The following is a 46,886-nucleotide window of genomic DNA, read 5'->3' on the forward strand; positions in this document are numbered from 1 at the left end:
GGATTGCCTCCAGCGCCACCTTGGCCTTGAATTCAGCCGAATACCGTTTCCTCGTCGTCTTCATTCCCGTCCATTCCTCAGGTCGGGATTAGCTTAGCACCCTGTCCGAATTTCCGGCACCACCTCAGCCGGAGACGATCCGGCACGCGCACACGCAGATGATATATTCCGTTGCGACGTTGAAGGTGTGGTGCACGGCTTCCGCTCATGCGGCGCGCGCCGGTCGATAGCCCCACCAAGACTTCTGCGCTGACCCTACCGATATTTTACCCTCGGTAGCAGGGAAAGTGTTGCAGAGTGTGTAGCAAAAAGTCGGCGGACAGGGAAGTCCCTTGTCAGAAACGCTGAATTTGTGGGCTTTCCCACAGAAAATGGTGGGCAGGGCTGGATTCGAACCAGCGTACGCTCGCGCGGGCAGATTTACAGTCTGCTGCCATTAACCACTCGGCCACCTGCCCATCGTCGCGGTTTCTTGCGATCCCGTACGAGAGAGGGTGCCAAATGGCGAAACGGCGCTTGCCTGTCAATGCCTCCCGCGCATAAATGCGCGCATCATGAAAAGAGGCCATCGCACAGGTAAGCCGAAGGGCGGGTTTCCCCGTTTTTACGGCCGTCACGCAGTCATCGCAGCGCTTGCGAACCCCGATAGGACGGTTCGCAAGATCTGGGGCACACGGGAGGCGCTGGGCGCGCTCGACCTGCCGCCCGTCCTTCCCATCGTCTATGCCGACGTCGCCGACCTCGGCCGCATGGTGCCCAATGATGCCCCGCATCAGGGCATCGTGGCCGAGGTGGAGGCGCTGGACGACATCTGGCTGGGCGACCTTCTCGAACGCGGCGTGCCCGAAGAGGCGGAACGCCGCCCTCTCCTCGTCCTCGACCAGGTGACGGACCCGCATAATGTCGGCGCGATCCTGCGCTCGGCCGCCGCATTCGACGCGCTGGGCATCGTCACGCAGGACCGACATGCCCCGCCCGAATCGGGCGTCATCGCCCGCGCGGCATCCGGCGCGCTGGAATTCATCCCCTGGGTCCGGGTGGTGAACCTGTCCCGCGCGCTCGACGAGATTGCGGAGGCCGGTTACTGGCGCATCGGCCTCGACGGGGAGGCGGACAGCACGCTCAGCGAGGCTCTGGTCCCCGGCCGCGTCGCGCTGGTCATGGGGGCGGAGGGCGACGGCCTGCGCCACAACAGCGTCCAGCATTGCGACACGCTCGCCAAGCTGCCGATGAGTCCCCGCATGGAAAGCCTCAATGTTTCCAACGCCACCGCCATTGCGCTATACGCCTGCATGACGCGCTGATCCACGCGCGGACGCCACAAGGGGAGGCGATGATGGGCTATTGCGGCAGGCTGTTGACGACACTGGCCCTCCTCCTCCCCCTTTCGGCGTGCATATTGACGCCCGGCAAGTTCACATCCACCCTCGACATCGGCCGGGACCGCAGTTTTACCTTCACCTATGTCGGCGAAGTCATCGCCCCGCCGCCGAGCAGCCTGCCCGGCAAAATCGGCGATGACGACGCCAGACCCTCCCCCAATCGCACCGCCGGCGCGAAAGGCCCCGCAAAATCCGAATCAGCCAGCGACAGGGCGCGGATGGTCGCACTGGCCGATACGCTGGCAAAGGAGCATGGCTATCGCTCCGTCAAATATCTCGGCAACTATCATTTCGCCGTCGACTATGCGGTATCAGGCAGGCTCACCCATGGCTTCGTCTTTCCGTTCAACATCGACGGGGAGGTCGTCATCCCCTTCCTGGCCATCGAACTGCGCGGCGCGGACCGGGTGCGGGTCAAGGCCCCCGGCTTTGCGAATGACGACAGCCGCGGTGGCGGGGAGATGGGCGCGGCGCTGGGCGGCCTTGGCGGCGCCGGCGATGCAAAGGCCAGCGAACTGGACGGCAGCTTCACTCTGACCACCAATGCGGAGATCATCAGCCAGAATCTGGAGAGTGGCCCCACCACCCTGCCCAACGGTCGTCGACAGATCATCTGGCGCGCCACGCCGGAAACGAAAGACGCCCCCACCGTCGCCCTGAAATTCGACGCCCTTCCCTGAACGGGCAGGGCCGTCACGGGCGTGCGATTCCAGCCCGCAACGAGTATAAATCCGGCCGTCCTGAGCGTGTCGAAGGACGACCCACGCGCCATGCCCGCCCCCCCCCCCACCCAATAGAAAAGGCGCGAAACCCGTCGGTCCCGCGCCTTCTGTCCTGTCCGTCCGCGCGCTTCCCCGCCCGGACCCGCATAGCCTGCCGATCAGTCTTCCGGCGCGATGGTGATGGTTGCGCCGTCCAGCGCCGCCGTCACCGGCACCTGGCACGACAGGCGGCTGTTGGCCTTGCGATTGTCGGACGTGTCGAGCAGGTCGTTCTCGTCCTCCGAAACGGGGTTCAGCTTGTCCGCATAGCCTTCGTCGATATAGACATGGCAGGTCGCGCAGGAACAGCAGCCGCCGCACAGCGCCAGCAGTTCGTCAAAGCCATTGTCCCGGATGATCTCCATCACCGTCAGGCCTTCTTTCGCCTCCACGGATTTGCTTTCACCCGTCTGCGAGACGATATTCAGTAACGCCATCATTATCTCCCCGGAAATCGTGGGCGATCCTATGAGTGAAGAGCCTATGAAAATCAATTGGTGCAAACATGCTTGACGGTCCCGCGTTGCGAACCGCGCTGGACCAACTGGCCGCGCTGGAACCAGGGATTTCAGAGGGTTTGCGCCGTGTGGGCTATCCCGAACCCCGCCTGCGGGTGCGCGGCTATGAGACACTGATACGCACAATTATTGGCCAACAGGTCAGCGTCGCCTCCGCCGCAGCCATCTGGCGCAAGCTGGAGGCGGCGTTTGGGGAGGGCGTTCCCGCCGCGGCGGTGCTGGCGGCGGACCATGATGCGCTGCGCGCCTGCGGCCTGTCGCGGCAGAAACAGGGCTATGCCCGCAGCCTTGCCGAACTCACCCTGTCCGGCGACCTCGATTTCGCCAGCCTGCCTGCCGATGACGAGGAGGCCATCGCCCAACTCGTCCGCATCAAGGGGATCGGCCGCTGGTCGGCGGAAATCTATCTGTTGTTTGCGGAAGGGCGTGCCGATGTCTTCCCGGCCGGTGACCTTGCCGTGCAGATTGAACTGGGTCGCCTCCTCGGCCTGCCCGAACGGCCCAGCGAGAAACAGGTTCGCACCCTCGCCGAACCATGGGCGCCCTGGCGCGGCGCGGCGGCCATCTTTGCCTGGCACCATTACAACACGCCGGTTCTATAGCATCCGACCGACCCGCCAGCGGCCCGGCGCGTCAGAACTCGACCTCCAGTTCCTCCATCTCTTCCGGCTCCGCCAGCGCCGCCGCGACCCAATCGCGCATCGGCGTCCATTCGGCCAGGGTGGCGCAATAGGCGGCGCTTTGCGGCGACAGCGCCACGGCATAGGTCAGGAAGCGGCGCGTCACCGGCGCATACATGGCGTCCGCCACCGTGGGCGCGGCCCCGAACAGATAGGGGCCGCCATAGCGCGACAGACACTCCTGCCAGATCGCCTCGATCCGCTCTATGTCCGGTTTCGCGCCCGAAAAGACGGGGAAGCTCTTGTGCGTCACCTTCAGGTTCATCGGCAACGCGGACCGCAAATTGGTGAAGCCCGAATGGATTTCCCCTGAGATCGACCGGCAATGCGCCCGCGCGATCCGGTCCACCGGATAGAGGCCCGCCTGTGGATAGAGTTCGTTCAGATATTCCGCGATGGACAACGTGTCCCACACGCTCGCCCCCTCATGCGTCAGGCGCGGCACCAGCACCGATGGCGACAGCAACAACAGCTCTGCCCGATTGTCCGCATCGTTGGGCGCGGGCAATTCCTCCACCTCCAACCCGGCAAGGCGGCACAACAACCACCCCCTGAGCGACCATGCCGAATAGGTCTTGCTCGAAATCGTCAGCTGGGCCGTGGCCATCCCCATGCCTCCTGCGGCAAAATGCCCCAAACATGCTTGCATCGCAAAATGATGCAGTGCAGCATGAAATCATAAAAGCCGGGTGTTGAAAAGCCGAATCACTGTTCGTCATCCCGGCGGGGGAAAGACTCGATGCTCTACCAAGGCTATCAGGCCGTGCAGGACATGATCGAACCCATGCGCCGGGCGGCGCGGGCGGCGGTCACGTTCCGGGAGCAGCATGTCGGCGACCTCGCCGAATGGCCCTTCGCCAAGCGTTTCTTCGCCGCCTGCGACGTCTTCGCCGATGCACGCATGACGCATGACCGCCCCGCCTTCCGCATCGACGAGGTCTTGTGCGGCAACCGGATGGTCCGCGTGCGGGAGGAGGTCGCGCTCGACCTGCCCTTCGCCACCCTCCTCCATTTCGCCAGGGACGATGTGGAGACGCCGCAGCCCAAGATGCTGGTGGTCGCGCCGCTATCGGGCCATTTCGCGACCCTGCTCAGGAGCACGGTGCAGACGCTGCTGCGCGACCATGACGTCTATATCACCGACTGGAAGAACGCCCGCGACGTGCCCCTGTCCGCCGGACGATTCGGGCTGGAGGATTATGTCGATTATGTGATCCACTTCCTCCAGGAACTCGGCCCCCGCTCCCACGTCCTTGCGGTGTGCCAGCCCTGCGTACCCGTGCTGGCGGCGGTGGCGATCATGGCGGAGGAGAAAGACCCCAGTGAACCGCGCACCATGACCCTGATGGGCGGCCCGGTGGACACCCGCATCGCGCCCACCGGCGTCAACGAACTGGCCATGGCGAAACCGATCGAATGGTTCGAGGAGCAACTCATCTCCCGCGTCCCCTTCCCCCATGCGGGCATGGGCCGGGCGGTCTATCCCGGCTTCATCCAGCTCAGCGCCTTCCTGTCCATGAACATGGGCCGCCACACCGACCAGCATCGCAGGCTATACCGGCATCTGGTCGATGACGAACTGCCGGAGGCCGCGAAGATCAAGGATTTCTACGACGAATATTTCGCAGTCCTCGACCTTACCGCCGAATTCTATCTCGAAACCATCGACTGGGTGTTTCAACGGGCGCTGCTGGCCAAGGGCGAGATGACCCACCGCGGCCATCCGGTGAACCCCGCCGCGATCCAGCGCACCGCCCTGCTGACGGTCGAGGGCGAGCGGGACGATATTTGCGGCGTCGGCCAGACGGCGGCGGCGCATACCCTCTGCTCCAGCCTGCGCCCCCATCTGAAACGCCACCATCTCCAGCCGGGGGTGGGCCATTATGGCGTCTTCTCCGGCTCGAAGTGGGAGAAGCAGGTCTATCCGCAGGTCCGCAATCTGGTGCTGGCGATGAGCTGAACCGGGAAGGACCGGCGGGGGTTCAGGCGGCCTGCGTGACGCCGATGTTCAACCATGTATGGGCGGCGTTTTCTGACATGAAGAAAGCCGCTTCCTCCGCCGTCTTGGGCTTGCCCTCCACCTTGTCGAGGCTGTGCGAGACCAGGATCGCGACCCGGTCCCCCTCGCGAAAATGGCACCGGCCGACGGCCAGCAGGTCATCGGCCCGCCCGTCGACCAGCACGCGCAGGCCGCGATGATCCCATAGCAGCCGGATGGCCCCGCGTTGCCGCGCTGCGGTCAGCTCCCGGTCGAGTTCCCGGCACAGAATCTTGACCTCGCTGTCCCCCAGCACGCCGGCGACGCGGCACACCACATATCCACGGGTTTCATCAAAGCCGACTTCATATGCTGCCATGGCATCCTCTTCCCACGCGACACGGACGCCGCACCAATGCCGGTGCGTATCGACCGAACGTCGTCCGCCTCTGCCACAACAGGGGTTGAAAGATGGTTTCCATCCCACCCCTTTTGTGGAGTGGCAGAGCGCACCTTGGCGAGCCGCCCAGCGCCGCCCGAACCGGGGCCATCCTCTCTAGGCGTTGCACCTTGTCATCAGCAACGCTAAGGGCGCTCGATGGAGTATGTCAGCACACGCGGCAGCGCACCGGCGCTCGATTTCGAGAATGTGACCCTCGCGGGTCTCGCAAAGGATGGGGGGCTGTACCTCCCGTCCGAATGGCCGCGCTTCAGCCGCGAGGACATTTTGGCCCTGCGCGGCCTCTCCTATGTCGAGACGGCGGTGCGGGTGATGACGCCCTTCGTCGCGGGCGCGCTGGATGAAGCGGAACTGCGCGAACTGTGCACCTCCGCCTATGGCCGCTTCTCGCATCAGGCGGTGACGCCGATGGTGCAGCTCGATCATCAGCACTGGCTGCTCGAACTGTTCCACGGCCCGACGCTGGCGTTCAAGGACGTCGCGCTCCAGTTGCTCGGCCTGTTGTTCGAACGTTTCCTGTCGCGGCGCGACACGCACCTCACCATCGTCGGTGCGACGTCGGGCGACACCGGCTCCGCCGCGATCGACGCCGTGGCGGGCCGCGCCAAGGTGGACATCTTCATGCTGCATCCCGAAGGCCGCGTGTCCGACGTGCAGCGGCGTCAGATGACAACGGTGCTGTCGCCCAACGTCTATAATATCGCGATCCAGGGCAGCTTCGACGATGCGCAGGCGCTGGTGAAGCGCATGTTCAACGACCCGGAGTTCGCGGGCAAGTTCAACCTCTCCGCCGTGAACAGCATCAACTGGGCGCGGCTGATGGCGCAGATCGTCTATTATTTCTACGCCGCCGTGCGCCTCGGTTCGCCGAACCAGAAGATCGCCTTCGCCGTGCCCACGGGCAATTTCGGCGATGTGTTCGCGGGCTATGTCGCGGAACGCATGGGCCTGCCCATCGAGCGGCTGATCGTGGCGACCAACGTCAACGACATCCTGCACCGCGCGCTGGCCGACGGCGACTATAGCCAGGGCAGCGTCACCGCGACCGCCACGCCCAGCATGGACATTCAGGTCAGCAGCAATTTCGAGCGGCTGCTCTTCGACGTCGGCGGCCGTGACGGACTGGCGCTGGCCGAGCAGATGAAGGGGTTCGAGGCGACGAAGGCGATGCGCCTGACCAACGCCCAGCGCGAAGGGGCGTCCAGCCTCTTCTCTTCCGCGCGCATCGACGGCGACGCGATGGCGCAAGCGATTCGCTGGGCCTATGACGGGTCCGGCGAGGTGATCGACCCGCACACCGCCGTCGGCCTTGCCGCCGCGCGGGAAGCGGGCATCGACCCGGCGATCCCGGTGGTGACGCTGGCGACCGCCCACCCCTCCAAGTTCCGCGACGCGGTGGAGCGGGCGACGGGCGTGCGTCCGACCCTGCCCAGCCGCCTCGGCAATATCTTCGACCGGGAAGAACGCTACGCCAAGCTCAGCGCCCACTATGCCGAAGTGACCGCCTATATCGCCGAGCGCGCCACGCCCCGGAACGGCTGATCGGCCCATGGCTGATCCTGTAACCCTCTCGACCCTCGTCGGTGAGCCGTGGGACGACTATGGCCTGATCGACAGCGGCCATGGACTGAAGCTGGAACGCTATGGCGACTATTGCTTCATCCGGCCGGAGGCGCAGGCGCTCTGGTCCCCCGCGCTGGACGACTGGGCCGCCCATGGCGCCTTCGTCCCCGGATCGGACGAGGACGGCGGCGGGCGCTGGACCTATGAGAAGCCGGTGCCGCAGGGCGGCTGGCCGCTGTCATGGGGCGAAGTGACGTTTCAGGCGAGTTGCACACCCTTTCGCCATCTCGGCTTCTTTCCCGACATGGCCCCGGTCTGGGGCTGGATGCGGGAGAAGCTGGCGCCGGTCGACACGCCGCAGGTGATGAACCTCTTCGGCTATACCGGTGTCGGCACGCTGGCCCTGTCCCATGCGGGGCAGGGTGGCGTCGCGTCGCTGACCCATGTCGATGCGTCCAAGAAATCCGTGGCGCAGGCGCGGGCCAATGCGGCGCTCTCCGGCATGACGGAGCGGCCCATCCGCTGGATCATCGACGATGCGGGCAAGTTCGTCGCGCGCGAGGTGCGGCGCGGCAAACGCTATGACGGCATCCTGCTCGACCCGCCCAAATATGGCCGCGGGCCGGATGGCGAGATTTGGCGGCTGGAGGAAGACCTGCCGCGCCTGATCGCGGAATGCCGCCAGCTTCTCGACAAGGACAGCCGCTGCCTGTTCCTGACCGTCTATGCGGTGCGTATGTCCGCGCTGGCCATCGGGGCGATGCTGGCCGAGCATCTGGGCGACCTGCCGGGCCGGATCGAATGTGGCGAACTGACCGTGCGCGAAGAAGCGCGGGGACGACTGCTGCCCACCGCCATCTGGGCGCGCTGGTCGCAGGACTGAAGAACCGCCCTCCCCCTACTCCCGCCCGGCCCTGAGCGCCGCGCCGCCCGCGAAGGGTGCTATGGCGACGAGGATCAGGGCGCTGGCGGCCAGCAGCTTGAGCGCCGAACCGCTGTTCGCGCCCAGCGCCCCCGCGCCAAAGATCAGCAGCGGCACCGCCAGCGGAAGGACCAGCAGGCCCGCCAGCGCGCTGCTGCCCCGTAATCCCGCCGTCAGCGTAGCGGTCAGCAGAGCGAGCGCGGCAAGCCCCGGCGTGCCGATCAGCAACGAGATTTCCAGCCGCAGCAGAACCTCCCCCGGCAATTGCAGCAGCGCGGCGGCGGGCAGGCAGGCGAGCAGCAACGGCGGACCGAAGTTCAGCCAATGGGCGACCAGCTTGGCCGCGATGATCGTCTCGTCGCGCGCGCCGCGCAGGATGAGCTGGTCGAACAGGCCGGACTCCCGATCCGGCTCGATCAGCCGGTCGATGGGCAGCAGGCTGGCGAGCAGCGCCGCAACCCACAGCATCCCGCCGCCGGTTGCGGACAGCAGCGTCGGCCGGGGACCGAGCGCGAAGGGGATCAGCGTCGCGACCATCAGCACGAAGATGACAGGTATGACAACCGAACCGCCGGTCCAGGACCGGGCGCAGTCGCGGCGGATGATGGCGGCGATCATGCCTCCCCCTCCCCCCCGTCATCGGGCAGGTCGTCCGGCCCCGCCACCGGACGCGACAGGGTGAGCGCCACCGTCTCGCGCAGCGGCAGGCCCTGATGCGAGGCGGCAAGGATGATGCCGCCCTGTTGGAGATGACGCCCCATTGCCCGGTCCAGCAGGGCGAGCGAGGCGGTGTCGAGACCATTGGCCGGTTCGTCCAGCAGCCAGACCGGCGCGCCCGATGCGATCACACGAGCCAGGACAGCCCGCTTGCGCTGGCCGGTGGAGAGCATATGGACGGGCACGTCCGCGAGCGGGGCCAGCGCCATCGCCGCCAGCGCATCCGCAACGCCCGTGCCCCCCGCGCCATGACCGTCGATCCCCGCCCAGAAGCTGAGCGCCCGCGCCAGCGGCTGGTCCATGTCGAGCGCCATCCGTTCATCGGCCAGCGCCAGCGCGCCCGCCACCGCCACGCTGCCCGCAAAGACGGGCAACAGGCCGCAGATCATGCGCAGCAGGCTGGACTTGCCAATGCCGTTGGGACCGCCGACCAGCGCCGACTGGCCGGACGACAGGGTCAGGTCCAGACCGGCGAACAGCACGCGCCCACCGCGCCGGCAGGCCACCGCGCGCAGGTCTATCCGCGCTGCGGGGAAACCAGTCGGCCCGCCATCCGTTGCTTGACCAGTTGCGTCCATCGCCGCCACATGGCGCATGCGCCCCGCTCTGCCAAGTCTTCCGTGGGCCAAGTCCTGCCGTGGGGCATGGCCGGAGCAGGGCGAGAGCGCGAAGCACAAGGGAGACGGTCATGGCCGCACAACTGACGGAAAGCGAACGTGGCCTCCTGCTGGGCGAGCTCAGCGGCTGGACGACGACGGAGGACGGCACCGCGATCAGCCGCGCCTTTCAGTTCACCGGTTTTTCCGAAGCCTTCGCCTTCATGGCGCGCGTCGCGCTGCTGGCGGAGAAGATGGACCATCATCCCGACTGGTCCAACAGCTATAACAAGGTCGAGATCAGCCTGACCTCCCATGACGCGGGCGGCCTGACCCGGCGGGATGCGACGCTGGCGCGGGCCATCGACGAGCTGGCGGGGTAAGGCTGCCTGCGGTCGGGGCAGGCACAGACCGCGCTGTCTCTCGGAGAGCAGAAACAGCGCCCTCTCCGGAAGGAGCGGCAGGCAAAGCATGTCCCCGGACCCGATCCGGGGCAACGATCGGGCAATCAGCATTGCCCCCTGCCCCTCCAATCCCCCACCGCTCAGTTTCCGCCGCGCTGACGCTCCTGCCCCTCGCCGGGGTCGATCACGCCATTCTTGTTGGCGTCGGCCGCGTCGAACCGGTTGCCGGCGGCGGTGCGCGCTTCCTGCGACGTCACCTTGCCATCCTTGTCCAGGTCCATCCCGCTGAACATGCCCTTCGCCCGTTCCGGCGAGACGGGGCGGCCGCTCTCCTCCGCGCGCCTGGCCAGCGAAGCCTCGACCTCCGCCGGGGTAACGACGCCGTCCTTGTCCGCGTCCAGTCCGGCAAAGCGGGTATCGGCCTGCTCCAGCGCGCGAGCGCGGGTCGCGCCCTCCTGCTGGGCCTGCGCCGGGAGGGCGATGGCACTGACAGCGGCGGCGATCAGGACGGGAACGGCATAGTTCATCGGGCGATACTCCATATCGGGATCGGCCCTGCTACCGCGCAAATGTATCACAAATTTGTCAGAATCCCGCCCCTTGCCGCAAGGCCGGGGGTCGCCGTTCAGGCCGCCCCGCGCCGCCGATAACGCAGCGCGAGCGGATAGATGATGACCGCGACACCCGCGAACAGGAACCATTGCACCGCATAGGCCAGATGATTGTTCGGCACCTCCGCCGGATCGGGTCGGGGCGACGGCTTCAGGCCGATCTCGCCGGTGCGGGAGACGATCATCAGGCGCAGCGGCACCTTCTGGCCCAGCCAGCGCGACAGGGCGCTGCTGCTGTCCGGTTCCCACATCGCCGTGCCCGACACATCGCCGCCGGTCCAGGCGGGCGCGGCCTTCGGGTCCGGCGTCATGCCGATGTCGACGATCAGCCCCGGCCCCTCCGCCCCGGTCGCGCAGGTGGCGATCCGCCGCCAGCCAGGGCGACCGCCCGGCATCGCGCCGCCCTTCGTCTGCCAGCCGGTGACGCGCAGGCAATGGGCGCGCACGGTGCGGAACAGATAGCTCTGGTCCGTGGGGTTGGCGGGATAGGCGGTTTCCGGCAGCGACAGGTTGGCGCGATACTGCGCCAGCGCCGCCGCCTTCTCATGCCGCCGGTCGAGTTGCCAGACGCCCAGTGCGATCATGATCGCCACCGCCAGCGCGACGACGAGGGTGGGGATGAGGGGGATGCGGCCGGTCATGCGGCGGTCGTCCTTTCCGGCGCGATACGCCCTTCGCGCGCCTGGTTGCGATATTCGAGGATCAGCAGCGCCGCCTTGGACAGGCGCAGGCAATAGACGACCAGCAGGCTGGTGAGCGGCACCCAGAGCAGGATATGCACCCAGAAGGGCGGCTCCACGCTGAGTTGCAGCGTCAGCGCCAGCGCGACGATCAGCCCGCCGACGATCAGGATCAAGAAAGCCGCTGGGCCATCGCCCACGTTGAACTGGCTGAAATCCAGTCCGCAGGCGCGGCAGCGGTCGGCGAAGCGGACCCAGCCCGCAAACAGGGGGGCCTTGGCGCAGCGCGGGCAACGGCTCGCGAGGATCGCAGGGACGAGCGGCGCCTCGGCAGGCGGCGCGGCGGCCTGCGCGGCGGGCATCGGCTCCACACTCTCGTTCAGCGGTGGTTCGGGGTTCGGGGTCATGGCGTCCTTATGGCCGGTCATGGCCCCCAACGCAAAACGCATCCGAAGTGGTCCCCCGGATGCGCCGTGCGTTGCAATGATGTCGGGTGGGATCAGCCGCCGTGGACCGCTGCGCCCCAGCCACCCCAGACATAGATGGCGATGAAGAGGAACAGCCACACCACGTCGACGAAGTGCCAGTACCAGGCCGCCGCTTCGAAACCGAAATGCTGGCGCGGGGTGAAATGGCCCTTGTAGGTACGCACCAGGTTCACGATCAGGAAGATCGTGCCGACCAGAACGTGGAAGCCGTGGAAGCCGGTCGCCATGTAGAAGGCCGAGCTGTAGGGCGAGCCACCAAAGGGGAAAGGCGCGTGCACATATTCATACGCCTGGATCGAGCTGAACAGCAGGCCGAGCAGGATGGTGCACCACAGGCCCTTCTTCAGCCCGTCACGGTCGCCATGGATCAGCGCATGATGCGCCCAGGTGACGGTGGTGCCGGAGCACAGCAGGATCAACGTGTTGAGCAGCGGCAGTTCGAACGCGCTCATCACCTCGATGCCCTTGGACGGGAAAGCGCCCTCGATCGGTGCGAGCTGGCTGGGGAACAGCGAGAAGTCGAAGAAGGCCCAGAACCAGCCGACGAAGAACATGACTTCCGACGCGATGAACAGGATCATGCCATAGCGCAGGTGCAACTGGACCACAGGCGTATGGTCGCCATGATTGGCTTCCTTCACCACATCCGCCCACCAGAAGAAGAAGGTGGCCAGGACGCCCAGCAGGCCGAGGAAGAAGGCCGCGCCGCCATGGGCATATTCATGCATCCACATCACCGCGCCCACCGCCATGATGAACGCGGACGTCGCGCCCATGAGCGGCCACGGGCTGGGTGGCAGGATATGATAGTCGTGGTTCTTGGCGCCAGCCATGCGTTTATTCCCCATTTTTCGTATCGCGGCCCATTTCCCTGACGCGCGATGATCGGTCCTTAGCCTTGGTTTCCGTCCTTCTCAACCGGGTAGAAGGTGTAGCTCAGCGTTATTTCCTGAACATCCTTATTGTCCTGGTCGTCGAGAATCTTCGGGTCGATGTAATAGAGCACCGGCATCCGCACCTCCTGCCCCGGCTGGAGGGTCTGCTCGGTGAAGCAGAAACATTGAATCTTGGCGAAATAGGCGCCCGACTGGTCCGGCGTCACGTTGAAGGTCGCCCGGCCCGTGACCGGCTTGTCCGACAGGTTTCGCGCGATGAAGATCGCCATCTGCTTCTGCCCGACGCGCACCGTCTCGATCCGCTGCTCCGGCTTGAACTCCCAGGGCATGCCTTGTGCGATGTTCGAATCGAAGCGGATCGACAATTGGCGACCGGTGCCCGCGCGGCCACCCGCCGCGATGGCGGCCAGTTCCGATTCGCTGCCCCGCATGGTGGTGCCGCCAAAGCCGGTCGCTTGGCAGAACATGCGATAGAGCGGCACCGACGCGAAGCCGACGCCGAACATCAGGAAGGCGACGGCCAGCGCGATCTTGGCGGTGCGTCCATGCTTCATGGCGTCAGTGACTCAGCTTCGCGAGGGTGATCCCGAAGAACAGGATGACCATGGCGATCAGGACGACGGCGGTCGCGATGGAGCGCGAACGCTGGCGGGCGCGGATGGCGCGCTGTTCCTCCGGCGTCATGCTGCCAGCACCCAGCGGTCGGCAACGACCGCGCCGAACAGGATGAACAGGTAGAGCATGCTATATTTGAACAATCGCCGCTCCGGCTTCATGTTCGCCGGGTCGTCCTCCCGCCGCAGCGAGACCTGGAGCGCCATGGCGGCAAAGACCAACGTACCGACCAGCGCGGTAATGCCATAGACCAGGCCGGTCAGCCCCAGCAGGACGGGGGCCATGGCGGCGACGCCCATGATGCTGGTGTAGAACAATATCTGCCGCCGCGTCACCACTTCGCCCGCTACGACGGGCAGCATCGGGATGCCCGCATTGGCATAATCCATGCGCACGAACAGCGAGAGCGCCCAGAAATGCGGCGGCGTCCAGAAGAACACCAGAAAGAAGAGTGCGAGCGGCAGCATACCGATGTCGCCCGTGACCGCCGCCCAGCCGATCAACGGCGGAAACGCGCCCGCCGCGCCGCCGATCACGATATTCTGCGGCGTCCGCGGTTTCAGCCACATGGTGTAGACGAACACATAAAAGGCGATCGACACGGCGAGGATGCCCGCGGCCAGCCAGTTGGTGGCAAGGCCGGTCAGCAGCACCGAGAAGACGCTCAGCCCCACGCCGAAATGCAGCGCCGTCTCGCGCAACATGCGCCCCGCGGGCAAGGGACGGTTGGCGGTGCGCTTCATCAGCAGGTCGCGGTCCGCCTCATACCATTGGTTGAGCGCCCCCGCGCCGCCCGCGCCCAGCGCGATGCCCAGGATCGCCGCAAAGCCGAGGATCGGATGGATATGGCCCGGCGCGGCCAGCATGCCGCACAGGCCGATGAACACGACAAGGGTCAGCACGCGCGGCTTGGTCAGCGCGACCAGGTCGCGCCAGTCCGCCGGCATCAGGGCCGGGTCGATGGGCGTGAACGCATTGGCGGGAACGGAAATAGTCACCCTACACCTCGATCATGATCTGGCGGCGGCAAGGGGCCGAACCGCATATGCGGGACAGGGAGAGCAGCATCACGCCGATCCCCCTGACCCGTCTTGTCTGTCGTCCGGTGGCGGCCACCCACAGGGCGCCGCCATCGCGCGGCCGTGTCAGTCGATGACCGGCAGCGTTTCGAACTGGTGGTAGGGCGGCGGGCTGGACAGCGTCCATTCCAGTGTCGTGGCGCCCTCGCCCCATGGATTGTCGCCCGCCTTCTTGCCTGCGGCAAAGGCCCAGATGATGTTGATGAAGAAGATCAGCACGCCGACCGCCATGATCTCATAGCCATGGCTCGCGATCCCGTTCCAATAGGCATAGGCCTGCGGATAGTCGGGGATACGACGCGGCATGCCGCTGAGGCCGAGGAAGTGCATGGGGAAGAACAGCAGGTTCACGCCGATGAAGAACACCCAGAAGTGCAACTGGCCCAGGAACTCGCTGTACATCCGGCCCGACATTTTCGGGAACCAGTAGTAGAAGCCAGCGAAGAGCGAGAAGACCGCGCCCAGCGACAGAACATAGTGGAAGTGCGCGACCACATAATAGGTGTCGTGCATATTGTCGTCCACGCCGCCGTTCGCCAGCACGACGCCGGTGACGCCGCCCACGGTGAACAGGAAGACGAAGCCCAGCGCCCAGACCATCGGGGTCTTGAAGCTGATGGAACCGCCCCACATCGTCGCGATCCACGAGAAGATCTTGACGCCCGTGGGAACCGCGATGACCATCGTCGCCGCCGTGAAGTACATCTTGACGTTCACGGTCATGCCGGTGGTGAACATGTGGTGCGCCCACACGACGAAGCCGACGACACCGATGGCGACCATGGCATAGGCCATGCCGAGATAGCCGAAGACCGGCTTGCGGCTGAAGGTGGAGATGATCTGGCTGACGATGCCGAAGCCCGGCAGGATCATGATATACACTTCGGGATGGCCGAAGAACCAGAACAGATGCTGGTACAGTTCGGGATCGCCGCCACCGGCCGCGTCATAGAAGGTGGTGCCGAAGTTACGATCGGTCAGCAGCATGGTGATCGCCGCGGCCAGAACCGGCAGGGCGAGCAGCAGCAGGAACGCCGTCACGAGAACGGACCATACGAACAGCGGCATCTTGTGCAGGGTCATGCCCGGCGCACGCATGTTGAAGATGGTGGTGATGAAGTTGACCGCGCCCAGGATCGAGCCTGCGCCCGCGATGTGCAGCGAGAGGATCGCGAGATCGACCGCCGGACCCGCCGAACCACTGGTCGACAGCGGGGCATAGACCGTCCAGCCGGTGCCCGCGCCATTGCCCGTGCCGCCCGGCACGAAGCTGGAGCCGAGCAGCAGCAGGAAGGCGGGGATGAGCAGCCAGAAGCTGACATTGTTCATCCGCGGGAAGGCCATGTCCGGCGCGCCGATCATGATCGGCACGAACCAGTTGCCGAAACCGCCGATGATCGCGGGCATCACCATGAAGAAGACCATGATGAGGCCGTGCGCGGTGATCAGCACGTTCCACAGGTGGTAGGCCTGGTCGAGCGTGGCGGTCGGGCCATCGCTCCACTGCGCCCACAGGTGCAGATACTGGATGCCGGGCTGGGCCAGCTCGGCCCGCATCAGGCCCGAAATCGCGCCGCCGATGACACCGGCGGTGATCGCGAAGATCAGGTAGAGGGTGCCGATGTCCTTGTGGTTGGTCGACAGGAACCAACGGGCGAAGAAGCCCGGCTTATGGTCCGCGTCATGATGGTCGTGCGCGTGGCCGTGGCCACCGTCCGCCGTGATTGTCGTGCTCATTGGCTAAACCCTATCAATTTGCAGCAGCGGCGGCTTCGGCCGGCTTTGCCGTGACCGAACCACCCTGCGATGCCACCCACTGCGCGAACTTGTCCTGCGGCAGCGCCTCGATTGCGATCGGCATGAAGCCGTGGCGCGCGCCGCACAGTTCCGAACACTGGCCGTAATAGACGCCGGGACGGTCGATGGTGAACGTCCGCTCGTTCAGGCGGCCGGGGACGGCGTCGATCTTGACCCACAGGGCCGGGACCGAGAAGCTGTGGATGACGTCCGAACCGGTGGTGATCAGCTTGATCGGGCGACCGACCGGCAGAACCAGGCGGTTGTCGACGGCCAGCAGGCCCGGCTCGCCATTGGCGACGGCCTTTTCCGGCGGCAGCATGTTGGAAACATATTCCGCGATGCCATTGTCGGGATACTCATAGCCCCAGTACCACTGGTAGCCGGTGACCTTGACGGTCAGCGCCTCCTTCGGTGCGGGCTTGAACTGCTTTGCCAGCAGGTCGATGGACGGGATGGCGACGCCGACGAGGATCAGCACCGGGCCGAGGGTCCAGATCACCTCGATCGCGGTGTTGTGCGACACCTTGGACGGCACCGGGTTCCGACCGGCGCGGAAACGGAACATGACGTACAGCAGCAGCACGAGCACGAAGACCGAGATGATCGTGATGAGCGGCAGCAGGATGCCATTGTGGAACCACAGGGCATAACGGCCGTTCGCCGTAACCTGCTCCTGAAAGCCCAGCTCCTTCGCCTGGGGCTGACCGATGGTCGGCTCCGGCTTCAGTTGCTCCGGTGCCGCGACCTTCGCCTCGGCCTTGGCCGATTCGGCGGGTGCCGCGGCGTTCGCAGCCGCAACAGGCGCTGCCTCATTCGCGACGGCGGCCGTAACCGGCGCCTCCGCGGCAGGCGCCTGCGCCATGGCGCCGTGCGCGCCGATGGCGAGCAAGCCCGCAAAAACAATGGATTTCGCTATATTCATGTCCGCTCGACCTACCCCGTTGCCGAGCCGGCGGTTTTCGCCATCCGCCGGGCCGTTTATGCTATTTCACGCGGCGGCTTATAGGGACGCTTGTCCCATGCCTCAAGCAGGGAAATCGCCTTTTTCTTTCTGTTGATTGCAGCCGTCCGGGCCACTATCTCCGCGCCAAAGGATATTGAGGTTGCATAGAATGACGGAAGACGAGGTTCTGGCGGAATTCCGGGCGGCGGAAGCCCTTCTGCAAGGGCATTTTATCCTGTCCTCCGGGAAGCATAGCGCCAATTACCTGCAATGCGCCCGCGTGCTGATGAACGCGGACCGGGCCGGGCGGCTGGCGGTGGCGCTGGCGCAGAAACTGCCCCGCGACATTCGCAGCGGCATCGACCTGGTCGTCTCGCCCGCCATGGGTGGCATCATAATAGGGCATGAGATGGGCCGCGCGCTGAATGTCGACGCGGTGTTCCTGGAAAGGCCGCATGGCACGTTCGAACTGCGCCGGGGCTTTGCTATCCGGCCGGGGCAGAAGGTGCTGATGGTGGAGGATGTCGTGACCACTGGCCTGTCCTCCCGCCAGGCGATGGACGCCGTACGCGAGGCGGGCGGCATCGTGGTGGCGGAGGTCGCGCTGGTCGACCGGTCGGGCGGCGACGCGGACCTAGGCGTGCCCTTCTATCCACTCGTGAGCCTGAACTTCCCGGTCTATGACGCCGACGATCTGCCGCCGGAACTCGCCGCGGTCGAGGCGACGAAACCGGGCAGCCGCAAGGTCTGACGCGGGGCATGACGCTCTCCCCTCCCCCGGCCTCCGACGCGGCGCTCCACCCCGCCGATTCCCGGCCCGACGCCCTGCGGCTGGGCGTGAACATCGACCATGTGGCGACGATCCGCAACGCGCGGGGCGGCCGCTATCCTGATCCGATCCGCGCCGCGCTGATGGCGCAGGCGGCGGGCGCGGACGGCATCACCGCCCATCTGCGCGAGGATCGGCGGCACATCATCGACGAGGATATCGGCCATCTGATCGGCGCGATTTCGCTCCCCCTCAACATGGAGATGGCCGCGACGGAGGAGATGGTGCAGATCGCGCTGCGCCATCGCCCCCATGCCGCCTGCATCGTGCCGGAACGGCGCGAGGAGGTCACGACCGAGGGCGGACTGAACGCCGCGGGGCAGCATAACCACCTCAAGCCGCTGATCGCGCGCCTCTCCGACGCGGGGATTCGCGTCAGCCTGTTCATCGAGCCGGACCCGGCGCAGATCGAGGCGGCGCTGTCGCTGGGCGCGCCGGTGATCGAGCTGCACACCGGCAAATATGCGCATACGGAGGGCGAGGAGCGCGCGACCGAGCTGCGCCGCATCGCGGACGCCGCCGCGCTGGCAGCCAAGAACGGGATCGAGACCCATGCCGGCCATGGCCTGACCTTCGACAATGTCGTCCCCATCGCCGCCATCCCGCAGATCCGCGAACTCAACATCGGCCACTTCCTGATCGCCGAGGCGATCTTTGACGGGCTGGGTCCGGTGGTCAGCCGGATGCGCGCGCTGATGGACTCGGCACGGTGAAGGATCGCGCACGATGATCGTCGGCCTCGGCTCCGACCTGTGCAATATCGAGCGCATCCAGGCATCGCTCGACAAGTTCGGTGAGCGGTTCGAACAACGCTGCTTCACCGAGCAGGAACGGGCCAAGGCCGCCCGCCGCCCCTTTACCAAGGCCGGCACGCTGGCCAAGCGCTTCGCCGCCAAGGAGGCCTTCTCCAAGGCGGTCGGAACGGGGTTCAGCAATGGCGTGTTCTTCAAGGATATTGGCGTCGTCAACCTGCCCTCCGGCGCGCCCACGCTGGCGCTGACCGGCGGGGCGAAGGCCCGGCTCGACGCCCTGACACCACCGGGGGCGGTCATGCATGTGCATGTCACCCTGACCGATGACCACCCCTGGGCGCAGGCCTTTGTGGTGCTGGAGGCACGATTTGCATGAGTGACGATCAGGGCGTCCGGCCCGGCCAGGACGGCGCAGCGACCGACGCGACCCTATTGCCGCTGGCGGAGCCGGCCGGGGGTGCGGGCGGCAAGGCGCGCAAATCGCAGGGCGATGGCGGCACCGACTGGCTGGGCGAGATCAAGAGCATCGCCCTGCTGATCCTGGCGGTGCTGGCCTTCCACAGCTTCATCGCCAAGCCTTTCTACATCCCCTCCGAATCCATGATGCCGGTGCTGCTCAAGGGCGACCGGCTGGTGGTCAGCAAATATGCCTATGGCTGGTCGCATGTCTCGCCCAGCTTCCACATCCTGCCCGAAATGCCAGGCCGCCTGCTGGGCAAGCTGCCCGAACGCGGCGACATCGTCATCGCGCAGCCGCGCGGGCGCAAGGAGGATTATATCAAGCGGGTGATCGGCCTGCCCGGCGACACGATAGAGGTGCGCGCGGGCCAGATCGTGCTGAACGGCAAGCCTGTGCCGCAGCGCCTCCTGCCCCCGCTGGCCGTGCCGGTGGACGCCAATGCGCCCTGCGACCCGATGCAGTTCCCCGATGCACTGGGCTTTGCCAAGGACGGCAGCCGCGTCTGCAACCTGCCGGTGAAGCGCGAGACGCTGCCCAACGGGCGCAGCTACACCATCATCGACGTCGGTATGCGCCCGACCGACTGGTATGGCCCGGTGAAAATCCCCGCCAACCACCTCTTCCTGATGGGCGACAACCGCGACAACAGCGCGGACAGCCGCGTGCCGCTGGAGGAGATGGGGCTGGGCGGCCCGGTGCCGTTCGAGAGCATCGGCGGGCGCGCGGAGTTCATCACCTTCTCGCTGAACGGCACGACCGAGCTTAATCCGGCGACATGGTTCGGCGGCTTCCGGCCCGGCCGGGCGTTCACCAGCCTGCATCCGGCGCGGGACGGCGATCAAGCCGCGAAATAAGGGGTTGCGGGGTCAGGCTTGGCTTGGGGCTGATGAAGCAGTCCCCTTGTCGTCATCCCGGACCTCATGGGCAATGATCCCGCTTGAACCTGTAGGATAGAAGAACCGTTCGCCCTGCGCGTGTCGACCCGAAGGGTGGGCAAAGCCCAACGACTGCACTGCCCTTGAAGCGCGGGCTATAGAAGAAGAACAGCCGTTCGAGATTCGAGCGAGTCACGCGCCTCGCTCGAACAGGACGAACGGGAGGGGGGTACAGGCTCCTGAGAGATAATTGCCGACCCCATCGAGATGGCGAAGCTATAGTCGCAGCATCGCTCCCCACCCCGAAACGCCAAAAGGGCCAGCCGATACAGGCCAGCCCTTTGCGGGGGATGCGACAGGCGCATCCGATTGGGGAGGCGGGACCGGCGCGGGCGATGCCCGGCGACCAGTTCCCGCCCATGGTCCTGCGAAAATCAGGTCAGCTGATTCTTGGTCAGGCTGGTTTCCAGACGGCCCGCCGTGTCCGAGATGGTCGCGCCGGGAACGGTCACCAGCTTGCCCTCGAAGATGATCTGGGCCGAACCGTCGGCCGTCACCTTGTACACGACGCCCAGGCGCGTGCCGCCATTGGCGAACAGCATCTTGCCCTTCTCGACCGAACCGCCGGCGATGGCGGGCGAAGCGATGACGGAACCCAGGATCAACAGAGACACAATTTTCTTCATACCACTCTCCACCATTGTCATTGGGACCGGGAGACCGACACGCTTGTGGTGCGCACCCCTCATCTCCTGATCGTGAGTGCGTTTTTTGCACATTGGCCTTAACAAATTCCTGCCCGCGGCCATCATTGCGGAGCCGATATGATGATGCGGCGGTTAACCATGACCCATTTGGCAAAGATGGCGGATTTGTGCGGGGCAGCATAAATCGGGCACCGGAGCTTCACACAAAGAAAAACCCCGCCGTCGCTGTGCGCGAGAGCGGGGTTTTCGATTTTTCAGCCTGTCGGAAGCCTGTCCGACGGTGCGACTCGGACGATCAGAGGGGGACCGTCAGGGGGCCGTCGGTGCCTCGCCCGTGGGCGCTGCACCCTGCGGCGCGCCACCGGGGGCGCCACCGCCCTGCATCATCTGCTGGAGCTGCATCTGCTGCTGGAGCTGCATCACCTCGGCGCGGCTCTTGAACTCGTGCAGAGTGATGTCGAACTGCAACGGCGCGTTGGCGGGAATGCCGCTGCCCTGCGGCGGAGTCGCGCCATAGGCCAGGTTCGCCGGGATCCAGACGCGCATATGCCCGCCCTTGTGCATCATGGTCAGCGCCTCGGCAAAGCCCGGCACGACATTGCCGATTTCCATCGGCGCGCGCTCATTCTGGTCGAAGACGGTGCCATCCGACAGCGAACCCTTATAACCAACGAGGGCGAAATCCTCATGCGTCGGGGTGGGACCGGTGCCCTTTTCGATCACCTGATATTTCAGGCCCGAATCGGTCGTACCGAATTGCGAACTGCCCGCGAACGCCAGGCCAACGCCCGCCACGGCCGCAAGCACGACCCCGAACCAGAGCTTGCCGAGCGAGCCTTTGGCGATGGGACGCAACGGTACGGCTGTGATCGACGACATGCGGGAGTCCCCCCGGAGAATTAAACCACGAGATACGCTGTTTCGGTCGCGCCGTCCCTCAACGGGCGACGCGACACGACGTCTTACTTGACGCCGTCACGCTCCGCGCGCTTGCGCTCCAGCTTGCGCGCACGGCGAACGGCGGCCGCCTTTTCGCGGGCACGCTTCTCGGAGGGCTTCTCGTAATGACGGCGCAGCTTCATCTCGCGATAGACGCCTTCGCGCTGCAGCTTCTTCTTGAGCGCCCGCAAGGCCTGGTCGACATTGTTATCGCGAACGATGATCTGCATGAGCCGTATAATCTCCAGTCTTCTCAGGCGATCCCACACCCCCGGCCCGGCAAGCGGCACACGGAAATGAAGCGATCTGCCAAAAACAATATGCGCCGCGACGGTTAATCGCGGCGTTCCAGCCCGGCCCCCTAACAGCCGAGTCTTGGAAATTCAAGCCCCGGCGCGCGATTCTCGTCGAGAAGATCGGCATGATGCGACAGATTGACAGGAGGCCTCCGCTGCCCTTGAAGCACTAGCCATGACAAAGTTCACGGTCAACGACCGGCCCGTCCAATATCGCATGGACCCGCAAACCCCGCTGCTCTGGGCGCTACGCGACGGGTCCAACCTGACCGGCACCAAATATGGGTGCGGCACGGGCCATTGCGGGGCGTGTACGGTGGACATCGACGGCGCGGCCGTCCGCTCCTGCCAGATCAGCCTGGCGCAGGCGGAGGGCCGATTCGTCACCACCATCGAGGCGCTGTCACCGGACCGCAGCCATCCGGTGCAGCAGGCATGGGCCGCCCGCGCCGTGCCGCAATGCGGCTACTGCCAGTCGGGGATGATCATGGCCGCGTCCGTCCTGCTGCGCAAAAACACCAATCCCACGGATGCGGACATCGATTCGTCGATCACCAACATCTGCCGCTGCGGCACCTATCCCCGGATTCGGGAGGCGATCAAACTGGCCGGGCGAATCATGCGCGGCGAGGAGCGGATCGCCGCCGCGCCGCCGCCGGGCATAACGCCCGACGATGCCGCCCGCACCGTCCCCGCCCTGCGCGGGAAGGAATGACCGGCGGTCCCGCCCGAAACGCACCCCAATCCGCCCCCGCGCCCGATCGCAACCTTTCAATTGGCTGTATCCCCTATTCAGCCGCATGTCAGCGCACGGCGCGTAAAAGGGCAAGCATGGGTGCAGCAGGCGCCCGCTTGAGGACAGATGAGATGGGTAAGGGTTTAAAGGCAGGGCTGATGGCCCTCACCGCACTGGCGGCGATGACACCCGCCATGGCGCAGGAGAATGGCGGCTGGCGCGGTCGCGGCATGGAACGCCAGAGCGGCGGCAACCCCGGCGGCGGTAATCCCGGCATCGGGGCTTCGGCGCCCCAGCGTGGCTGGCGCGACAATGGCGCGCAGCAACCCCGCCCCGAAATGCCCCGCGCCGATGGCGGCGCTCGCCCGATGGACCGGCAATGGAACGGGCAGCGCAACACCCCCTGGCAGGCCCCCGACAGGCCGGTCGCCCAGGCGCCGTCTGCCCAACCGCCGATGGCACGCCCGCCTGTCACAGTCGCCACTGACAGGCCGGACCGTGGCTGGAACCAGAATGGCCGGAACCAGAATGACCGAACCGGCGGCGCGGACTGGAACCGCGACACGCGCCCGCCCAACGCGGGCCAGCCTTCCGCCGACCGTCCCTCCGCCGGATGGCGGAATCGCGACCGGGACGATGTTCGCAACCGGCCCGATCTCAATCTCGGCCCGAATCGCGGTGACGGGCGCGGCGCCGATGGCCGATGGGGCAATGACCCCCGGAACAATGACCGCTGGAACAATGGCCGCGACGACCGTCGGCCACAACCCGTCTTCGGCAATGGCGGCGGCACCAATGGCAACTGGCAGAACCGTAATGGCTGGCAGAATGGCGGCCGCCTGAACGCCAGCGACCGCTGGCGGGACCAGCAACGGTGGAGCAACGACTGGCGGCGGGACAATCGCTACGACTGGTCGCGCTACCGCCAGATCAACCGCTCCGCCTATCGCCTGCCCGCCTATCGTCCACCCAGCGGATGGGCCTATGGCTATAGCCGCTTCTCCATCGGGCTGTTCCTGGGCGGACCGTTGTTCAGCAACAGCTACTGGATCGACGATCCCTACAGCTATCGTCTGCCGCCCGCCTATGGGACGCTGCGCTGGGTCCGCTATTATGACGATGCGCTGCTGGTCGACATTCGCGACGGCTATGTGGTCGATGTGATCCACGACTTCTTCTGGTGACACACGGGCCGGACGGCTGAGGACAACCGGGCCGTATCGCCTCCTGTGGGGAGCGATGCGGCCCATTTCTCTTGTCCCGTCGCGCCGGGGATGGCAGGTGCGCCGCGTGACCAGAGAGCGCCACCCCGACGATGCCGACACCGCCTCCGCCGCCCGGGCGGCGATTGGCGCGCGCATCGCGGAAAAACTGCGCCGCAACCCGATGGTCAGCACCATCGCCAACGACCGGATGGAAATCTTCGTCCGCCACGGCTTCCTGACCCCCGCCGAATGTGCCGCCATGATGGCGCAGATCGACGCGGGCAGCATCCCCTCCAAATTGTTCAGCGGGCGCGAGAAGAACGGCTTTCGCAGCAGCAGCAGTTGCAACCATGATCCCGACGACCCGCTGATCCAGAAGCTGACCGCCCGGCTGGGCGCGCTGACCGGCTATGCCGCCGAACTGGGCGAGACGATCCAGGGCCAACGCTATGCCGAGGGGCAGGAGTATAAGGGCCATTGCGACTATTTCCCCGGCAATGTCAGCTATTGGCCGGACATGCGCGATGCGGGCGGGCAGCGGTGCTGGACTGCGATGATGTACCTCAACCCGGTCGAGGAGGGCGGGGAGACGCATTTCGTACGCGCGGGCTTCATGGTGCCGCCGCGCGCCGGGACTCTGCTGGTGTGGAACAATATGCGCGCCGACGGATCGCCCAACAGCGACACGCTGCACGCCGCCCTGCCCGTCCGGCGGGGCGTAAAATATGTGCTGACCAAATGGTATCGTGAGCGCCCCTGGTCGCCCGTCCGCATCCGCTGAGCGCGCCCGCTCCCGGCAAATAGCTGTTTTCCTACACTTTGCGACAAAGCTGACTGCCGCCTGACCGATCTGTTCCCGGAACATTCAGGCCGGTGGAGCGATAAGGTGGCTCTGTCCTTCGCTGCATGGGCGCCGGTCCCTTAAACCGGCCCCGGCGGAGACGGAGCACAAGGAGACAGACAATGAAGAAGACCCTTCTGGCCGCCCTGATCGTCGCGACCGCCCTGCCTACCCTGGCCCCCACCATGGCCGCCGCGCAGACCCGCGAACTGCGCGAGGACCGCCGTGACGTGCGGGACGCCCAGCGCGACCTGCGCGATGCCCAGCGCCACGGCGACCATCGCGACGTGCGCGACGCGCGTCAGGATCTGCGCGAAGCCCGGCAGGAGCATCGCGAGGACTGGCGCGATTATCGCGCGCAGAACCGCAACACCTACGCCCGTGGCAACTGGCGCGCGCCTTTCGCCTATCAGCGGTTCCGGTCCGGCGCGCAGATCCGCCCGGCCTATTACAACAGCCGCTATTATATCGCGAACCCCGCCCGCTATCGCCTGCCCCCCGCCACCGGCGCGAACCGCTGGGTCCGCCATTATGACGATGCGCTGCTGGTGAACGTGCGCTCCGGCCGCGTGGTGCGGGTCATCAACGGCTTCTACTGGTAAGCCCCGCCATCATGCCCGGCCCGCCCTTACGGGGGTGGGCCGGCACACGGCCGGCAAAGTAAAGGCCCGGCCTCCCGTGAGGGAGGAACCGGGCCTTTCGCCGAACAGTCAAACCGTGATGCGTGGCAAGTGGCCGTGCCGGCTTGTTTGGCAGTCCACCGGCACGGCCGATGGCGCAGGCGCCATCAGTCCGAAAGGGTGTGGACTGTGGGCGCTAACGTCCAGGTGTCCGTAAAGGTCCACGAACACAGCGGAAAACCGGCACGGCACACCCGGCCGGGCGGCGCGTCAGCCCGCCTCGACCAGCGCCAGCGCCTCCGCGATCAGGCGGCGGCTGTTCTCCACGCCATAAAGCGCGATGAAGCTGCCCATGCGCGGCCCCTGATCGGCGCCCAGCAACGTCTGGTAAAGCGCCTTGAACCAGTCGCGCAGTTGTTCGAACCCATAATGCGGGTCTTTGCCGATCTCATAGACGATCGCCTGCACATCCTCCGCCGTCGCATCCTTGCTCAGCGCGCCCAGCTGCGCATCCAGTTCGCGCAGGGCCATCGCCTCATTCGGCTCCGGCGCGCGGCGCTGGAGCGTGGGGGCCACGAAATCGCGGTTATAGGCGATGGCGTGGTGGACCAGCGCGGCCAGCGCGGGATGGCTCTCCTGCGACACGCCCGGCGCATAATTGGCGAGGTAGGACCAGGCCCGGTCCGCCGTCGCGTCCGCGCCCATCACCCCGACGAGGTTCAGCAGCAGACCAAAGCTGACCGGCGGCCCCTCGGCGGGCACCGCCCCGTCATGGATATGATGGACCGGGTTGCCCAGCCGCTTGTCGGCCGGCTGCGCGGCATATTGCGCCCGGAACTGCTCATATTCATCGACCGCGCGCGGGATGACGCCGATGTGGAGCTGCTTGGCGCTCTTCGGCTCGCGATAGGCGTAGAAGGCCAGGCTTTCCTGCGTGCCATAGGTCAGCCAGTCCTCCAGCGACAGGCCGTTGCCCTTGGACTTGCTGATCTTCTCGCCCTTCTCGTCGAGGAACATCTCGTAGATCAGGCCCTCCGGCTTGCGCCCGCCCAAGACCTGCGCGATCTTGCCCGACTGCACGCCGCTGTCGGTCAAATCCTTGCCATACATCTCATAATCGACGCCCAGCGCGACCCAGCGCATCGCCCAGTCGACCTTCCATTGCAGCTTCGCGCCGCCGGACAGGATGGACTGTTCCACCAGCTTGCCACCATCTTCGAACCGGACGAGACCCGTTTCCGCATCGACCACCTCGACCGGCACCTGCAACACCACGCCCGTCGTCGGGCTGATCGGCAGGATGGGGGAATAGGTCGCGGCCCGCTCCTTGCGCAGGGTCGGCAGCATGATGTCCATGATCGCCTGATAGCGGCGCAGCACGGTGCGCAACTGCTCGTCGAACGCGCCCGACCGATATTGCTCGGTCGAGCTGCGGAAATCATAATCGAAACCATAGCGGTCGAGGAACTCGCGCAGCATCGCATTATTATGCGCCGCAAAGCTCTCATATTTGCCGAACGGGTCGGGGATGGCGGTCAGCGGCTTGCCCAGATGCTCCGCCAGCATCGCCTGGTTGGGCACATTGTCCGGCACCTTGCGCAGGCCGTCCATGTCGTCGCTGAACGCGATCAGGCGGGTGGGCAGGTCGCTCATCGCCTCGAACGCGCGGCGGACCATGGTGGTGCGCAGCACTTCGTTAAAGGTGCCGATATGCGGCAGGCCAGACGGGCCATAACCGGTCTCGAACAGCACATAGCCTTTTTCGGGCGCCTTCGCCTGCGGCCCGCCCTCATAATGGCGCAGGACCTTGCGGGCCTCCTCGAACGGCCATGCCTTGGATGTGCGCGCGGCGTCGCGCAGCGTCGAATTGTCTACACTGTCGGTCATGGCCGGGCTGTAAAACCTTATCCCGCCCAACAACAGCCCCAAAATGGTGCCGCGCCGGGTGGCCGAAGACCGGCGGAAAAGGTAGACCTCGGCACCGCGGTTTCCCGAAAATTAATCAATCTGGGTCAAGGATGATCCATGGGAGGTCGCCATGGAATTCAAACGTAAACGCGCACGCATCGTCGTGGATGTCTCCGTCACGCTGACGACGGTGCTGGATTCGGTCGAGGCGCGGATCATCGACCTGTCCGAACATGGCGCGCAAATCGTCGGCGCGGCCCTGCCCAAGAACAGCAAGTTCCAGATCGAATATCAGGGCCAGACCATCTATGCCCAGTGCATGTGGTCGGAGATCGACCGGATGGGCGTGCGCTTCCCCTTCGTCATGACGGATGGGCCGCTGCACGACATATTGGCGATGGCGATGCCCGCCAGCCACCGCCATTCGGACGAAACCGGTGTTCTCGCCCGTCCAGCGGCTGGCGGTTATATGGCGGTGTCGACCATGGACCAGAATTCGGCCAGCCTGTCCGGGCGTCGCCCGATGCCGACCAGCTTCGGACGTCGCCCCACATCCTGACCGGCGGTCTGGTGTAGTGCCAGTCTGCCGGCACCAACCTGACAACATCCGCACGATCGCACCACAGTCCGATGGCGCCCACTGAGCAGATCGCACTCGCGAACCTCCGCGCACGGGGCAGCGCGTCACATATATAATGGCTGGTGAAATACAGGGCTGGCCGATACCCCCTGACCCGATGCACCACAGGCACACGGCAAATCCACACCCGGACCGTCCGTCCCGGCCATAACCGGCGCAGACGCATGACGACAGGCTGTCGGCGTTCCTCCTCCCGCCCCCGCGTGAGGAAATCGCTACGCCCGGCAGCCGTCACCCATCAAGCGACGTGCATCAAACCCCGCCGATCAGAAAACGATCAGGTACAGCAGGCCGATGACGCACAGGGCGAATGTGCCCAGACCCGCCGCGCGGGAGGCCATTTCTGCGCCCCGGTCGATGAACCCTGCCGGTCGGGGTGGATATTCATGAAACGTCCGAATGTTCATATGTGCGACCCTCTGCCCCATCCCTCACCCGGCGTCGTTTCGATCTTTCCGAGGAGATATAAAGTGAGATAGATTGGGCTTTCCCGCTTCGCAAGGGCTTTCCGAAGACAAGATGCAGTTTTTACATGTAAAAAACCGGCCATTTTGCATCTGCTAACATAGTAATTTTCACGAATTTTTGAAAATCGAAGAACTCATGAAATTTTTCAAATTCAACAATAGATTGTAAATTTTATTTTACAGCGATCTTGCCCAGTGGATCAGATTTGTCGGAATATATATGACATGGGTACTTACTATCCCTCGGTTAACCATCTTTGGGACAGCTGACAGCGGCAAAATTTCTCTCTGCCACGCCATTTCCGCATAGTCTGGTCTATTGCCCCCATGGTCCCTAGATTATGCAGTCGATGCCCGACCTGAATCGCCTTTGTGCAATGCATATAAGCCACGCCGGGGCCTGGCTGTGGGACGATGGCGACGCGCGGGCGGTGGATCGGCAGGAGGCAAAGGCGCGGGCGCTCGCCTCTCCCCTCCTCCTCGTCAACATCCCGCTGGTCGGCGGGCGGCTCGGCTATGGCGAATTGTCGGGGCTGGACCTGCTCGAACTGTTCGCCTTCGTCTACCCCGCGCGCTTCGTGGTGCCGTCACCCGCCGGGCTTGCGGAGGCCACCGGCCTGACCCCGCCCGCGACCGATGCGGACGCCGTCGCCCTCCTCCCGCGCATCGCGGAACGTCTGCTGGCCGTGATGCAGGCAAAGGACTGGCCGGAGCGGCAGGGCGCATGGACCGCCGCGCGCAATCTGGAACGGGCGCGCTGGCCCTGGGCGCCGTTCGTGCGCGCCGCCCTGCCCGCCCATCCGGGGACGGAGGAACGCTGGCTCTTCTCCGCCCTGCCGGAGTGGGAGGAGCAATCGCCCCGCCCGCCCGCGCGGCAGGGCGGGCTGAACAGCCATGACATCGACGACCAGCTGGACGCACTGGTCGGGCTGGGCGGGGAGGTCCGGTCCGGTCAGCGCGCCTTTGCGCAGGCCGCTGCCACCGCCTTCGCCCCGCGTGACCAGCGCAACGCGCCCCATGTGGTGCTGGCGGAAGCGGGCACCGGCATCGGCAAGACTTTGGGCTATCTCGCCCCCGCCTCGCTCTGGGCGGCGCAGTCCGGCGGGACGGTGTGGATCTCCACCTTCACCAAGGCGCTGCAACGCCAGCTCAACCGGGAAAGCGCGCGCATCTATCCCGACGACGCCGTGCGCCGCACCCGCGTGACGGTGCGCAAGGGGCGGGAAAATTATCTCTGCCTCCTCAACCTGGAGGAAGCGTTGCAGGGCGGCGCGTCGGGCGGCGTCGCGGGCCGGGGCGCGATCTTCGCGCAACTGGTCGCGCGCTGGGCCGCCTACAGCCGCGATGGCGACATGGTGGGCGGCGACCTGCCGGGCTGGCTGCCCACCCTGTTCCGCCGCACCGGCACCGCCGCGCTGACCGACCGGCGCGGCGAGTGCATCTATGCCGGTTGCCCCCATTACCGCCGCTGCTTCATCGAACGGACGCAGCGCGCCTCCGCCAACGCCGACCTCGTCATCGCCAACCATGCGCTGGTCCTGATCGAGGCGGTGCGGGGCCGCGGCGAGACGCAGGCCCGCTATGTCTTCGACGAGGGGCATCATCTGTTCCACGCCGCCGATTCCACCTTCTCCCTCGCGCTGTCGGGGGCGGAGGCGATCGAACTGCGCCGCTGGGTCGTCGGGCCGGAGGGGTCGCGCAAGGGCCGCCGCCGGGGCCTCTCCGCCCGCCTCGCCGATGTGGCCAGCTATGACGATGCCGCCAGCGCCGCCATCGACGCGGCGGTGAACGCGGCGCGGCAACTGCCCGGCGACGACTGGCTGGCGCGCATCACGGGGGAGACGCCCCACGGCCCGCTGGAGGCGCTGCTGGTCGCCGCCCGCGCCATGGTGTTCGCGCGGGCCGAGGACGGGCGCAAGGGCGACGCCGACCCCGGCTACGGGCTGGAGGCGGAACTGGCCGACCCCTCACCCGCGCTGGTGGAGGCGGCGCAGGCGGCGGGCGACGCACTCGCCGCGTTGCTCGACCCGTTGCGGCGGCTGGACCGGCGGCTGGACGACCTGATTGGCGACCCGCCGGACTGGATGGACGGCGACGCCCGCAACCGGATCGAGGGTAGCCGCATGGCGCTGGCCCGGCGCAGCGACACGCTGGCCGGCTGGATCGCGCTGCTGACCCGGATCGGCGGGCCGGGCGAGCCGGAATTCGTCGACTGGCTGGCGGTGGACCGCTTCGACGGGCGCGAATATGACATCGCCCTGCGGCGGCACTGGCTGGACCCCACCCGCCCGCTGGCCGACCATGTGCTGAAACCCGCGCACGGCGCGCTCATCACCTCCGCGACCCTGCGCGCGGGCGGCGACTGGGGGCAGGCGCGGGCGGTGACCGGCGTGTCCCACCTCGACCGCGCGCCGGAACTGTTCAGCGCGGACAGCCCCTTCGACTATGCCGCGCAGGCCGAGATCCTGATCGTGACCGACATCAAGCGGGGCGACACCGCCGCGCTGGCGGGCGCCTATGCCCGGCTGATCGAGGCGTCGGGCGGCGGCGCACTGGGCCTGTTCAGCGCGATCCGGCGGCTGCGCGCGGTCCATGCGCGCATCGCGGACCGGCTGGCGCGGGTCGGCCTGCCGCTGCTGGCGCAGCATGTCGACCCCATCGACATCGGCACGCTGGTCGACCTGTTCCGCGCCGATCCCCACGCCTCGCTGCTCGGCACCGACGCGCTGCGCGACGGCATCGACGTGCCAGGCGACACGCTGCGGCTGGTCGTGATGGAGGGCGTGCCCTGGTCAAAGCCCTCCGTCCTGCACGCCGCGCGCAAGATGGCGTGGGACGGCGACGCCTATAACGACCGGCTGGTGCGCGCGCGCATGGCGCAGGCCTTCGGTCGCCTGATCCGGCGGCAGGACGATCGGGGCGTCTTCGTCCTCCTCTCCTCCGCCGTGCCCAGCCGGATGCTCAGCGCCTTTCCTCCCGGCGTCGCGATCCGGCGGGTGCCGCTAGAGGAGGCCATCGCCTCCGTCCGCCGCTTCCTCGGCAAACCCGCCGTCGCCACCGGCCTGCCCGCGCTCGACGACAGCCTGCCGCTCTTCTGATCCCGCCGGTTGCGGTGGGCCAGGATGCCGCCTACAATGCGCCACTCCCTGCATGCCATCGCGGAACGGCGAAATTCCGGGCCTTCCGACTTGGTTCCGACGCGAATTTGCGGCATTGCGGGTTCGAATGACCCGGAGCGGAGCATCCATGAAGACGGTGATCCTTTTACGCCATGCCAAGTCAGACTGGAACGACAGCGTAGCGAGGGATTTCGACCGGCCTCTGAACGGACGCGGCAAGCGCGCGGCCCGGCGGATGGGCGCGTGGGCGCGGGACGAGAATCTGCGTTTCGACGCGATCATCGCATCGCCTGCGGTGCGGGTGACGGAAACGCTGGACCATTTCCTCGATGCCTATGGGCAGAGCATCGACCCGCGCTGGGACCGGCGCATCTACCTCGCCTCCGCCGCGACGCTGCTCGACGTGCTGCGCGACCTGCCGGACGATCTGGCGACGGTGCTGATGGTCGGGCATAATCCGGGGCTGGAGGATCTCGTCCTCGACATCGTGCCCGACGACGGGCCGGACGATCTGCGCGTGCAGGTGGAGACGAAATATCCCACCGCCGCTATCGCGACGGTGCAGTTCGCCGCCGACCGCTGGACCGACGTCGCCCGCCCCGGCACCCTCACCACCTTCGTCAGGCCGCGCGATCTCGACGCTGCGCTGGGACCGGATGTGCGCCAGCATTGAGGGGGGTGGGTTGGGGTATGCGTTGGCTGCCGCTTGCTCCCGAAGAAGCAAAGAGCAGTCGCTTGATTGCAGACCGGTCGATAGTCTGGCATTTTCGTCCAGTTGGGAGGGCGTGCGATGCGGAAGGCCGGCAAACTCGCATTGATGCTGCTCATGCTGGCTACAGGTTGCTCTGGCCCGACCCGCGACCAAGCAACGCTTCAGGCGATCCACGCCGAGGCCACGGCACTGATTGGAGCGCGGCCAGAATCTCCGGCTGCCTTGCCACGGGTTCGCTGGCCGCCGACAATCACCAGTCTTGAGCCGGAGACAGTTACCGTCTCTGCGGACGGTGTCGATATCCTGATGAAACCATTTTTCGACGGTGGTTCGGGATATTTTATCCCGGTTAAAGCAAGAGAATTACCAGGGCCACCGGGCCGCTACGATCATGTCGGTAAGGGCGTCTATTGGTATCATCCTTATTGATCGTTCGCTTCGTTTATCTTGCCATTCCAAACACACCGGTCCGCTCTCCACCCAGCCTCGTGCCCCGAACGGCAGGCAAAGTCCAACGACTGCCCGTCCTTCTCCGGTCCATCGCGATACGCTATGGGCGAAGGGATACATCAACACAGCGCGCCGACCCCTCGTTCAGGACGGCTGGCCGCTCTCTTCCTCCAGCGCCTCGGACAAGGCGCCGCGGATGGTGCGCAGGCGGTCGAGCAGCGCATCCACGAACAGCGCCTCCGACGATGAGGCCGCCGCCTCCCCGTCCGCCACGCTGGCCGATGGCACGGCACCGCCGGCAGCCTGCGCCGCCGGCGTATCCGAACCCGACACCGGGACCGGAGCCGCACGCTCCCCCGCCCCGCCAGACCCGCGACCGGACAGCGCCTTGGCCGCGCCCTTGATCGTAAAGCCCTCGACGTTCAGCAGGCGGTGGATGCGCTCCGCCACGGCCACGTCCTGCGGCCGGTAATAGCGCCGGTTTCCCGCCCGTTGCAGCGGACGCAACTGGGGGAAGCGCGACTCCCAGTAACGCAATATATGTTGGGCAACACCCAGTTGCTGGGCCAGCTCCCCGATCGTGAGAAAGGCTCCGTCGGCTTTTTCCATGGATCGACTGTAGCCATGCTGACCGGCGGGTCAATGCAGGCCGTCGCCGGGCCGTTACGCCCGTGCGATACGATCCCGCACGGCCTGGCACGGACGGAAGGTCAGCACCCGGCGCGGCGCGATGGGCACCTCTATACCGGTCTTGGGATTGCGGCCGATCCGTTCGCGCTTGTCGCGCAGGCTGAACGTGCCAAAGCCGGAAATCTTAACATGCTCGCCCGTTTCCAGCGCCGAACTGATATGATCGAGAAGCGATTCGACCACCCCGGCCGATTCAGACTTCGACAGCCCGATTTGACGATTCAACATCTCCGCAAGATCTGCGCGAGTCAGCGTATTGTCACCCGACATCATGCCCCCACCAATAACGAACGTCACCCACCCGTCCCCTATCTGCGGCGTTTTTCACGATTTGGCAATGTTGATTAAGTAAGTGCTAACCCTGTCCAATAACAGGACAAATTGAGATTTTACAATTGCCGTGTCAATAGCGCAGGACGGATGCGCCCCAGGTAAAGCCACCACCCATCGCTTCCAGCACGACCAGATCGCCCCGCACGATTCGACCGTCGCGAATCGCGGTGTCCAGCGCCAGCGGCACCGATGCGGCGGATGTGTTGGCATGCTGGTCCACGGTCATCACCACCCGCTCCCGCTCCAGGCCCAGCTTGCGGGCGGTGGCGTCCAGGATGCGGGCGTTGGCCTGATGCGGCACGACCCAGTCGACATCGGCGGTGGAGAGCGACGCCGCCTCCAGCACTTCGCGCAGCACCGACGACAGGTTGACGACGGCGTGGCGGAACACTTCCTGCCCGCGCATCCGCAGCTTGCCGACCGTGCCGGTGGTGGACGGGCCACCATCGACATAGAGAAGTTCGTTATGGCGGCCATCGGCATGCAGGCGATTGGCGAGGATACCCGCGCCATTGGCCTCGTCCACCTCCTGTCGCTCCAGCACGATCGCGCCCGCGCCGTCGCCGAACAGGACGCAGGTCGTGCGGTCCTCCCAGTCGAGGATGCGGCTGAACGTCTCCGCCCCGATCACCAGCGCCCGCCGCGCCGCGCCACCGCGCAGCATGTTGTCGGCCACGGTGACGGCGTAGAGGAAGCCGGAACAGACCGCCGCGACGTCGAACGCCACACAGTCGTTGATGCCCAGATTCGCCTGAACCTTGGTCGCGGATGCGGGGAAAGTCTGGTCCGGCGTCGCCGTCGCCAGCACGATCAGGTCGATATCGCCCGGCTCCAGACCCGCCGCGGCCAGCGCGTTGCGCGCGGCGGCGGTGGCGAGGCTGGACGTCGTCTCGTCATCGCCCGCGACATGGCGCGCGCGGATGCCGGTACGCTCGACGATCCACTCGTCGCTGGTATCGACGGTTTCGGCCAGTTCCGCATTGGTCACGCGGCGCACGGGCAGGGCCGATCCGGTCCCCAGCAATACAGACCTGATGGTCATTGACCCGCCACGCTTCCGGTCACATTTCCCCCTGCGCTTCCCGCGCCATTCCCCGTTACGCCCCCCGCCACGCCTGCCGCCGCCGGAGCGTCCGCAATGCGGGCCAGGCTCTCGGCGATCTGCCGCGTCACATCATCCTCGGCCAGGCGCGCCGCCACATGGATGGCGTTGGCGACACCCTTGTCGTCCGCACTGCCATGGCTCTTCACCACGATGCCGTTCAGGCCCAGGAAGACCGCGCCATTATGATTATTGGGGTCGAGATGGACCTTGAGGATATGCAGCGCGGGCTTGGACAGCAGGAAGCCCGCCTTGGAGCGGATCGAGCTGGTGAACGCCCGGCGCAGCACTTCCGACACCATGCGTGCCGTGCCCTCGACGGTCTTGAGCGCCACATTGCCGGTGAAGCCGTCGGACACCACCACATCGGTGCCGCCCGCGAAAATCTTGTCCGACTCGATAAAGCCGGTGAAGGTGAACGGCAGGTTCGGGCTGGCGCGCAGCAGCGCCGCCGCCTCGCGAATCTCGTCGCGGCCTTTCAATTCCTCCGTGCCGATGTTCAGCAGGCTGACGCGCGGCGCGGGCAGGTCCATCATGATGTGGGAATAGGCCGCACCCATGATCGAGAATTGCACCAGATTGCGCGCATCGCATTCGGTGTTCGCGCCCAGATCCAGCATGACCATGTCATTGTCGCCCAACGTGGGCAGCAACGCGGCCAGCGCGGGCCGGTCGATGCCGGGCATGGTGCGCAGGGCCAGCTTGGCCATGGCCATCAGCGCCCCGGTATTGCCGGCGGAGACGGCCGCGCTGGCGCGCCCCGTCTTCACGGCGTCGACGGCCAGCGCCATCGAACTGCCACGTCCCGTACGCAGTGCCTGGCTGGGCTTTTCAGTCCCCGCCACCACCACGGTCGTATGCTGGACTTCGGACGCGGCCTTCAGGGCGGGACGCTCTGCGAGCGCCGCCCCGATGACCTCTTCATCGCCGATCAGCAGGAAACGAAGGTCGGCATGACGTTCGAGCGCAAGGGCAGCGCCCGCGATCATCACGCGGACTCCCTCGTCACCGCCCATCGCGTCGATTGCGATCCGCGGTTGTTGCGTCACCCCTGTCTAATCCCGCCGTGTCGGACGTCAGGCGCCGACAGCGATGATTTCCCGGCCGTTGTAATGACCGCAGGACGAGCAGAGATTGTGGGGAATCTTGAGCTCGCCACAGTTGGAGCACTCCTGGAATGCCTCGACGCGCAGCGAGTCATGGCTGCGGCGCATGCCGCGCTTGGACGGCGAAGTCTTTCTTTTGGGGACAGCCATGGCGGCACCTGTTCCATTCGTTATGCATCAAAAGCGGATCGCGACCCGGACGACCTGTTGCAGGCTGGCGACCCATAACGGTCGCAGCCGGGGAGGCCCGGATTTCGCGAGAGAGTGCGCCTATAGCGTTTTTTGTGCCCGACGCAACCGATTCATTGGCAGGCGCCGCGCACTTTCCGCCCCGCGCCGTTCCCCGTCCCGTCGCTCGCCCTATCGCCCCACCACCGAATCGGCGACATAGGGATTGGTCGCCCGTTCATGGGCAAAGCTGCTCATCTCGCCATGGCCGGGCACGAACATCGTTTCCCCGCCCAGCGGCCACAGCTTGGTGGTGATCGCCTCGATCAGGTCGGCATGGTTGCCCTGCGGGAAATCGGTGCGGCCGATCGACCCCTTGAACAGGACGTCGCCGACCGTCGCCAGTTTCGACGGCGCATGATGGAAAACGACATGGCCGGGCGTGTGGCCGGGGCAATGATAGACGTCGAGGACCAGATTGCCGACCGTCACCGTGTCGCCATCGACCAGCCAGCGGTCCGGTTCGAACACCTGCCCCTCTATCCCGTAATTCCTGCCATCGTCTTCGAGTCGCGCGATCCAGAAACGGTCGGCCTCATGCGGCCCCTCGATCGGCACGCCCAGCTCCCTGGCCAATATGCCGGTGCCGCCGCAATGGTCGATATGGCCGTGCGTCACCAGCAGCTTCTCGATGGTGACGCCCAGCTTCTTCGCCGCCGCCTTCAGCCGGTCCAGATCGCCGCCCGCATCGACAAAGGCGCCGCGCATCGTCTCCGTACACCACAGCAGCGAGCAATTCTGCTGCATCATCGTGACGGGGAGGATGCCCAGGCGCATCGGGGGTTCGGTGGCAATATCGTCGCTCATGCCGCCCATGTGGCGTGGCACGGGCACGGGCGCAAGCCATGGCTGTCGCCTGACCCGGAACGGCGCGGTCGCAGCGCAAACCCCAGACTGTATCGCCCTTCAGAAAATGACGGGCCAGGCATGACGGTTTGTCGAGAGGCTTGAACCGGGTCACCTGCCGCGGTGCAGCCATGCGCGGGCCGGCAGGACCGAAGGCGACACCGCCTCAGAAGCCGTGCATCCGCCGCGACCATTGCCAGGCGATGACCACCCCCTTGGTCGGCTGGAGCATGGCCAGCGACAGGAGCAGCGCGGTCGTGGGCCACAGGATCATCTGCGCGACCAGCGACAGGTCCAGCGCCGCATTGGCGGAGATGATGAACGGCACCAGCAGGTGGCCGACGATGAAGATGACCAGATAGGCGGGCAGATCGTCCGCCTGCTGGTGCGACCAGTCCTGCGCGCAGGCGGCGCAGCGGTCCACGGGCTTAAGATATTTGCGGAACAGCGGCGCACCGCCACAGGCCGGGCAACGGCCCGCCAGAGCATGGGGCAAGGCAGCCATGATGGGGCGGTCTTCGGGAAGGGAAGCCATGGCGGTCCCTTACCCGCCTTTGCCCGCCGGCGCGAGTCCCGCGCAGGAGGGCAAATTGTCCCAGCCCTTTGCCCGCCCCTCCACCCCGCGCGCCCGGCTCCCTTCGGAGCAGCCCCGCGATCATGACGCGCAGAGAGTGCCGGGAGGGGCCGCGACACGACAGGCATGGACCCAAGGCGCCCTATCCGCCCAGCAATTGCGCCACGAACGCCGGCACCAGTTCGCTCGCCGCGCCCATGCGCGATTCATGGAACAGGAAACTGCCCGCCGACGGATCAAGGTTCAACTCGACGGTATGCGCGCCATGGTGCCGCGCCGTCCGCACGAAGCCCGCCGCCGGATAGACCGCCCCGGACGTGCCGATGGAGACGAACAGGTCCACATCCGCCAGCGCCCGCTCGATCCGGTCCATCTCATAGGGAATTTCGCCGAAGAACACGATGTCGGGGCGCAGCGCGGGCGCGGCGCAGGCGGGGCAGATACGCCCCGTCGGCAAGGATTCGGCCCATGGCCGCCGCTCCCCACACCGCGCGCACAGCGCACTCTGCAACGCGCCATGCATATGGAGCACCCGTCCCGCGCCGTCTCCCGCGTCCGTCGCCGCCCCGGCCCCGGCCCGCTCATGCAGGTCATCGACATTCTGGGTGACGATCAGCAGTTCGCCCCGCCATTCCGCATCCAGCCGCGCCAGCGCCTCATGCGCCGCATTGGGCCGCACCTCCGCCAACCGGGCGCGCCGCTCGTCATAGAAACGGTGGACGAGGGCCGCATCGCGGGCGAGGGCTTCGGGCGTGCACACATCCTCGACCCGGTGCCCCTCCCACAAGCCATCCGGCCCGCGAAAGGTCGCAAGGCCCGATTCGGCGGAGACGCCCGCGCCGGTCAGGATGACAATGTTCTGAAACTCTGGCATCGGCACACCCAAGCAAAGCGATGATGGTAAGGCAAGGCACAACGCATGGGCGACGGTAACAAGGCGGGCATCGGCATTTTCGGTGCGGCAGGGCGCATGGGGCGGGTGATCGCGGACGAGATCGCCGCGCGCGGCCTGACGCTGGTGGGCGGTACGGACCGGGCCGGATCGGGCACGCTGTCCGACGGGCGCGCCATCGGCACGGACGCGGCGGCGCTGGCAGCGGGCAGCGACGTGCTGATCGACTTCTCCTCACCCGCCGCGCTGGCCGCCAATCTCGACGCCTGTATCGCGGCGGGCAAGGCCGTGCTGATCGGCACGACCGGGCTGGAGGCGGAGCATCATGCGCTGATCGACGCCGCCGCCACGAAAATCGCCGTGCTCCAGACCGGCAACACCTCGCTGGGCGTCAATCTGATCGCGGCGCTGGTGCGTGACGCGGCCAGCCGCCTCGGTCCCGACTGGGACATCGAGATTGTCGAGATGCACCACCGGCACAAGGTCGATGCGCCGTCGGGCACCGCCCTCCTCCTGGGCGAAGCGGCGGCGGCGGGGCGCAACATCCGGCTTGCCGATCATCGGGAAAGTGGCCGCGACGGCGTGACCGGCGCGCGGGCGGCGGGCGCGATCGGCTTTGCGGCGCTGCGCGGCGGCTCCGTCGCGGGCGATCATCAGGTGATCTTCGCCACCGATCAGGAGCGGATCGAGATCGGCCACCGTGCGGAGAATCGCACCATCTTCGCGCGCGGCGCGGTGACGGGCGCGCTCTGGCTCGCGGGGCAAAGGCCCGGCCGTTACACCATGCCCGACGTCCTCGGCCTCTGATCGCCATGGCGTCGCGCCTGATGTCGCAGGGGGCGGTGTTCGAATTCTTCCGCCGCCTGGCGGAGGCGAACCCGGCCCCCGAAACCGAACTCGACTATGGCAATGACTATCAGTTGCTGGTCGCGGTCGTGCTGTCGGCGCAGGCGACGGACAAGGGCGTGAACAAGGCGACCAAGGCCCTGTTCGAGGAGGTGAAGACCCCGGCGCAGATGGTGGCGCTGGGCGAGGACGGGTTGAAACACCACATCAAGACCATCGGCCTGTTCAACGGCAAGGCGAAGAACGTCATCGCCCTGTCGGAGATATTGGTGCGCGATTTCGGGGGCGAGGTGCCGCAGGATCGCGACACGCTGACCGAACTGCCCGGCGTAGGGCGCAAGACCGCCAATGTGGTGATGAACACCGCCTTCGGCGCGGAGACGTTCGCGGTCGACACCCATATCTTTCGCCTCGGCAACCGCACCGGCATCGCGCCGGGCAAGACGGTGCTGGCGGTGGAGAAGCAGCTCGAAAAGCGCATACCCGCGCCCTTTCGCCGCGATTCCCACCACTGGATGATCCTGCACGGCCGCTATGTCTGCAAGGCACGGCGACCGGAATGTTGGCGCTGCGCGGTCGTGGACCTATGCCAGTATAAGGACAAACAACGGGCGGCGTAATAACCATATAGGTTCTTTTACCTGTCCTACAGACCCGGATTTCTGGTTCAGCCTTGCCGATTCACGACATCGGAAAGGTCGATCATGGCTGAACATTCCCCGGCACCCGCTCCGGCGCCTGCTCTATTATCGGCATTGACTGGGCCATCGCCCATCCCTGCGGCTGGCCCCGAACCCACTCCAGCGCCCACGCCAGCCGCCACATCCACCCGGACGCCCTTCGTCGCGTCCGCTTCCGCTCCTCCTGCCACCCCGCCATCCGCTCCCTTCCCCGACAGTCCCACCGTCACCGCCCCGCCTGCGCCAAAACCCCTGTCGCCCGCTCGCCCGCCGCGCGCGCGGCTGATCCCCGGCTGGACCTCCGCATGGCGGCTATGGTCGGTGCGCCTCTCCACGCTGGGCGCGGGATTGATGGCGGCATGGTCCTCCCTGCCCGCCGACCTGCGCGGGGCCTTGCCCTATGCGGACCGGGTCGCGGCGGCCCTCTTCCTCGCAGTCACCGCCGCACGGCTGGTCGCGCAGGAGGATGGCGCACGGCGGCATCGCGAACCGGCCGCCGCCGAGCGGGAGGATCGCGCATGAAGGCCCCCTCCCCCACCGGCGTCGCGGCGGGCGGCGCCCTCCTCGTCGCCGCGCTCAGCCTCGCGACGCCGCAGATCATGCGGTGGGAGGGCAAGCGCAACACCCCCTATCGCGACATGGTGGGCGTGCTGACCGTCTGCCATGGCGAGACGCAGGCGGTGATGCGCCGCTACAGCGACGCCGAATGCGCGGCGATGCTGCACCGCCGGGCGGAGGCGGACTATGCCCGGCCCATCCTCGCCTGCGTGCCAGGGCTGGGCGCGCGGCCCCGGCCCTTCGCCGCCGCCATATCGCTGGCCTATAACATCGGGACCGCCGCCTTTTGCCGGTCCACCACCGCCCGCCGGTTCCGCGCGGGCGACTGGGCGGGCGGGTGCGAGGCGATGCTGGCGTGGAACCGGGCCGGGGGCCGGGCCGTCACCGGACTGGCCCGGCGTCGCGCGGCGGAACGGGCCTTGTGCCTCAGCGCGGAACCGGCGGGCTGACCGGGACCGACGGATCGGGGACGCGGTCCGGGCTATCGGCCGCGTCCCGAACTACAGCTTTTACGAAATTTTCAACTTGGCGCGGCATAGGAAGGGCCATGCGCGATGCCACCCGCATCGCGCAGGAGGACTGTCCCGATGCCCAGACGCTCGATCAAGCCCACGCCCCTGGATGACCAGCAGGCCACGACCGACGACACGCGCCATTATTTCGATTCGGCGCATGGCGATGTCGCGGCGCTGCACGCCCGGATCGAACGGGGCTTTGCCGATTACAGCCTGGGCGCATCGCCCCATTCGCCGGTCGCCGACCGATTCGAACAGGTGATCCAACAAATCTCTCGCAGTGCCGGGATCGTTTCTCTCGCAGCTGCGTTAACCGGAATCGCCTATTATCTCCTCTGAGACAGAGTGCGACCACTGCCCCCAAAAACACGGCAGAGCGATCCAGTTAATTGTTTTTGTGGCGAATTTTTCCTAGAAGTTTCATCCGTTGTTGCCACTATGCCGGCCGTGTTAGTGCTGCGCCGCAAACTGGGCGTTAACCACATCCGGGGGAACACCCATCAACCGCTGCTCCATAGGCCAGCTTGCCCGCAGGCCCGTCTATCTACAGGGAAGAATGTCGAGTGAATGATATGCGCGCTCTCGTCAGTCCCCGAAAGCCGGCCCGGCAGGCCCGCACCGTCTCCAAGCAGACCGTGCGGCTCATCCTCTATTCGGAATTGCTGGTCCTCGACCTCGCGTCGCTGCTGATCGGCTGTCTGCTGGCGGGCAAGCTGCTGCACTTTCCGGTCACCTCCCCGTTGGGGCTGCACCTGGGCTATCTCATCCCGCCGCTCTATGTTCTGATGGCGCTGAACAATGGCGCCTATTCGATCAAGGCGCTGGGCGACGATCAGGAAAGCCTGCGCCGGTCGCTGTCCGCGCTGGGCGTGGCGATGCTGATCGCCCTGCTGGTGATGTTCTTCGGCAAGATCGACGTGAGCGCGACGCGCCTGCCCTTCATGGTCAGCCTGCTGGCCGGCGGCGGCCTGCTCGGCCTGTCCCGCTTCACCTTCCGCTATCATGCCCGGTCGCAGCATCAGGGCGCGCTGGTCGATGAACTGCTGATCGTCGATCATGACGATTATGACGGCCCGCTGCCGCGCTACACCATCAACGCGCGCGCCGAACAGATCACGCCGGACCTGCGCAGCCCGGAGATGATCGGCCGCGTCGCCCATTATATGAACGGTTTCGACCGGGTGGTGATCTATTGCCCGATCGAGCGGCAACATGCTTGGTCGCTGATCCTCAAGGGCGCGAACGTGCAGGGCGAGATCCTGCTGGAACGGCCCTTCTCGCTCGACGCCATCGGGCTGAACCGCTTTGGCGGCCATGATACGCTGATCGTGTCGCGCGGCCCGCTGTCCATCACCAACCGCGCCAAGAAGCGGTTGCTGGATCTGGCGGCGACCATCCCGACCATCATCCTGCTCTCGCCGCTGCTGCTGCTCGTCGCGATCCTCATCAAGCTGGAGAGCAAGGGTCCGGTCATCTTCCGCCAGCAGCGGGTCGGCCGTGGCAACCGCATGTTCGCGATCATGAAGTTCCGCAGTATGCGCGTGGAGATGAGCGACGCCACCGGCAGCCGCTCCGCGTCGAAGGACGACGACCGCATCACCCGCGTCGGCCGCTTCATCCGCGCGACCAGCATCGACGAACTGCCGCAACTGTTCAACGTGCTGATCGGCGACATGAGCCTGGTCGGGCCGCGCCCCCATGCGCTCGGCTCGCTGGCCGGGGCGCGCTCCTTCTGGGACGTGGACGAGCAATATTGGGTCCGCCACGCGCTCAAGCCCGGCATCACCGGCCTCGCACAGATCCGCGGCTTCCGCGGCGCGACCCATCATCAGGAGGATCTGGAAAATCGCCTGCGCGCCGACCTTGAATATCTCGACGGCTGGCGGCTGTGGCGCGACGTCTCCATCCTGATGGCCACCGCCAAGGTGGTGGTGCACAAGAACGCCTATTGACCGGACGCTGGGCCGGGACGGGCGCGGACGGTTCGCCGCGCCCCGCCTGCCGCCCCACCCCCTACAGCCTCACGCGCCCAGACTGCGCGCCGCCGCCACGGCGGGCGCCAGTATCGCGCGCGCGTCAATGCCCGCCAGCGCATCCGCGATACGCGGGATTTCGAGGCCGAGGGGAATGTCAGCGGGCAGCGCCGCGATGAAGTCGGCCAGCGGCAATGCGCCCTGCCCCGGCGCCATGCGGGCCGACATCGCCTCCTCCATATAGTCGCCCCGACCGACCAGCGGCACATCGCACAATTGCGCATAGCCGATCTGGTCCGGGTCGAGCGCGCGCAGCCTCTCCACCGTGCCGCCGGACCGGAAAAAATGCATGGCGTCGATCAGCACGCGAAAATGGGGGCTGGCCACCGCATCGACCACCGCCAGAGCATCCTCCAGAGAGGAGACCGCCTGCGCCGGGGCGAACTCGATGGTCGCCTTCAGCCCGCGCGCGGTCGCCAGATCGACCAGCGTTGCGAATTCCTCCACCGTCCGCGCGCGGTCCCGGTCCATGCTGACCCCGCCCACGCCCCGTGCGCCCAGCTCTGCGAAAATGTCGAGGTCGCCCGCCCTGTCCGCCATCGCCACGCCGGGCCGCACGCCCAGCCCTTCGCCCAGCGAGATGCGGACGCCGGTATCGCGCAACGCCGCCGCCATTTCCCGCCGCAACGCTGGGTCGTCCCGCAGCGACCAGGGCGCAAAGCCATGGGGGTTGAACGGATCGGGCATACCGGTCAGCCCGGTGGAGATATAGGCGCAACCCAGATCGGCGGCGAGCCGCACATGCGCCACCGGCGGCATACCCAGCACGCTGAGCAATTCTATTCCCAGCCTGTTTGCCCCCAGCCTGTTGTCCATGTCATCCTCTCCCGTCTTGGGTCGGAGCCTGCCACGGCGGGACGCGCCCGCGCAATCACCGCCATTGTCGGTACACAGCCACACTAGCGCCCGGCGGCCTCTAAACATTGCTGTTCGGACGGGCGGCTAGCGACCATTTGTTGCCGTTTAGCTCATGGTTGCGATTGCCCCATAGCTGCCGCTAGTGGTCGGTGTTCGCGGAGGTCTTCAGTCAATTGGCTTGGGACGTTGAGCGTCAGGCGGAATGATCTGGTTGGCGGGGTCTACAGAGCAAAAGCCCAGATATTGATCCAACATTCCTTCCCCGCCACGAGTGCCTTCGATTTTTCGCCAGTATATTATGCTTATCGATGCCAGCTTGCCGGTCGCTGATAGCGGGCCTTGCTCGCCATTTCGACTAACGGTCAAACGGTAAAGAAGGCCCCCGGCCTTGTTGCGTGCTTCGAAGCCAGCATCGCGCCACCCCCAACCCAGTGCTGCGTTGACGTTTTGTTGGGGGCCGTTGAATGCATGTTGCCGACTTCGTAGGATTTCGCCAACTGGCAGCACACCCGTTTCATCGGAAATGACCTTAACGCCTTCACCAGCGTTTTCTGGGTGCCAGCCAGAGAGTAGCATGACTTGATAGGTGTGTTGTTGCGCGTCGATCAAATTGCACGCCAATCGGGAAGTTGGTGGTTTATCCGCTTTTTCCATGGGAGGCATTCGCGGGATTTCTTGGCTCACGGCTCCGTTCGCCAAACAAATAGTGATCAATCCCGCAATCTTCGCCAACTTCAGCGATGCCATTTGCCTGATGGTCCTCTCAATGCTCAAGGCAACGATAAATGCGTGGATTTGTCATGCAACAAGGTTTGTCATTGGCGTTGGAGTGACCGGAACCGACCTTCTTCGCGGTAAAGCCGACGCTCCGCTCTCCACCCACAACCCACACCCCTTACCGCCCCTTCGCCCCCGCCAGCATCATCGCCGCACCCTTCTCCGCGATCATCATCGTCGGCGCATTGGTGTTGCCGGAGGTGATCGTGGGCATGATCGAGGCGTCGATGACCCTCAGCCCCCGGATGCCATGGACGCGCAGGGCCGCATCGACCACCGCCCGCTCCCCCTGCCCCATCATCGCCGTGCCGACGGGGTGGAAGATGGTGGTCGCAATATCGCCGACCGCGCGCAGGATCGCCGCATCATCGTCCACGTCCGGGCCGGGCCGGAACTCCTCCGGGCGATAGGGGGCCAGCGCGGGCTGGGCGACGATGGCGCGCGTCACCTTCACCGCATCCACCGCGACCTGCCGGTCCTCCTGCGCCGAGAGATAATTGGGCTGGATGCGCGGCGCGGACGCGGCGTCCGGCCCGGCGATCCGCACGCTGCCCCGGCTGTGCGGGCGCAGGTTGCACACGCTGGCGGTGAACGCCGGAAACGGGTCGAGCGCCCCGCCGAAGGAGGCGAGGCTGAGCGGCTGGACATGATATTCCAGGTTGGCGGTGGCGTATCGTTCGCTGGATTTCAGGAACACGCCGAGCTGGCTGGGCGCCATTGCCATCGGGCCGGACCGGTTGAGCAGATATTCCGCGCCGATCATCGCCTTGCCCAGCAGCGAGGCCGCGCGGATGTTCAGCGTCGACACGCCCGTCACCCGATAGGCGCAGCGGATCTGGAGATGATCCTGCAAATTCGCGCCCACGCCGGGAAGGTGGTGGGCCGGCGTCACGCCCGCGTCGCGCAGGTGATCGCCATCGCCGATGCCCGACCGCTGGAGGATGACGGGCGATCCGATCGCGCCCGCCGCCAGCACGATCTCGCCCCGCGCCGCCGCCCGCTGCGCCGGCCCGTCCACGCGGAACAGCACGGCGGTCGCGCGCCCCTCGACAATCTCCACCCGGTCGACCTCCGCCCCGGTCTGGATGCGCAGATTGGCCCGGCGCGCGACGGGTTTCAGGAAGGCGTCGGCCGCGCTCCACCGGCGGCCGCGTTTCTGCGTCACCTCGAAATAGCCCGACCCTTCATTGTCGCCGCGGTTGAAATCCGCGACCGGGGGCACGCCATATTGGGTCACGGCGTCGCGGAACGACTCCAGCAAGTCCCAGCGCAGCCGCTGCCGCTCCACCCGCAACGGCCCGCCCGCGCCGTGCAGGTCGGACGGTCCGTCGACATGATCCTCCGACCGGGTGAAATAGGGCAGCACATCGTCCCAGCCCCATCCGCCATTGCCCGCCTGCCGCCAGCCGTCATAGTCCGCCGCCTGCCCGCGCATATAGATCATGCCGTTGATGGAGGAGGAGCCGCCGATCACGCGGCCGCGCGGATAATTGAGCGCGCGGCCGCCCAGCCCGGCTTCCGCCTCCGTCTTCAGGCACCAGTCGGTGCGCGGATTGCCCATGCAATAGAGGTATCCGACCGGGATCCGTATCCACGGGTGATTGTCCCTGCCGCCGGCTTCCAGCAGCAGGACGCTGGTGCGCGGGTCTTCGCTCAACCGGTTGGCCAGCACGCATCCCGCGCTGCCGCCGCCGATGACGATATAGTCATAGTCGCCATATGGCTGGGGCACGGGATGGGTCGCTTCTGCTGCCGGGTCGGGACAGCATCGGCATGGCGCAGCACCCGCCCGGCGTCAATGGAGGCGACGGGGGAGGCAGCGGGGGAGGTGGGGGAGGCAGGGATGCGGGCCGCACCGTCGGGGGAGGCGATGGTGGGGGAGGCGATGGGCCGCACCCCCGCAGGATAGTCACCTGTCGCATGAACCGCGTTTCGCTTTTGGCGCGCGGCGATGCGGATGCTACGGGATAGCATGACCCACACCGGATCACCCCCCACCGGATCGCGCGCGACCGCCTCCTTGCCCATGGGCGCCCTGTCGGGCGCGCGCCTCCCCGCTGCCCCCCTGTCCCCACGATCGCGCGCCTCCGGCCGTTCCTCGTGGGCCGCTTCCCCGTGGGCACCCGCCCCACCGCCCCCCTTTCTCGCGCGAACCGCCGCGCTGCGCCCTTCCCCCGCCAACCCCTTTCCCCCCGCCCG

Annotated in this window: 55 protein-coding genes, 1 tRNA gene and 1 pseudogene; 26 read left to right on the forward strand and 31 right to left on the reverse strand. The window is 66.3% G+C overall.

What is annotated here, in order from left to right:
- Nucleotides 1–372 precede the first annotated feature (372 nt).
- A tRNA-Tyr gene (locus LWE61_RS19795) sits at nucleotides 373–458 on the reverse strand.
- Between the two features lie 96 nt (nucleotides 459–554).
- Between LWE61_RS19795 and rlmB the strand changes: the two genes are divergently transcribed.
- Complete coding sequence (gene rlmB, locus LWE61_RS19800; RefSeq protein WP_234152373.1) at nucleotides 555–1,304, forward strand: 23S rRNA (guanosine(2251)-2'-O)-methyltransferase RlmB; 750 nt, start codon at nucleotides 555–557, stop codon at nucleotides 1,302–1,304.
- 29 nt (nucleotides 1,305–1,333) lie between these two features.
- Nucleotides 1,334–2,062 (forward strand): hypothetical protein, encoded by a 729-nt coding sequence (locus LWE61_RS19805; RefSeq protein ID WP_407696276.1) that lies wholly within the window; start codon nucleotides 1,334–1,336, stop codon nucleotides 2,060–2,062.
- A gap of 200 nt (nucleotides 2,063–2,262) precedes the next feature.
- Here the strand turns inward: LWE61_RS19805 and LWE61_RS19810 are convergent, their stop codons facing one another.
- Nucleotides 2,263–2,580, reverse strand: coding sequence for a 2Fe-2S iron-sulfur cluster-binding protein (locus LWE61_RS19810; RefSeq protein WP_234152374.1), 318 nt, complete (start codon nucleotides 2,578–2,580; stop codon nucleotides 2,263–2,265).
- 68 nt (nucleotides 2,581–2,648) lie between these two features.
- Here LWE61_RS19810 and LWE61_RS19815 point away from each other — a divergent pair, with 68 nt between their 5' ends.
- Nucleotides 2,649–3,263, forward strand: coding sequence for a DNA-3-methyladenine glycosylase family protein (locus LWE61_RS19815; protein WP_234152375.1), 615 nt, complete (start codon nucleotides 2,649–2,651; stop codon nucleotides 3,261–3,263).
- Nucleotides 3,264–3,294: 31 nt separating this feature from the next.
- Here LWE61_RS19815 and LWE61_RS19820 read toward each other — a convergent pair whose 3' ends face one another.
- Entirely contained in the window at nucleotides 3,295–3,948 is a 654-nt protein-coding gene (locus LWE61_RS19820; protein WP_234152376.1) for a glutathione S-transferase, read from the reverse strand.
- 132 nt (nucleotides 3,949–4,080) lie between these two features.
- Here LWE61_RS19820 and LWE61_RS19825 point away from each other — a divergent pair, with 132 nt between their 5' ends.
- Entirely contained in the window at nucleotides 4,081–5,301 is a 1,221-nt protein-coding gene (locus LWE61_RS19825) for a polyhydroxyalkanoate depolymerase (protein WP_234152377.1), read from the forward strand.
- 22 nt (nucleotides 5,302–5,323) lie between these two features.
- Here the strand turns inward: LWE61_RS19825 and LWE61_RS19830 are convergent, their stop codons facing one another.
- Nucleotides 5,324–5,698, reverse strand: a complete 375-nt coding sequence (locus LWE61_RS19830) for a lysozyme family protein (RefSeq protein ID WP_234152378.1) — start codon at nucleotides 5,696–5,698, stop codon at nucleotides 5,324–5,326.
- A gap of 219 nt (nucleotides 5,699–5,917) precedes the next feature.
- Here LWE61_RS19830 and thrC point away from each other — a divergent pair, with 219 nt between their 5' ends.
- Nucleotides 5,918–7,321 (forward strand): threonine synthase, encoded by a 1,404-nt coding sequence (gene thrC / locus LWE61_RS19835; RefSeq protein WP_234152379.1) that lies wholly within the window; start codon nucleotides 5,918–5,920, stop codon nucleotides 7,319–7,321.
- A 7-nt stretch (nucleotides 7,322–7,328) separates the two neighbouring features.
- On the forward strand, nucleotides 7,329–8,225 hold the full coding sequence (locus tag LWE61_RS19840) for a class I SAM-dependent methyltransferase (protein ID WP_234152380.1): 897 nt from the start codon (nucleotides 7,329–7,331) through the stop codon (nucleotides 8,223–8,225).
- A gap of 15 nt (nucleotides 8,226–8,240) precedes the next feature.
- Here the strand turns inward: LWE61_RS19840 and LWE61_RS19845 are convergent, their stop codons facing one another.
- Nucleotides 8,241–8,882 (reverse strand): heme exporter protein CcmB, encoded by a 642-nt coding sequence (locus tag LWE61_RS19845; protein ID WP_234152381.1) that lies wholly within the window; start codon nucleotides 8,880–8,882, stop codon nucleotides 8,241–8,243.
- Complete coding sequence (ccmA, locus tag LWE61_RS19850; RefSeq protein ID WP_234152382.1) at nucleotides 8,879–9,559, reverse strand: heme ABC exporter ATP-binding protein CcmA; 681 nt, start codon at nucleotides 9,557–9,559, stop codon at nucleotides 8,879–8,881. The genes LWE61_RS19845 and ccmA overlap by 4 nt, the downstream gene beginning before the upstream one ends.
- A 110-nt stretch (nucleotides 9,560–9,669) precedes the next feature.
- On the opposite strand from ccmA, the gene LWE61_RS19855 reads away from it, so the two are divergent.
- A complete protein-coding gene (locus tag LWE61_RS19855; RefSeq protein WP_234152383.1) occupies nucleotides 9,670–9,960 on the forward strand; it encodes a 4a-hydroxytetrahydrobiopterin dehydratase in 291 nt (96 codons plus the stop codon).
- Nucleotides 9,961–10,121: 161 nt separating this feature from the next.
- Here LWE61_RS19855 and LWE61_RS19860 read toward each other — a convergent pair whose 3' ends face one another.
- The 9 genes from LWE61_RS19860 to coxB form a co-directional block, all read right to left on the reverse strand.
- A complete protein-coding gene (locus tag LWE61_RS19860; protein ID WP_234152384.1) occupies nucleotides 10,122–10,508 on the reverse strand; it encodes an EF-hand domain-containing protein in 387 nt (128 codons plus the stop codon).
- 98 nt (nucleotides 10,509–10,606) lie between these two features.
- Nucleotides 10,607–11,233: an SURF1 family protein gene (locus LWE61_RS19865; RefSeq protein ID WP_234152385.1), complete on the reverse strand. Its 627-nt coding sequence runs from the start codon at nucleotides 11,231–11,233 to the stop codon at nucleotides 10,607–10,609.
- The gene (locus LWE61_RS19870) at nucleotides 11,230–11,634 is read right to left on the reverse strand and encodes a DUF983 domain-containing protein (RefSeq protein ID WP_234152421.1); all 405 of its coding nucleotides are present in this window, start codon (nucleotides 11,632–11,634) and stop codon (nucleotides 11,230–11,232) included. Before LWE61_RS19870 ends, LWE61_RS19865 begins: the two co-directional genes overlap by 4 nt.
- Before the next feature lie 137 nt (nucleotides 11,635–11,771).
- Entirely contained in the window at nucleotides 11,772–12,593 is an 822-nt protein-coding gene (locus LWE61_RS19875) for a cytochrome c oxidase subunit 3 (RefSeq protein WP_234152386.1), read from the reverse strand.
- 59 nt (nucleotides 12,594–12,652) lie between these two features.
- Nucleotides 12,653–13,210: a cytochrome c oxidase assembly protein gene (locus LWE61_RS19880; protein ID WP_234152387.1), complete on the reverse strand. Its 558-nt coding sequence runs from the start codon at nucleotides 13,208–13,210 to the stop codon at nucleotides 12,653–12,655.
- A 4-nt stretch (nucleotides 13,211–13,214) separates the two neighbouring features.
- Entirely contained in the window at nucleotides 13,215–13,340 is a 126-nt protein-coding gene (locus LWE61_RS20690; RefSeq protein ID WP_267961931.1) for a hypothetical protein, read from the reverse strand.
- A complete protein-coding gene (locus LWE61_RS19885; protein WP_234152422.1) occupies nucleotides 13,337–14,218 on the reverse strand; it encodes a heme o synthase in 882 nt (293 codons plus the stop codon). The genes LWE61_RS20690 and LWE61_RS19885 overlap by 4 nt, the downstream gene beginning before the upstream one ends.
- A gap of 198 nt (nucleotides 14,219–14,416) precedes the next feature.
- Nucleotides 14,417–16,087, reverse strand: a complete 1,671-nt coding sequence (gene ctaD, locus LWE61_RS19890; RefSeq protein ID WP_234152388.1) for a cytochrome c oxidase subunit I — start codon at nucleotides 16,085–16,087, stop codon at nucleotides 14,417–14,419.
- 13 nt (nucleotides 16,088–16,100) lie between these two features.
- Nucleotides 16,101–17,072, reverse strand: a complete 972-nt coding sequence (coxB, locus tag LWE61_RS19895) for a cytochrome c oxidase subunit II (RefSeq protein ID WP_234152389.1) — start codon at nucleotides 17,070–17,072, stop codon at nucleotides 16,101–16,103.
- Between the two features lie 190 nt (nucleotides 17,073–17,262).
- Between coxB and pyrE the strand changes: the two genes are divergently transcribed.
- Genes pyrE through lepB form a run of 4 tightly spaced genes read left to right on the forward strand, consistent with a single transcriptional unit; the run spans nucleotide 17,263 to nucleotide 19,988 of the window.
- Nucleotides 17,263–17,844 carry an orotate phosphoribosyltransferase gene (pyrE, locus tag LWE61_RS19900; RefSeq protein ID WP_234152390.1) on the forward strand — a complete coding sequence of 194 codons (582 nt, stop codon included), beginning with the start codon at nucleotides 17,263–17,265 and terminating at the stop codon, nucleotides 17,842–17,844.
- An 8-nt stretch (nucleotides 17,845–17,852) separates the two neighbouring features.
- Nucleotides 17,853–18,635, forward strand: coding sequence for a pyridoxine 5'-phosphate synthase (locus LWE61_RS19905; RefSeq protein ID WP_234152391.1), 783 nt, complete (start codon nucleotides 17,853–17,855; stop codon nucleotides 18,633–18,635).
- 13 nt (nucleotides 18,636–18,648) lie between these two features.
- On the forward strand, nucleotides 18,649–19,050 hold the full coding sequence (gene acpS / locus LWE61_RS19910; RefSeq protein ID WP_234152392.1) for a holo-ACP synthase: 402 nt from the start codon (nucleotides 18,649–18,651) through the stop codon (nucleotides 19,048–19,050).
- Nucleotides 19,047–19,988 (forward strand): signal peptidase I, encoded by a 942-nt coding sequence (lepB, locus tag LWE61_RS19915; protein WP_234152393.1) that lies wholly within the window; start codon nucleotides 19,047–19,049, stop codon nucleotides 19,986–19,988. The genes acpS and lepB overlap by 4 nt, the downstream gene beginning before the upstream one ends.
- A gap of 455 nt (nucleotides 19,989–20,443) precedes the next feature.
- Here the strand turns inward: lepB and LWE61_RS19920 are convergent, their stop codons facing one another.
- The 3 genes from LWE61_RS19920 to rpsU all read right to left on the reverse strand — a co-directional run bounded on the left by LWE61_RS19920 (nucleotide 20,444) and on the right by rpsU (nucleotide 21,885).
- The gene (locus LWE61_RS19920) at nucleotides 20,444–20,695 is read right to left on the reverse strand and encodes a hypothetical protein (protein ID WP_234152394.1); all 252 of its coding nucleotides are present in this window, start codon (nucleotides 20,693–20,695) and stop codon (nucleotides 20,444–20,446) included.
- Between the two features lie 330 nt (nucleotides 20,696–21,025).
- The gene (locus tag LWE61_RS19925) at nucleotides 21,026–21,595 is read right to left on the reverse strand and encodes an FKBP-type peptidyl-prolyl cis-trans isomerase (RefSeq protein ID WP_234152395.1); all 570 of its coding nucleotides are present in this window, start codon (nucleotides 21,593–21,595) and stop codon (nucleotides 21,026–21,028) included.
- An 83-nt stretch (nucleotides 21,596–21,678) separates the two neighbouring features.
- Complete coding sequence (gene rpsU, locus LWE61_RS19930) at nucleotides 21,679–21,885, reverse strand: 30S ribosomal protein S21 (protein WP_183955150.1); 207 nt, start codon at nucleotides 21,883–21,885, stop codon at nucleotides 21,679–21,681.
- A gap of 241 nt (nucleotides 21,886–22,126) precedes the next feature.
- On the opposite strand from rpsU, the gene LWE61_RS19935 reads away from it, so the two are divergent.
- From LWE61_RS19935 to LWE61_RS19950, 4 genes are all read left to right on the forward strand, one after another.
- The gene (locus tag LWE61_RS19935) at nucleotides 22,127–22,666 is read left to right on the forward strand and encodes a (2Fe-2S)-binding protein (RefSeq protein ID WP_234152396.1); all 540 of its coding nucleotides are present in this window, start codon (nucleotides 22,127–22,129) and stop codon (nucleotides 22,664–22,666) included.
- A gap of 152 nt (nucleotides 22,667–22,818) precedes the next feature.
- Nucleotides 22,819–23,871: an RcnB family protein gene (locus LWE61_RS19940; RefSeq protein WP_234152397.1), complete on the forward strand. Its 1,053-nt coding sequence runs from the start codon at nucleotides 22,819–22,821 to the stop codon at nucleotides 23,869–23,871.
- Nucleotides 23,872–23,977: 106 nt separating this feature from the next.
- The gene (locus LWE61_RS19945) at nucleotides 23,978–24,673 is read left to right on the forward strand and encodes a prolyl hydroxylase family protein (protein WP_234152398.1); all 696 of its coding nucleotides are present in this window, start codon (nucleotides 23,978–23,980) and stop codon (nucleotides 24,671–24,673) included.
- A gap of 182 nt (nucleotides 24,674–24,855) precedes the next feature.
- The gene (locus tag LWE61_RS19950; RefSeq protein WP_234152399.1) at nucleotides 24,856–25,335 is read left to right on the forward strand and encodes an RcnB family protein; all 480 of its coding nucleotides are present in this window, start codon (nucleotides 24,856–24,858) and stop codon (nucleotides 25,333–25,335) included.
- A 288-nt stretch (nucleotides 25,336–25,623) separates the two neighbouring features.
- Here LWE61_RS19950 and LWE61_RS19955 read toward each other — a convergent pair whose 3' ends face one another.
- Complete coding sequence (locus LWE61_RS19955) at nucleotides 25,624–27,240, reverse strand: lysine--tRNA ligase (RefSeq protein WP_234152400.1); 1,617 nt, start codon at nucleotides 27,238–27,240, stop codon at nucleotides 25,624–25,626.
- Nucleotides 27,241–27,391: 151 nt separating this feature from the next.
- Here LWE61_RS19955 and LWE61_RS19960 point away from each other — a divergent pair, with 151 nt between their 5' ends.
- Nucleotides 27,392–27,820 (forward strand): PilZ domain-containing protein, encoded by a 429-nt coding sequence (locus LWE61_RS19960; RefSeq protein ID WP_234152401.1) that lies wholly within the window; start codon nucleotides 27,392–27,394, stop codon nucleotides 27,818–27,820.
- Between the two features lie 347 nt (nucleotides 27,821–28,167).
- On the opposite strand, the gene LWE61_RS19965 is transcribed toward LWE61_RS19960, so the two are convergent.
- Nucleotides 28,168–28,308, reverse strand: coding sequence for a hypothetical protein (locus tag LWE61_RS19965; protein WP_234152402.1), 141 nt, complete (start codon nucleotides 28,306–28,308; stop codon nucleotides 28,168–28,170).
- A 410-nt stretch (nucleotides 28,309–28,718) separates the two neighbouring features.
- Here LWE61_RS19965 and LWE61_RS19970 point away from each other — a divergent pair, with 410 nt between their 5' ends.
- From LWE61_RS19970 to LWE61_RS19980, 3 genes are all read left to right on the forward strand, one after another.
- Nucleotides 28,719–31,466: an ATP-dependent DNA helicase gene (locus tag LWE61_RS19970; protein ID WP_234152403.1), complete on the forward strand. Its 2,748-nt coding sequence runs from the start codon at nucleotides 28,719–28,721 to the stop codon at nucleotides 31,464–31,466.
- Nucleotides 31,467–31,614: 148 nt separating this feature from the next.
- A complete protein-coding gene (locus LWE61_RS19975; protein ID WP_234152404.1) occupies nucleotides 31,615–32,160 on the forward strand; it encodes a SixA phosphatase family protein in 546 nt (181 codons plus the stop codon).
- 117 nt (nucleotides 32,161–32,277) lie between these two features.
- A complete protein-coding gene (locus LWE61_RS19980; protein ID WP_234152405.1) occupies nucleotides 32,278–32,628 on the forward strand; it encodes a hypothetical protein in 351 nt (116 codons plus the stop codon).
- A 399-nt stretch (nucleotides 32,629–33,027) separates the two neighbouring features.
- Here LWE61_RS19980 and LWE61_RS20995 read toward each other — a convergent pair.
- From LWE61_RS20995 to LWE61_RS20020, 8 genes and pseudogenes are all read right to left on the reverse strand, one after another.
- Nucleotides 33,028–33,258, reverse strand: a pseudogene (locus tag LWE61_RS20995) (MerR family transcriptional regulator); the annotation flags it as partial.
- Nucleotides 33,259–33,312: 54 nt separating this feature from the next.
- The gene (locus tag LWE61_RS19990; protein ID WP_234152423.1) at nucleotides 33,313–33,609 is read right to left on the reverse strand and encodes an integration host factor subunit alpha; all 297 of its coding nucleotides are present in this window, start codon (nucleotides 33,607–33,609) and stop codon (nucleotides 33,313–33,315) included.
- Nucleotides 33,610–33,742: 133 nt separating this feature from the next.
- Nucleotides 33,743–34,714, reverse strand: coding sequence for a beta-ketoacyl-ACP synthase III (locus LWE61_RS19995; protein ID WP_234152407.1), 972 nt, complete (start codon nucleotides 34,712–34,714; stop codon nucleotides 33,743–33,745).
- Nucleotides 34,711–35,823: a phosphate acyltransferase PlsX gene (plsX, locus tag LWE61_RS20000; RefSeq protein WP_326490678.1), complete on the reverse strand. Its 1,113-nt coding sequence runs from the start codon at nucleotides 35,821–35,823 to the stop codon at nucleotides 34,711–34,713. The genes LWE61_RS19995 and plsX overlap by 4 nt, the downstream gene beginning before the upstream one ends.
- Nucleotides 35,824–35,850: 27 nt before the next feature.
- Entirely contained in the window at nucleotides 35,851–36,030 is a 180-nt protein-coding gene (rpmF, locus tag LWE61_RS20005) for a 50S ribosomal protein L32 (protein ID WP_234152408.1), read from the reverse strand.
- 210 nt (nucleotides 36,031–36,240) lie between these two features.
- Nucleotides 36,241–36,915 (reverse strand): MBL fold metallo-hydrolase, encoded by a 675-nt coding sequence (locus LWE61_RS20010; RefSeq protein WP_234152409.1) that lies wholly within the window; start codon nucleotides 36,913–36,915, stop codon nucleotides 36,241–36,243.
- Nucleotides 36,916–37,120: 205 nt separating this feature from the next.
- Nucleotides 37,121–37,489: a DUF983 domain-containing protein gene (locus tag LWE61_RS20015; protein WP_234152410.1), complete on the reverse strand. Its 369-nt coding sequence runs from the start codon at nucleotides 37,487–37,489 to the stop codon at nucleotides 37,121–37,123.
- 181 nt (nucleotides 37,490–37,670) lie between these two features.
- On the reverse strand, nucleotides 37,671–38,402 hold the full coding sequence (locus tag LWE61_RS20020) for an NAD-dependent deacylase (protein ID WP_234152411.1): 732 nt from the start codon (nucleotides 38,400–38,402) through the stop codon (nucleotides 37,671–37,673).
- A 45-nt stretch (nucleotides 38,403–38,447) separates the two neighbouring features.
- Here LWE61_RS20020 and dapB point away from each other — a divergent pair, with 45 nt between their 5' ends.
- The 6 genes from dapB (at nucleotide 38,448) to LWE61_RS20050 (ending at nucleotide 42,971) form a co-directional block, all read left to right on the forward strand.
- Nucleotides 38,448–39,227, forward strand: coding sequence for a 4-hydroxy-tetrahydrodipicolinate reductase (dapB, locus tag LWE61_RS20025; protein WP_234152412.1), 780 nt, complete (start codon nucleotides 38,448–38,450; stop codon nucleotides 39,225–39,227).
- A gap of 5 nt (nucleotides 39,228–39,232) precedes the next feature.
- The gene (gene nth, locus LWE61_RS20030) at nucleotides 39,233–39,886 is read left to right on the forward strand and encodes an endonuclease III (protein ID WP_407696277.1); all 654 of its coding nucleotides are present in this window, start codon (nucleotides 39,233–39,235) and stop codon (nucleotides 39,884–39,886) included.
- An 84-nt stretch (nucleotides 39,887–39,970) separates the two neighbouring features.
- The gene (locus LWE61_RS20035; protein ID WP_234152413.1) at nucleotides 39,971–40,468 is read left to right on the forward strand and encodes a DUF7940 domain-containing protein; all 498 of its coding nucleotides are present in this window, start codon (nucleotides 39,971–39,973) and stop codon (nucleotides 40,466–40,468) included.
- Nucleotides 40,465–40,953 carry a lysozyme gene (locus LWE61_RS20040; RefSeq protein ID WP_234152414.1) on the forward strand — a complete coding sequence of 163 codons (489 nt, stop codon included), beginning with the start codon at nucleotides 40,465–40,467 and terminating at the stop codon, nucleotides 40,951–40,953. Before LWE61_RS20035 ends, LWE61_RS20040 begins: the two co-directional genes overlap by 4 nt.
- A 138-nt stretch (nucleotides 40,954–41,091) precedes the next feature.
- Nucleotides 41,092–41,358, forward strand: coding sequence for a hypothetical protein (locus LWE61_RS20045; RefSeq protein ID WP_234152415.1), 267 nt, complete (start codon nucleotides 41,092–41,094; stop codon nucleotides 41,356–41,358).
- A gap of 233 nt (nucleotides 41,359–41,591) precedes the next feature.
- Nucleotides 41,592–42,971: an exopolysaccharide biosynthesis polyprenyl glycosylphosphotransferase gene (locus LWE61_RS20050; protein WP_234152426.1), complete on the forward strand. Its 1,380-nt coding sequence runs from the start codon at nucleotides 41,592–41,594 to the stop codon at nucleotides 42,969–42,971.
- 69 nt (nucleotides 42,972–43,040) lie between these two features.
- Here the strand turns inward: LWE61_RS20050 and LWE61_RS20055 are convergent, their stop codons facing one another.
- The 3 genes from LWE61_RS20055 to LWE61_RS20065 all read right to left on the reverse strand — a co-directional run bounded on the left by LWE61_RS20055 (nucleotide 43,041) and on the right by LWE61_RS20065 (nucleotide 46,419).
- On the reverse strand, nucleotides 43,041–43,868 hold the full coding sequence (locus tag LWE61_RS20055; protein WP_234152416.1) for a sugar phosphate isomerase/epimerase family protein: 828 nt from the start codon (nucleotides 43,866–43,868) through the stop codon (nucleotides 43,041–43,043).
- A gap of 207 nt (nucleotides 43,869–44,075) precedes the next feature.
- Nucleotides 44,076–44,657 (reverse strand): hypothetical protein, encoded by a 582-nt coding sequence (locus LWE61_RS20060; protein ID WP_234152417.1) that lies wholly within the window; start codon nucleotides 44,655–44,657, stop codon nucleotides 44,076–44,078.
- A 148-nt stretch (nucleotides 44,658–44,805) separates the two neighbouring features.
- A complete protein-coding gene (locus tag LWE61_RS20065) occupies nucleotides 44,806–46,419 on the reverse strand; it encodes a GMC family oxidoreductase (RefSeq protein WP_234152418.1) in 1,614 nt (537 codons plus the stop codon).
- A gap of 3 nt (nucleotides 46,420–46,422) precedes the next feature.
- On the opposite strand from LWE61_RS20065, the gene LWE61_RS20070 reads away from it, so the two are divergent.
- Nucleotides 46,423–46,596 carry a hypothetical protein gene (locus LWE61_RS20070; protein ID WP_234152419.1) on the forward strand — a complete coding sequence of 58 codons (174 nt, stop codon included), beginning with the start codon at nucleotides 46,423–46,425 and terminating at the stop codon, nucleotides 46,594–46,596.
- The last annotated feature ends 290 nt before the right edge of the window (nucleotides 46,597–46,886 follow it).

This window comes from Sphingobium sufflavum (assembly GCF_021403115.1).
Classification (GTDB): domain Bacteria; phylum Pseudomonadota; class Alphaproteobacteria; order Sphingomonadales; family Sphingomonadaceae; genus Sphingobium; species Sphingobium sufflavum.

Coding starts and splice junctions, on each gene's coding strand:
- LWE61_RS19855 (WP_234152383.1), top strand. CDS start 9,670: ATGGCCGCACAACTGACGGAAAGCGAACGTGGCCTCCTGCTGGGCGAG.
- thrC (WP_234152379.1), top strand. CDS start 5,918: ATGGAGTATGTCAGCACACGCGGCAGCGCACCGGCGCTCGATTTCGAG.
- rlmB (WP_234152373.1), top strand. CDS start 555: ATGAAAAGAGGCCATCGCACAGGTAAGCCGAAGGGCGGGTTTCCCCGT.
- LWE61_RS19935 (WP_234152396.1), top strand. CDS start 22,127: ATGACAAAGTTCACGGTCAACGACCGGCCCGTCCAATATCGCATGGAC.
- LWE61_RS19815 (WP_234152375.1), top strand. CDS start 2,649: ATGCTTGACGGTCCCGCGTTGCGAACCGCGCTGGACCAACTGGCCGCG.
- LWE61_RS20040 (WP_234152414.1), top strand. CDS start 40,465: ATGAAGGCCCCCTCCCCCACCGGCGTCGCGGCGGGCGGCGCCCTCCTC.
- LWE61_RS19805 (WP_407696276.1), top strand. CDS start 1,334: ATGATGGGCTATTGCGGCAGGCTGTTGACGACACTGGCCCTCCTCCTC.
- LWE61_RS19860 (WP_234152384.1), bottom strand. CDS start 10,508: ATGAACTATGCCGTTCCCGTCCTGATCGCCGCCGCTGTCAGTGCCATC.
- LWE61_RS19970 (WP_234152403.1), top strand. CDS start 28,719: ATGCCCGACCTGAATCGCCTTTGTGCAATGCATATAAGCCACGCCGGG.
- LWE61_RS20015 (WP_234152410.1), bottom strand. CDS start 37,489: ATGGCTTCCCTTCCCGAAGACCGCCCCATCATGGCTGCCTTGCCCCAT.
- LWE61_RS19975 (WP_234152404.1), top strand. CDS start 31,615: ATGAAGACGGTGATCCTTTTACGCCATGCCAAGTCAGACTGGAACGAC.
- coxB (WP_234152389.1), bottom strand. CDS start 17,072: ATGAATATAGCGAAATCCATTGTTTTTGCGGGCTTGCTCGCCATCGGC.
- LWE61_RS20060 (WP_234152417.1), bottom strand. CDS start 44,657: ATGGCATCGCTGAAGTTGGCGAAGATTGCGGGATTGATCACTATTTGT.
- LWE61_RS19925 (WP_234152395.1), bottom strand. CDS start 21,595: ATGTCGTCGATCACAGCCGTACCGTTGCGTCCCATCGCCAAAGGCTCG.
- LWE61_RS20045 (WP_234152415.1), top strand. CDS start 41,092: ATGCCCAGACGCTCGATCAAGCCCACGCCCCTGGATGACCAGCAGGCC.
- LWE61_RS19950 (WP_234152399.1), top strand. CDS start 24,856: ATGAAGAAGACCCTTCTGGCCGCCCTGATCGTCGCGACCGCCCTGCCT.
- LWE61_RS19875 (WP_234152386.1), bottom strand. CDS start 12,593: ATGGCTGGCGCCAAGAACCACGACTATCATATCCTGCCACCCAGCCCG.
- LWE61_RS19955 (WP_234152400.1), bottom strand. CDS start 27,240: ATGACCGACAGTGTAGACAATTCGACGCTGCGCGACGCCGCGCGCACA.
- ccmA (WP_234152382.1), bottom strand. CDS start 9,559: ATGGACGCAACTGGTCAAGCAACGGATGGCGGGCCGACTGGTTTCCCC.
- LWE61_RS20070 (WP_234152419.1), top strand. CDS start 46,423: ATGGGTCGCTTCTGCTGCCGGGTCGGGACAGCATCGGCATGGCGCAGC.
- LWE61_RS19980 (WP_234152405.1), top strand. CDS start 32,278: ATGCGGAAGGCCGGCAAACTCGCATTGATGCTGCTCATGCTGGCTACA.
- LWE61_RS19825 (WP_234152377.1), top strand. CDS start 4,081: ATGCTCTACCAAGGCTATCAGGCCGTGCAGGACATGATCGAACCCATG.
- LWE61_RS19995 (WP_234152407.1), bottom strand. CDS start 34,714: ATGACCATCAGGTCTGTATTGCTGGGGACCGGATCGGCCCTGCCCGTG.
- LWE61_RS20010 (WP_234152409.1), bottom strand. CDS start 36,915: ATGAGCGACGATATTGCCACCGAACCCCCGATGCGCCTGGGCATCCTC.
- nth (WP_407696277.1), top strand. CDS start 39,233: ATGGCGTCGCGCCTGATGTCGCAGGGGGCGGTGTTCGAATTCTTCCGC.
- LWE61_RS20055 (WP_234152416.1), bottom strand. CDS start 43,868: ATGGACAACAGGCTGGGGGCAAACAGGCTGGGAATAGAATTGCTCAGC.
- LWE61_RS19965 (WP_234152402.1), bottom strand. CDS start 28,308: ATGAACATTCGGACGTTTCATGAATATCCACCCCGACCGGCAGGGTTC.
- rpmF (WP_234152408.1), bottom strand. CDS start 36,030: ATGGCTGTCCCCAAAAGAAAGACTTCGCCGTCCAAGCGCGGCATGCGC.
- LWE61_RS19810 (WP_234152374.1), bottom strand. CDS start 2,580: ATGGCGTTACTGAATATCGTCTCGCAGACGGGTGAAAGCAAATCCGTG.
- LWE61_RS19840 (WP_234152380.1), top strand. CDS start 7,329: ATGGCTGATCCTGTAACCCTCTCGACCCTCGTCGGTGAGCCGTGGGAC.
- pyrE (WP_234152390.1), top strand. CDS start 17,263: ATGACGGAAGACGAGGTTCTGGCGGAATTCCGGGCGGCGGAAGCCCTT.
- LWE61_RS19905 (WP_234152391.1), top strand. CDS start 17,853: ATGACGCTCTCCCCTCCCCCGGCCTCCGACGCGGCGCTCCACCCCGCC.
- lepB (WP_234152393.1), top strand. CDS start 19,047: ATGAGTGACGATCAGGGCGTCCGGCCCGGCCAGGACGGCGCAGCGACC.
- LWE61_RS20020 (WP_234152411.1), bottom strand. CDS start 38,402: ATGCCAGAGTTTCAGAACATTGTCATCCTGACCGGCGCGGGCGTCTCC.
- LWE61_RS19920 (WP_234152394.1), bottom strand. CDS start 20,695: ATGAAGAAAATTGTGTCTCTGTTGATCCTGGGTTCCGTCATCGCTTCG.
- LWE61_RS19940 (WP_234152397.1), top strand. CDS start 22,819: ATGGGTAAGGGTTTAAAGGCAGGGCTGATGGCCCTCACCGCACTGGCG.
- LWE61_RS20690 (WP_267961931.1), bottom strand. CDS start 13,340: ATGACGCCGGAGGAACAGCGCGCCATCCGCGCCCGCCAGCGTTCGCGC.
- LWE61_RS19820 (WP_234152376.1), bottom strand. CDS start 3,948: ATGGCCACGGCCCAGCTGACGATTTCGAGCAAGACCTATTCGGCATGG.
- rpsU (WP_183955150.1), bottom strand. CDS start 21,885: ATGCAGATCATCGTTCGCGATAACAATGTCGACCAGGCCTTGCGGGCG.
- LWE61_RS19845 (WP_234152381.1), bottom strand. CDS start 8,882: ATGATCGCCGCCATCATCCGCCGCGACTGCGCCCGGTCCTGGACCGGC.
- LWE61_RS19865 (WP_234152385.1), bottom strand. CDS start 11,233: ATGACCGGCCGCATCCCCCTCATCCCCACCCTCGTCGTCGCGCTGGCG.
- LWE61_RS19960 (WP_234152401.1), top strand. CDS start 27,392: ATGGAATTCAAACGTAAACGCGCACGCATCGTCGTGGATGTCTCCGTC.
- LWE61_RS19830 (WP_234152378.1), bottom strand. CDS start 5,698: ATGGCAGCATATGAAGTCGGCTTTGATGAAACCCGTGGATATGTGGTG.
- acpS (WP_234152392.1), top strand. CDS start 18,649: ATGATCGTCGGCCTCGGCTCCGACCTGTGCAATATCGAGCGCATCCAG.
- LWE61_RS20050 (WP_234152426.1), top strand. CDS start 41,592: ATGCGCGCTCTCGTCAGTCCCCGAAAGCCGGCCCGGCAGGCCCGCACC.
- LWE61_RS20035 (WP_234152413.1), top strand. CDS start 39,971: ATGGCTGAACATTCCCCGGCACCCGCTCCGGCGCCTGCTCTATTATCG.
- LWE61_RS19870 (WP_234152421.1), bottom strand. CDS start 11,634: ATGCCCGCCGCGCAGGCCGCCGCGCCGCCTGCCGAGGCGCCGCTCGTC.
- LWE61_RS19880 (WP_234152387.1), bottom strand. CDS start 13,210: ATGAAGCATGGACGCACCGCCAAGATCGCGCTGGCCGTCGCCTTCCTG.
- ctaD (WP_234152388.1), bottom strand. CDS start 16,087: ATGAGCACGACAATCACGGCGGACGGTGGCCACGGCCACGCGCACGAC.
- LWE61_RS19990 (WP_234152423.1), bottom strand. CDS start 33,609: ATGTCGGGTGACAATACGCTGACTCGCGCAGATCTTGCGGAGATGTTG.
- dapB (WP_234152412.1), top strand. CDS start 38,448: ATGGGCGACGGTAACAAGGCGGGCATCGGCATTTTCGGTGCGGCAGGG.
- LWE61_RS19885 (WP_234152422.1), bottom strand. CDS start 14,218: ATGCCGGCGGACTGGCGCGACCTGGTCGCGCTGACCAAGCCGCGCGTG.